We start from the raw sequence: 55,351 nt of genomic DNA, 5'->3' as shown, positions 1-55,351 counted from the left end.
TTTCTGCGCTCTGGCATAAGTGCTGGGAGCCACCATTGAGGAGTTGGTCGTAATAATATGTGGGTCGTTGCGGGGGTAATTCGTAGCTTGTGGGGCGCGTATTTAAAACCACCAAAAAGTATTTTATCTGCACGATAACTGTCATTGTTTGTGATTACTACATGACGGCTAAGAACAATTAGACAAGGCTACAAATGGACAATCTGGTCATCATGATTTTCCTTGCCCCTGGATAGTCACCCCGTAAGAAGCGCAAAAGCTGACCTGGTAGTATTTCTTCATAAACTGCTGTGATTTGGTGCGAGTTATTATGAATAGGTAAGAATCGATCGAATAGATAGGAAAGGTGAAGGTGACGGTTTCCGAAACTTGGTTAAATAAACTTTCATTAACATCGACAAGCCAAGAAATCTGTGACAGAATCTCCAGAATTTCCTGATTCCATTCATGAATTATCTAGTTTTTGGTATAATTGTGACAGTATCAGTTCCCTATCTGGAGACATTACTACGGGAAGCGTGCTGTTTAGCAAAATTTCATTGAGCTAAACTATACAGCAGCGATCGTCCAACAATCTTTAAATTTGTGCAGCAACTCGAACTTTTTCCGCAACCCAAACCCAGCTATGCTAAATCTCCTCAACTAACGATGAGTTGTGAGGCGCTAAAGAGCTGGAAACAACGCATTTTTGAACACCAAGAATCTGAAGGCGCTGACAAACCGCGACAGGGAAGTCTATTCGAGTTAGCGCCAAATCCCTGTGACCCCAACAATATAGACCCGTTTGCCCTGGAATTACACAATCTCTCATTCTGTGAGAAACCGGATTGGGGCGATCGTACTTGCCTCTATTTTGTCATCGATAATGAGCTTCCATTAATTCTTTACGTGGGAGAAACGCAGCAAACACCGAAACAGCGCTGGGCGAACCACTATTGCTACAACTACGTCGGCAATTACATCGAACTGCACCGCCGCTATTCCTTGGAGGTGGCTGTGGGTATCGCATTTTGGTACGGAGCGCCGAGCAATCGGAAACAGCGGTTACAGTTAGAATCTGAGCTTATTTACAAGTGGCGATCGCCCTTTAATAAACAATGCTGGCCGTGGTGGGGACAGCCTTTTGGCAAGTGATTCAGATGCCAAGAAAACTACTGATGCACCCTAAGTCTTCCGGGAATCCCATCCGGCCAAGAGGTAATGTATGTCAAATATTCGGGAAATTGAAGAGAGTCCAGGCGACACTTGGGATGATTTGAGTTAGACAGATATGAACGATGCCGAGCAAGCTTCTTGGGATGAGGATTGAATAGGTTCCCGATCGCCAGTTTAGGCAATAAAGCGTATCCCAATCACCGCTTCCCAATACTATTCCCTAGCCATTTTTCTGGGGACGAGCTACCAATTTGCCTGATGTTGCCAGGGAGGATCTTTTGGCATTCTGAGGAAAAGCATTGAGTAACTGCCATGACGACTCTATCAACTTTCTCGGATGAACTGGCCGATGCCATCTCCCGCTCTACCTCGGCGGTCGTCGCTTTGCCGTCAGGTCGCTTGACGCTTAGCGGGGTGTACTGGCGTCCGGGCATCGTTGTCACTACCGTTGATGTAAGGCGATGCCGGGGAGAGATAACGCTGATGACCTCGGATGGCGAGGTAAAACCGGCCAGCTTGGTGGGTGCAGATCCGGGAACGGATATTGCAGTGCTGCGCGTCGATGCCACCGACAACCCAATGCCTGAGCTAGCAGATTTAGATGCACTGCGCTTGGGGCATTTGGTACTGGCTCTCGGACGCTCGAATGACGGCAGCGCGATCGCCAACTGCGGCATTCTGGCATCGCTGGGCGGAGCGTGGCAAAGTTGGACTGGAGGGCATATCGATCGCCTCATTCGTCCAGATATCAGACCGTTTCCGGGATTTGCCGGGAGCCTGTTGCTCGATACTCGAGGTCGGGCGCTGGGCATCAATACCACCTATTCGCGGGGTCGTGAAGCCGTTACCATTCCCGCGACGACGGTCGAGCGCGTAGTAGACCAAATGCTGCAAGGAGGACGAGTTACGCGAGGATACCTGGGTGTCGGATTGCAGCCGGTGGAATTGAACCCCCAGTTGAAACAGTCGCTCAATCTGGGCCAGGACATCGGCGTGCTAATTGTGAGCGTGGAAACGGACAGTCCAGCCGAACGGGGCGGGGTACTCATCGGCGATATTGTATTAACGCTGGAGGGTTCAGAAATTTCCAGCGTACAAGCCCTGAGAGCGCATCTGAGCCCGGAGCGAGTGGGTCAACCCATTACGGCACGGACGATCCGGGGCGGACAGCTCATCGAACTGACCCTGACGGTCGGTGAACGCTAGTGTTTGGGAGGAAATTTCATTGATTCGCGTTCTCATCGCCGCTCGTTCGTCGATCGTGCAGGCAGGGTTGGAGGCGATGATAACCCGCGAACCAACGCTCCAAGTAGTCGGACGGATTGCCGCTCTGGCAGCGCTGGAGTCATCCTTGCGCTCTGGACGCCCCGACGCGATCGTACTGGAAGCGGCCCTGCTAACTGACACCAGTCTCGAAACGCTCGCGGTTCTTCAAGAGGAAGTTGCGATCGCCCTCTTGGTTGCGCCGACCGAATCTTATTCTGCGACAGCGCTGCTGCCGTTGGGGGTTAAAGCCATTCTCCCCAACGACGTTACGGCCGAGGAACTGATTCTGACTGTGGAGGCAATTGCGGTAGGTTTGGTAGTTTTGCATCCCGATGTATCCGGTTCTCTGCTTCATGAACTACCCTCATCGAGCGGGTCGGAGTTACCCGACGGTCTTGTTGATATTCCGCTCACTCCCCGCGAACTAGAACTGCTGCAACTGTTAGCAACGGGGCTGGGGAACAAAGCGATCGCCCGAGGGATGAACATCTCCGAGCACACCGTCAAGTTCCACATCAGCTCAATTTTTTGCAAGCTCAATGCTTCCAGCCGCACGGAAGCGGTCATGCTGGGAATGCGCCGGGGATTAATTTTTATTTGAGAGTGCTGGCAGCGGTGAGGACAACCGTTCGGGAAATGAAACTGCTGCAATTTGGTATTTTAAAGTTAGAAACCGCATAAGAACAATCAACCATCTCCGAATTAAACATGGATCGATTTGAATTTCAGCTAGCAATGCTGCAAAAAGGAGCCGAAGAACTAGAGAAAAAAATAGCTAACTTCAGTACAATTTTGCAGCAGTTAAAAACTGCTGCAATTACCATTTGGGTAGCGTTAATCGGTTGGGTGTTTGCCAGCAAAATAGATGCGTTGGTCCCGCTGGGATACGTTATAATTTTTGGTTTTTGGTTTTTAGAAGCTACATATTGGAGAGTACAATTTTATTATATGCAAAGAGCCGCTGAAGTTACCGAGTTCTTGAATGATGAAAGGGCTTTAGATGAAAGTTTTAATACTCGTTCGGTACCAAAAGGTTTAGTTCACCCGCTCGGTTCTTTGAAAATATTTAAAATGCCTTCTTTGTCAAGAGCTATGTGCGCTCCATCAATCTATATTTTTTATACCTTTTTGTTGGCTGTTAATTCAATTGTTTGGTTGATAAGTCTTAAAATAGCTCTCTAACTGGGCAGAATCCGAACGTGCGATCGACCGAACAATATCTTTCATCCCAACTAACTAGAAGTAGACGCATCGCCACCACCTATGAAAAAGTATCTCAATCTCGCCACCGCCCTCATCCGCATCATCCCTCAACCACCAACTCCCAAAATCGGTCCTGCTCCTCCGGGCTAAGCTCGGCCCAAAGTTGCTCCCCCGAAACTTTGCCGCTATCGCAGAGGAGTTTGATAGCTGCCGCCAAGTTTTTGGCGAAGATTGGATCATCTCTCTCCACAACTAAACGGATAAAATCCAGGCATTCAAGCTGGGTAAGTGGATCATGATTCATGGCTGGGGTATAGCCGCACTACGGGCAAAATAGGACACGACGTAAAGTTTTGTAACAAATATAAGACAAAATGACTTGAAGTAGCAAAGCCTGAAATGCTTAGCAGTAAAAGATTTCCGCTGTTTGGGTCTGTACGGAGGCAGAGTATAACCACTACTCTGTCTCCTACAGCCAATCAGCCCCAAAAAGCTAGTATGGATGTCGCTTAAATCTCCTTTAATTATTGAACGGATTATAGTAAAATATGACATTAGTCATTCCGAATTGGGGATTGTCGTCCCAAGATAGTAATACTCCATCTCCTAAATCATAGCTATAATGACGAAAACCTTCGTAATCTTTCCACGAAGCTTTACTAAGGTCTTTCTCCACAGGAAATGGGTAGCCAAAAACATACTCAAATACTTGTTTTATATCTATTTCACCTCGGTTTCCCTCCTCCCTAACAGGGTCTAAAAATACTTGGCAGGATAGCGAAGGGCCCGAAGGTTGGCCGACAAAACCGACCGAAAAATTTATATTTTTAGGATAAGTTGAACTGCACAAACGCTCAATAGCTGTTGAAGCATAAATTACACCAAAACCGACGTATATAGGAATTCCAAAGTAATTTTCTATGATTGTCGGGGTGAGATTGAAGATCGAGCGCGGTGTTGCAGTCCCTGCAATGCTAACAGCAATGTACTCTGGCGCAACGGTATAAATCCTTAAGGCGCGACACAATAAAGCTGCTACTTCACCTCTCGTAGCGTTTTGATTGGGTCTAAGCTTTCTGACATTAGGATAGTTGACAACAATCGCTCTTTGAGTTGCTGTTGCCATCACATTTTTAGCATAATTGGGAATTTCTGCCGCATCATCGAAGGCATCCTTTAAAGTTGCTTCTGGCGATTGAGGAATTTGTAAATTGATAACTGATGCAATCACTGTAATAGCTTCCACGCGCAAAATAGGCTGTTCTGGCCGAAAAGTTCCATCGGGATAACCGCTAAAAAATCTCTTTTTAGAAACTGTTTGAATGAATTGCCAAGCCCAGTGATTCTTAGGAACGTCTTTAAAGGTAACTGCTTTCTGCACTTCTGGAGACTTGCCAAAAGCGCCAACCATTAAAGAAGCAAACTCGGCACGGGTGAGGGGTGATTCCGGGCGAAATTTACCATCAGCATAACCTTTGACCAGTGACCGTTCCGCCAATTTAACTATACATTCTTTCGCCCAATAATTTTCAATATCTGAAAACATACTTTGTGCCTTTATGTCCTGTGTGGCTTCCCCAAAAATATTCTAAAAGGCATCACCGTGCCCAAACGGGAAAATTGTACGAATCGAGCGAAAGCTTTATCTAGTAAGCATCTTAGCCACTCATGTTCATATTTGGAATTTAAAGCAGGCAAGCGGTTTTGGCACGGTGATGCCTAGTTGAGCAATTACCAATTTTTTAATTTTTAATGGTTGAGCGCGGATCGATCGCAGGTTTGCGATCCACTAAACGGATTTGATTTTGCTTCACCACTACTGTCACCAGCGGTAGGGAACGCTTAGCAGGGCCTTTAATAATTCGACCTTGAGCGTCGAAGTGAGAACCATGACAGGGACATTCAAAGCGCGATCGCTCTGTTTTCCACTCCACAGTACACCCTAAATGCGTACACACAGGATTAATACCATATTCCGCAATCTTCGGCCCCTCATTAATCACCAAATAAGCAACTTTTGGCAATCCTTTCACCAGTACAGGAATCCCCGCTTTTGCGTTAGGAAGGAATGCAGAAACCTCAATAGGTTTTTCCTCACTATCTTCTGCCCTTACTCCCGGCAGATAATTTTCACACTGGGAATTGTAGGGAAATGCAGAACAAAGCTTTTCTAAGTCAACTTTTTCTTCGCTTTGTCCCGCTGTGGGAAAAAGTAACCCAATAGCAAGGCTTCCCGCTGTCCCAGTCACCATATATTGCAAGAATTGTCGCCGATTTCTGACCATAGTGTGAGCCGAATGCCTTGGCTGTGAATAAGTCAAACTTCTTAAGGATTTTTTACCTTAATTTGTGTAATCATAGCACTCTGCTAACCATCAGTGCTATACATTTTAGACATTGAGAGCCAGGTAATTTTTCTGGCTCTTCTAGAGTAGTTATGACAAATTAATAACAAAAAAGAGTTAGTAAGCAAAGTAATTTTAAAATTCAATTAACTAAAGTTCTTTCCTGAAGCTTGACTCAAGGGGTATTTTATGGTATAAATATTTTAATCTTGAACCATAAAAACAAATTTTTAAGAAAATGCCATCTAACTCACTGCTTCAGTTTATGGCGTTGCTTAATCAGGGTATGAAAAAAATAATTTTAAAATCCAGAAGCTTTGTAGACGCTGGTTTTTATGAATTGCATATTTAGCCTTTCATACTGTACTTTTTATATATTTGACTTGTGAAACAACTCGAACTATTTCCCCCACAAAAAACCGCTGGATTTATTTGTGGTTCATAAAAATCTGGCAAGAGTTTTCCTGTTTTTTTTACCCAATTAATAATTGTAGTGTGATGCACATTCTTGACTCTTTCAATTGCTCGAAAACCCATGCCATTAACATACATTTTTAGGCATTCACGTTTCACTTCTTCGGAGTAGCCTTTTTGAGCTTGATAATCATCTATAAATTGTCTCTTACATTTGACACAGATATAATTCTGTTTGCCTTTTTTATGACCATTTTTATTGATATTAGTTGACTGACATTCAGGGCATTGCATAATGTTGTATTTTAATGAGTGTTATTTTTTGGTACTCGCACGACCACTTCATCATATCCTAATTCAGCAACGCCACAGCGGTTGAAGTTGGAGTCAGAGCTGATTTACAAATGGCGGTCGCCCTTTAACAAAGAATGCTGGCAATGGTGGGGGCAACCCTTTGGGAAATGAAAAGCACGGAACTCCGCGCTTTTGGTGGGGGCTGCATGAAAGTAGCGATCGCTTTTTCTTGGTAAGCTTTAGCTATTGGAAGCGTTGGTTATTCTGGATGCGAGCGCTATTTTCCTGATGACTTGAATTTTGTCTGGATGGGCGCGATCGCCGTAGTAGACTTGATGGGTGTTGAGAAATATTCTACTCATAACCTAGATTGTAATAATTTATTAACTTTTGGCCTACTGCAATTTTTAGAATAATTGTTATATATAGAGAAAAAAATATCACTTTTTGGGAGGAAACAGCACTGTGAGTTTTCGAGAACGTCCTATTATTTCACTTCCCCAATCCCAGGAAGCATTAGTGCTGAATTTTGTTGCCCTTGCGGGATTAGCCGTTATCCTCACAATTGCGATTCGTAGTTGGTTGGCTTTACCAGAGATATTCCCTATTCACTTTAATCTTTCAGCACAACGGTTTTTTTTTTACGCCAAGCTTTCTTAGCTCGTTAGCTTATACGAATTCAGGATAAAGATACACAGAAGCGTGGGAAATGTGTAGTGAAATTTAATATAAGATGCAAAAAGGGAAATAAGAAACCTGCTATTGTATTGATTTTCTTGTCTGGTTTGTTATCCGTACCCTTAAGATTGCCGATGTCCCCAAACACATGGCGCTCGTCTCGCAAGGCAGCCCGCTTTTCCTCGGAACGATCGCAGAAAATATCGCTTACGGTCGCCCGGATGCGAGGCTCTCCGATATTCGGGAGGAGGCGGTTGAATCTGGGGCAGCCGAGTTCATCGAAACCTTGCCGGAGCAGTATACGCATCTCCACCACCCATGAAAAAGTACCTTAACCTCGTCACCGCCCTCATCGCATCACTCAAACCAAAATCTCAATCACCCGCAATCGACACCTACGGTCAATCCACACTCACCGACGAACAGCAGCAAGCTCTGATGGAATGGTTGTTCGCCAGTTTGATGAGTGTTGGGTATTTCGCCAAAGCTCATCTCATCTGGGATGACGGACAGGATAGGGAACGGGAGATATTCACGGCATTGATGAGAAACGAGCCAATCTTTCTGTACCGCCAAGGAGCGCGACCTTCACCAATTGTTGAAGGATATTGCTGGCGACTGATTGGCGAACATCCGAGTTTGAGGGTGTATCAGTTGGAGGTGGAAGTTGAAGGAGAGTAAAAGCGATCGATGATTTTGAAGTGATCGATTAAAAATTACTGAGATTCGGGAAGTCCTTAGTTTCAGCCAACACCAACTGTACAATCACAGTAAAGCTGAGAAACCACCGCCATGACCGACTCGATCGCCACCCAACTCCAACAAGCTTCCGAGGGCTTGCTCTTCCTCAGCGAATCCGACGCTCCCTTTGAGGTCATTGGCCGGCACAAGGAGAACTCACTCCGACGAAGCTGCTGCAACCGACGAATCATCGACCCGACTTTCTACATCGCGCCACTCCTTTTTTCCCAACAGAATCCTTATATCACTTTGACTCTACACAGAAGCCTTGAGAAGCAACCTGGTCTACGAATGCTTCTTCTAGGTCAGCAATTCTACGCTCATCTGGCTCATCAGGATTCGGTTGAGCCTGGGGTGGCTGATAAGTTCCTTCTTTAATTGCATTACAGACCTGATTGGCTTTGCCAATTAGAGCATCCGGGTCAGACTGCTCCAAAATCTCCTTTCCTGCGGGATGGCTTTGGAGTTTTTCGTAAAAATTCCGAAGAAATTGAGCCTTTCGCTCTGCGGGTGAAAGGACACGAGCCTTCAGAATGGTACGACCACACATTTTTCCCAAATCAATGATTCGCCGATCAGGCATTACTACATAACAAAGCAGATCGATATCTTCTGCCTGAACCCGATCGGCGAGCACTCCACTTACTAACAATCCCACACACAATATGACAGCTTTCACTTTGCCGATAAACTTCATTGTAGTTTCCATCACAGAGACTAAATATATAAAACTATCCCTGGCTCATGCACCAGTGAAGACCTGGTAGATCAAGACAAAGGTTAACCCCGAGTGTTTTTCAACCAGGTCAAGAAGATTTACTGGTTATCTACCTTGGCTTCAATCACGCTTTGAGTGCTTGAAGATACGGCTGATAAAAAGTTATACCCTGTTCTTTGCTCCAGAGTGTCTACACTTATTCGATAATTCTGCCAAGGAGTAGTGCGAACACCTTGAGTATTGGGGATGTCAACCGCGATAACTCTGGTTGATGTGTTTACTCCACTAGCACCTGACCCTGGATTATCTAACACAACAATGACTTTCCAGGTTCTCGCGGGAACTGTAATCGAATAACTACTATTGGTTGCTGCTGGAAAAGAACACTTGTTGCCATTGCTCCCAGTGCCACAACTTCCATAGCCACCAGAAATTATGTACAGTTCTTTTCCCTGCGACACTAGACTACGCAAGTAGTTCTCCAGATTTGCCCAAACTCCCTGATTGTTATCTGGGGCTTGAGGAATCATATTGGTCATCAAGAATGTCGATGAGTTGCTGGATACCGTGTTGGTACGATCCGCAGAAGGGGTCATATGACCACGATCAAAGCCACTGCCAGAGTAATCACTCCCAGACACTCGGTAGAAGGTGCTGGGTAGAGTTGTGTCCGCTCTGAAATCATCTTGGCGGGGAGTAGACCCCAACCAGGAATTATTCAACTGCCAGCTCACCCAATTGGGAATGCGCTTATTGTTATTGTATGAGAGAGCATACTGAGATTTGACCAGTAGATAGTTAGTTGGATAACTGGTGCTAGTGACGGCGTTGCTGGGATTGCCCATTGTCAGGTGTGCACTGACTGAAGATTGAGACTGGGCAACTTTAGAAGAAAAGATAAAAGGAAGTGCAGCAATACTGGCAGCACCAATTAAGCCCACCGACTTGAACCATCCTAGAGCTCGCATAGAATATTCCCTGATTGTGTAATTGGGTAATAAATTGAACAAAAAATGACCCAAGGCGGATTATCAGGTGTCCCGAATGGGAAGTAAAGACAACAGGATCACATTCATTGATTATTTTTGTAGATTTATAAAACCCATTTGGGATCTCTGATGGTGAACTAAGATTAGGAATAAATACCCTACTCTAGTAACTTAACTGACTGATAGCGGCACCTCATCGAGCTACTACGACTCCAAAGGAAGAAAACCACACCCCCTCGTTGGTAAAAAAGACCAATTTAGAATGGCATCTTTTATTAACTGAAGAATGGCTGTAACGGGTATGTTCTCCTCAAAGGCTTGTCGCCTGCTAGACCGTATTCTGGCATTACAAGCAGTAGCGTACTCATGGAGTTAGTGGCCAAATAATTACAATCCGACTGCGAATCGATATTATACCAAGCTGTCAACAGCGATCGGCTCAAGAAGAAAAGTACGCGAGTTTTTAACCAGTAAATAGTCAGTCTTTAATCTTAGCGTGAGACTATACTCGCAAAGCTGAAAATATTTGACTTCAGCAGTATAGAGGGGTGACTTAACGTGGCAGCAATTAACGGCACATCAGGGAATGACACATTAAGCGGGACGCTCGCAGCGGACTTGATTTCTGGGTTGGGGGGCGATGACGCCATCTCCGGTCAGGAAGGAAATAATCGCCTTTTTGGTAATCGAGGCAATGACTTTTTATTGGGCGGTGCGGGAAATGACGCACTCAACGGCGGTCGAAACCGCGATACCCTTCAAGGTGGCGAAGGAGACGATTTTCTCTCCGGCGACCTCGACCGCGATATTTTGACTGGCGGTGGTGGTAAAGATATTTTCGCGCTCGGGCGGATCGGAACGCGCACCACAGGCGGTTCCCAACTAGAAAATGCCGATCTCATCACCGATTTTGTTAAAGGTCAAGACTTAATCAGTCTAAGCGGCATCTCCCCGGCAAACATCGATATTTCTAGAGGTACGGGTAATTCCAGCAACAGCATTGTTCTGCGAGATACAGGAACTAACGAATTTCTCGCGATTTTGGAGGGAGTCAACTCCTTTGATGCAGGAGATTTCACTGTGGCCCAAAACCCAGTTCCGGGAGTTCGCTTTTCTAGCTTCAACGCTTCTTTGAACCGCAGTAGTGCAGGTCGATTAATTACAGATTTATCCACTCCCAACAACCAGCAAGCAAAGAATGTCGCTGAAACAATTCAGCGGGTAAATCCAGATGTTTTGTTAATTAACGAATTTGACTACGACAGCAGCAACACATCGCTAAATTTGTTTCAGCAAAACTATCTGTCACTCAGTCAAAATGGCGCAACTCCTGTTAATTATCCTTTTCGCTACACTGCCCCTTCTAACACTGGCATTGGTTCGGGTTTAGATTTAGACAATAACGGTTCCGCTGTCACACAAATTGGCTCAAACGGATACGGCAACGACGCTTTCGGATTTGGGGATTTTCCAGGACAATACGGAATGGCTGTGTACTCAAAATATCCCATTGATACTGCCAATATTCGCACTTTTCAAAACTTCCTTTGGAAAGATATGCCGGGAGCATTTTTGCCAGATGACTCATCTACCCCCGCCGCAAATGACTATTACTCGCCTGCTGAATTAAACGTGTTTCGCCTTTCATCCAAAAGTCACTGGGATGTGCCAATTAATATCAACGGCGAGATGGTTCACGCCTTAGTCAGTCATCCGACCCCGCCTGTATTTGACGGCTCTGAAGATAGAAACGGCAAGCGAAATCATGATGAAATTCGCTTGTGGGCAGATTACGTTACTCCAGGCAAAGGTAGTTATATTTACGATGATCGCCGCACAGTTGGCGGACTTGCCCCCAATGCTAGTTTCGTAATTATGGGCGACCACAATGCCGATCCTGTTGATGGGGATAGTTTTGACAATGCGATTTTGCAGTTGTTAAATAACTCGCGAGTAAATACAGGAGTCACTAGCGCAATTCCTGCAAGTTTAGGCGGGATTCAACAAGTATCAGACGGCGGTAATAATGTCAACCAAAAAGGCAATCCGGCTTTTGATACGGCGGATTTTGGAGATGCGGGAACGGCTTCGGGAAATCTGCGAGTTGATTATGTTTTGCCGTCGGCTGACTTGCCAATTAATGATGCGGCGGTATTTTGGCCTTTGACAACAGATCCGCTGTACAGATTGGTGGGCGATCGCCAAACTGCGGAAAATACTCCTACTTCTGACCACAGTTTAGTTTGGGCAGATATTGCTGTTGGCGATCGCTCTCCCCGCACCAGTGTCAGAAATATCAACTTCATCGGACAAGCTACTTATCCAACAGGTTCCGTCACTGTAGAAGGAACTCAAGTCGGCGGACTTTCTGGCATTGATTACGACCAAATTAACAACCGCTATTACAGTATTTCTGACGACCGTTCGGACAGAAATCCGGCGCGATTCTATACTCTCAACATCGATTTAAGTTCTGGTTCGCTATCTAGTTCCGGGATTAATTTCTCTGGGGTGACAACTCTGCTCAACCAAAACGGTCAACCTTTTGCTACTAATACTCTCGACCCGGAAGGCATTGGTTTAACGAGTAACGGCACTGTGTTTGTTTCCTCAGAAGGCGAAGTTAGTAACTTGGCTGGTAGACTTCAGAGTCCATTTGTCAACGAGTTTGCTTTAGGGACAGGTCGCCAGTTGCGACAATTACCCGTGCCCTCAAAGTTTGTACCAGTTATAGCTCCAGCAGATGCACCAACAGCGGGAATTCGCAACAATTTAGCTTTTGAAAACCTGACAATTACTTCTGATGGGAAATTCTTGTTTACAGCAACGGAGAATGCTTTAGTGCAAGATGGGCCAGTCGCGACAACTAATACTGGTTCGCGATCGCGCATCCTCAAATACAATTTAACCACAGGACAGCCGGAACAAGAATTTGTTTATCTAACCGATCCGGTAGCAGTTCCAGCAGTTCCAGAGACAGCTTTTAATACTAACGGTTTAGTAGAACTGTTAGCATTAGATAATCGCGGCACTTTCTTAGCACTAGAACGCTCTTTTTCAACAGGTGCACCCGGCACGGGAAATACCATCAAACTCTACGAAGTCCGGCTAAACGGAGCCACTGACATCAGCGGCATTAATTCGCTGAGTGCTATTAACATTAATACTGTCAGACCTGTTGAGAAACGCTTGCTGCTCAATTTTGACAGCTTGCGTTTGCCGACAGGCTTAGATAATGTTGAAGGTATGACTTTGGGGCCAGTGTTGCCGAACGGACAACAATCTTTAGTGCTAGTGAGCGACAATAATTTTAGCGCTACCCAGTTTACTCAAATATTAGCTTTTGGGCTGGCTTTGGAGAATGAAACTCCCAGGCAATCGCAGTCACTAGATATTTTGACTGCTGGTGGTACGATCGCGGGGGCAATTCCAGAAGACGATAACATCGACAGTGCTTTTATAACAGAACTCAAAACAGTTTCTGGCTTGATGGGGTTCGATACCGAGCAGAATTTTGCGATCGATCCCACAGCAATAAATTTCCCTGGAGTTGGCGCACTTAGGCAACCTGGCAGCCAAATAGCTGCTGAGCAAAATGTTTCTTTATCTCTGCCTTCTGCCTTCGGAATGGGCTCTTTTTAGTCTCGGTAGAACTCAGGTCTTGTTTAAAAGAGCAAATCCTGTTTCTGTACGGGCAATTAATTGGACATCGCCAAATTTATGGAGAGACGCCATCTCCTTGTCTCCACCAAGGGTTTTCAATGACGCATAATTCTTTTCTGGAGAGGTCTATGAATTGCCCTGGTCAAAAAGGTAATACTTCTTTGAAGCGTTGGATAGGAAACCAAATCATGCCTTACCCAACACTCGCTGCTTAAAGCTGCTTGTTGGGCAGCAGTGGGGTAGGCATAAATATTGCGCTCGGCATTGTTCATCAATCGTGCAAATCTGAGTTTTCTACCCAAAATCTGAGTAATTTCTGAACATAATTGCTAATTGACAAATGCTTCTCTAGGTTAAGTTGTCAGGGATGGCTTGCAAAAGGTTACAAGTTTGCTCCGGTGTCACGTCGGCGACGGTTATACAGCGTGTAGAAGCTATTGGTGAAGCTTTGCTTGCTCACAGGGCATAAGGAGCGCGTTGGCTCTTCTTTACTGGTGAGGTCGTGACAATGGAACGAAGGATGGTCACAGAAGGGACATTACATGGACTAGCTCCCTGATCTTTATCCCCTCTGTATGACCAAACCCACACTTCTTTTTTGTACCATCGGTTTTGTTATACAGTCTTCTGGCATTAGGAGTGTTCGTCATCAAAACCTAAAGCCTTTTTTATAATCAGAAATAAAGCTTTATAATTCATAATGTAAACGCAACTGCTGTTATCGTATGACTATTGCTGAAACCTTGACTCAAGCCAGCCAGGGGCTACTCATGCCAAGTGAATCTGAGTATCCTTTTGAGGTATTTATCTGGAAAGACGTGGAATTGACTCCAGAAAAAATCTTGGAGTTAACCCATTACCCTCCCGCAACCTCGATCGAGCAAGTTGAGCTGGACTATTTCTTTCGCAATGTCGCCACCGAAAAAGACTGGCACGATGATATCCAGAGAGAAAATGTTGCAAAATTTAAAAATCTGGTTCAGGTTATCAAAGACAATTTAGCCGAGATCCGGGTCTACCGAATCGGCACTATCGAGGTAAGTGTCTATATTGTCGGTAAGACCAATGATGGAGTAGCTGTACTGGCAACCAAAGTAATCGAAACTTAAGCAAATATCTTTTAAAATTCTTGGAGCTCAAACCTCAGTTATCCTGCTGCCCCTGCTTTTAGAACAAAATTTTCAGTCCTGGTGCAGGGTTAGATTCGAGAGGGGCATCACTATGCTAGGAGTGTTTAGGGTTGACGACTTCTTTGCGATCATCGCCACTCAAGAAGACAATTGGCACGATGAAGAGGAACGGGAAATAGTAAAGCGGTTTCAGAACTTAGTGAACACACTCAAGCAAAACCTATCGCAGTTGCAGGTTTACCGAGTTGGCGATCGCAGCATCGATGCCTACATCGTTGGGGTGGCTCAAAATGGCGATTGGGCGGGGCTGTCAACTCAGGTAGTGGAAACTTAACAGTTTTTCAGCCTCAAGGTAGAGAAAAAAGCTCGGGCAAACAGTGAAACTTAAGCAGTTTTAATCAACCCAGAGGAATCTATGGCTCAATCTTACACAGTTAAAGAAGGCGATACGCTTTACGACATTGCCGCCCAATTCTACGGCGACGGCGACGAATGGGAACAGATTTATCTAGCAAACCAAGAAGTTATTGGAGACAACCCCGATTTAATTGAACCCGGACAGCAATTAACTATTCCTGACAAATAGCTTTTACTGGCTGTCTACTTTCCCCTCAATCACTTGCTGAGTCTGGGGCGGCACGTTGGACAAAAAATTCAGCCCCGTCTCCCGCTCTACTTGCTTCACCGAAACCCGAAAGCTTTTCCATCCCCTGCCCTTGACGCTGGCATCGTTCGGCATCATCACAGCGATCGTCCTGGTGTTTGCGGTAACTCCCCGCATCCCCAAGCCCTGTCGGTCTAATACTGCGATGACTTTCCAAGTCTTTGTTGGCACCGCAATCTTTTCTGTTCGGCCGATCGCGCCTTGCTTCCCGACGGGGCCGGCAATGATGTAAAGCTCTTTGCCTTGACTAACCAATTCGCGACAATATTCCTCCAGATCGCCCCACACACCTCTATTGAGTTCTGGCACTTGGGGCATCATATTGCTCATCAAAAAGGTAGCGCTGTTGTCGGGTTCGTTGCGAGTTCTATCGGCGCTCGGCGCAACGTGTCCCCGGTCGTAGCCACTGCCGCTGTAATCGGTCGGGCGGACTTTATACCAATTTGCTGGCAGCGCATCGTCAGGGCTGAAATCGTTTTTGCGATCGGCTGCACCAATCCAAGATTTATTGAGCTGCCACGATACCCAGTTAGCGGTGTGCGTTTTGTTGTTGTAGCTCATCACGTACTGCGGCTTCACCATCAAATAGTTATCCGCGCTGGCAACACTCGAAGCTGCATTGCTAGGATTGCCCAGCAGCAAGTTGGGGTTGTTGGTGGCGGATACAATTGGTTCTCGCGTTCCTGGTTTTAGTGTTGGTTGCTGCACCCTTGGTTTCTCGCGCACTTGAGGAAGCCGAGACGGTGGCGATGGCGCTGTCAGGTTACAGCCGCTAACAATCCCTACCAATACCAGAGCGATCGCCCACCCTTGATAAACTTGCTTCATTGCTCTTACTCCCCAACTTGTTCGTCTCCCCTACCCTGCAAGCTTACAGCGGCATGAGGTACAGATTCCTACTAATTATCCGTTTACCCGTTACCTCAACAAACCTAATGCTTACTGTATTCATTAATTAAGTAATGCAGTAAGTGATGCAGTAAGTAATTAAGTTATTAATTTGGCTTGGCAGTAAATTAGAAAGACAAACAGCTCAAAAGCACAGCAGCCGTACAACCAGGCAACAACACAACACAGAGACAGATTAAGTCGCGCAGCAAGGCAATCGAGTTTTGGTAGTGGATGCCTCAACAAGCGCTATACTTGCTGCATTAAATATTTCAGTAATGCAGTAATCAGTGCAGTAAGTAATCATGGCAGCAATTATCGCGTTCGTTAACCAAAAAGGGGGCTGCGCCAAAAGCACCACAGCCGTACATTACGCCCGTTGGCTGGTGCATCAGGGCAAGCAAGTGTTGATAGTAGATGCTGATGCTCAGCGGTCTAGTTCCCAGTGGTGCAGCAGAATGGAACCGAGCATCCCCACTCAAGTAATCCAAAGTCCCGATGACCTCTTAGACCAGTTGACTGACTTAGCGGCTAACGTTGATTACTTGGTAGTGGACGGCCCTGCTGGATTGAGCGAAGCAACCAGGGCAATCTTGATGAGAGCAGACTTAGCGGTGGTGCCGGTGCAGCCGAGCGGTATTGACGTACAATCAGCCGCCGATGCGGTGAGACTTATCAAACAAGCGCAATCGGTGAGGCAAGGCCCGCCCCAAGCGGTGATGTTCCTCAGCCGCGCGGTGAAGGGGACAAAGCTCAAAACCGAAGCAATGGAGCTGTTGGGAAAACTTGCCCCCACCATCAAAGTGCTCAAATCGGTGATTCATCAAAAACAAGTGATTGCTGATTCTTCGGGTCAAGCAGCGACTGTGTGGGATTTGGGCGGTCAACCTGCCAAAGATTCTGGCACAGAGTACAGCCGACTGTTTAAGGAAATCATGGGAGCGCTGAAATGAGTACCAAGAAACGTAAACCACTGGGTAGCGCGATCGAAGAATTTGTTTTCGGTACAAACGAAGCTGCATCACCCCCAACACCACCAGAAATTGTATCGTCAGCAGCAACGCCCACAGCATCGCTAACACCGGAAAGTGCATTGCCAGTCGCCACACCACTGAAACCGGAAGCATTGGCATTACAACCAGTTTCTATTCAATCAAAGGAGCCTAGCTTAATGAGCAAACTCCAAGCACCTGATAAAGAAGCCACGGTCAGGTTTACGGTGGATATGTCCGAAACTCTGCACCGCAAGCTGTCGATGTTGGCAGCCAGGACTGGGCGCAAGAAAGTGGATATTGTGCGGATGTTGTTGGAGGATGGGCTTAAGGAGGTGGAGGGGTAAGGATTCTGTTGATATTGATGGCGATCGCTGTACGGGCGAGCGTGGCGATCGCTTTTTCAGGTGAGCTGGACTGAAATAAGTTTTAAGTTCAAACAAAGCCCTAATTGGCTTTATATGATGTAGTCTGAACCCCTCTATTATGTTGCAGCCCGCACACAAATTTATGTCTGGCCACATCACAAGTTTTTGAATAATATCCGTGAAGATTGGAGTACAAAAGACTGATTCTGTATCAAAAAACATTTCCTTAATTTAGATGGCTGGAGCTATTCACAACGGTTGTTCCCTTTGAGAAGGCAGCTCTTCTGGCAGCGGGATAAACTCTGTCTCTTGAGGAACTTGACCGAACCGCCCCTCTTTCCAATCGAGTTTGGCTTGCTCAATGCGCTCGCGCCGGCTCGAAACAAAATTCCACCACTTATGCCGCTCGCCGACAGGTTCGCCGCCAATCACAATACAGCGAGCCGTGCCTGAAGCAGAAATGTTTGCCGATGTGCCTGAAGTTAGAACCGCCAACCGATGCTGTTCTAAAGGCACTCCATCGATCGCAAGCCCCTCTGTTACGCTGTAAACCGCCTGTTCGCTGTAATTGCCCGGTAAGGTAAATTGCGAGCCTGGAGTCAGTTGCACGTCCAGATAAATCATGGGTGAAAATATTTGGACTGGGGAAGTGCGACCGTAAGCATCGCCCGCAATCAGGGCGAACGAAACTCCTGCATCCTCCCAAGCGGGCAGCTCGGTTGCTGGATGGTGCCGAAACCAAGGTTCTGTTTCTTCGTATTCGTCGGGAAGTGCTATCCAAGTTTGGATGCCGTGCAGGATGGCTTCAAAGCTGCGCTCGCTGTCTGGCGTGCGTTCGGAGTGGACGATGCCTCGCCCTGCCGTCATCCAGTTCACCGCGCCGGGATGGATTTCTTGAACGCTGCCGACACTGTCGCGGTGCAGCAAAACCCCTTCAAACAAGTAGGTGACGGTTGCTAAGTTGATGTGGGGATGCGGTCTGACATCGACACCCTTACCTGGTGGAAACACCGCAGGGCCGAGATGGTCAAAAAAGATAAACGGGCCAACCAGCGTGAGAACGTCTGAGGGAAGCAGGCGGCGGGCTTGGAATCCACCCAAATCTTGAATGTGCGGCTCGATGAGATGCTGGATGCTATCCGTCATGATGTTGGTGAAGTTGCGAATGCTAAGCCTGTGTCAAGAGTGCATTATACAAAAAGCTATCCCTAGAAAGTTGTATCGGTGAGTATTTCAATTGTTTAAACTTTCCCAACGGAAAGCCGCTGTAGAGTGTCGAGTTCTCAAGCAGCTTTCTGGTTACGAGACAATGGAGAGTTCGTCAGTGACTCGAATGCGACCTTTGACCAAGGAGCGGATCAGGCGGTCGAGCGAGCAGCGTTCTTCTTCGCTGGTGGACTCATCGAGGATGGCAGCCATCATGCCGTAGCGGTCAGCTTTAGTGAGGCGGTGAGTATCGGTGACAGTGGCTATTAATTCGTTGATGGCGCCGGGGAGAAGGTTGAGGGGAGACATGGGATTACTTTGAACTCGACACCTCAATCATCTCCTTGTTTCCCTTAAGAGCAAGTGATAGTGCTGCTATTTTTCCGTGATAATACTGAATGTGTTGGGTAAGCCAAGTCCGCGTTACAAGCGATCGAAGTCACAATAACCCAGTCGATCTGCGGAGCAACTAGAACTTTTGGCGCTGCTGAAATTAGGTATGGTTGATGCGCTGAGCAATTCATAAAAAACAATTCAACCCAAGTCGTATTCAGCAATATTCGCCTCGCGCGATCGCACTTATCATACCTCGATCCAGCGGAAGCTGCACCAACAGCATCGTCCGTAAAACCGCTCGCGCTGGAAACACAGCCAATGGAACGGAAGCTCTACCGCCATCCGCAAAACCAATAGCATCGCTAACATCGGAAACACTGCCAGCAGCGGAAGCTGCATTGCCAGCACCAGCACCGCCAATACCGTCCGCACCCGTGCCCGAACCCATCCCGTTCAATAAAAGGAAAGTAGCCTGACTCACCGCCTCCAAGCAACCGATAAATAAGCGACGGTCAGGTTTACTGTGGATATGTCCGAAACTCTGCACCGCAAACTGTCGGTGTTGGCAGCAAAGACAGGGCGCAAGAAAGTGGATACTGTTGGAAGATGGGTTAAAGAAGAGGCTTAGCGGTAAGGATTCTCTTGATTTTGTGCGATCGCTGTAATCCGAGAGTGGCGATCGCTTTTGCTCTCCTGAATTGGCAGGTCGTTAATGCTGGCAATACGCCACCGCATGAATCCGTGTTCGTCGAACTCCCAATTTTCATTACCGTAGGAACGGAACCAGTTGCCAGTATCATCATGTTATTCGCAAGCAAACCGGACAGTCATTCGGTTATCCCAAAAGTCCAAAGCTCCTTGATAAGACGGTAGTCCAATTCTTTAAGCCATTTACGTGTCAAGAACTGTACGATCGCATCGCGACCAGATAGAAATTCACAGCGGTTGCGCCAAACGCTATCTGGCGTGTAAGCGAGTGATACTCGTTCTGGGTTACGAGTGTTCCAAGCATATAAATGCGCTTCGGACTTTTTGGATGGCGGATTCATTATCAAAAGGCGGCAGCGGTAGTCGAGGATTTTCGGGGTTGTTCATAGTGTGGTAGCGTAAAATAAGTAGCATTTCAAGTGTTTCTATGAGCTAATTCCCACCTAAAAGGGGCGCTTTACTCTGGTTTATTTCTCCCTCATTGAGTGCTTTGAGTTGAGTCCAAAGTGGACTGTACATAGCCCACTTGGAAGATTACTGGCTACTTTTAGAGCGCTTCAAATCTGTGCCATACCGCCATCAACAAACAGCTCGATGCCGTTGACAAAGCTGCTGTCGTCACAAGCGAGAAAGACAACGGCTTTGGCAATTTCATCGGGCGTCCCTACTCTTCCCAGTGGGATGGTGGCGGCTTGGCTATCTACGAATTCCTGCAACTGCTCATCACTCAGTCCCAAGTGATCGTAACCAGGAGTAGGAACTACGCCTGGGCTAATGGCGTTAACTCGGATATGGCGCTCTTTGAGGTCGAGCGTCCAATTACGGGCAAACGATCGCACGGCGGCTTTGGTGGCACTGTAAACGCTAAACGCTGGAGTACCCTTGATGGAAGTGATCGAGGCATTCAGAATAATGGAAGCACCTTCTGGCAACAGTGGCAGAGCCTTCTGCACAGTGAACAGCAGGCCTTTAACGTTGGTGTTGAAGGTTTTGTCAAAGTGTTCCTCAGTGATCGATCCGAGCGGGGCGAGTTCTCCACCGCCAGCGTTGGCGAAGATTACATCCAGGCGACCTTGCTCTTGCTCGATTGTGGCAAAAAGGTGATCGAGGTCTGCCAGATTAGAGACATCGCTCTGAACACCAGTGACTTTTTCACCAATCTCTTTAACGGCGGCATCGAGTTCAGTTTGACGGCGACCCGTGATAAAGACATACGCTCCTTCGGCGACAAAGCGCTTAGCAGTCGCAAGACCGATGCCGCTGGTGCCGCCGGTGACAAGAGCGACTTTTCCTTCTAGTTTTTTCATTTTGAATAAGTCCTGTGGTATTGCACTTGCTGCTTACAACGCCTGAAAACAGCATATTTAATCCTTCGGTCATCGTGGGATGAGGCAAAACTCCATCGCGCAGAACGATGTGCGGCATCTGAGCTTGCATCACCATTTGCACCGTCAAAATCACTTCACCCGCTTCATGACACAAGAGCGAACATCCGAGAATCCGACTTGTTTGAGTATCCACGATCGCGTTCCTCATTCCATCGGTTTGACCCTCTGTTTCTGTTCGCGTAATGTCTGCGGCATCCAGCTTGCTACTCGGATGGCATAATAATACCTTTATTGCTGCGTTCTGGTTTCGGTCAGACCTACATGAGCCAGTTCTGGATCGTTGAAAAGACCGGATGGAACCATCCATCAAGTTCGCTTTGAAAATCCGATAATCATCGAGTACCACATGGGTGCATTGCGGCCCCCATTGATATCGCCTAACCCCCAGATATTCGGTACATTCGTCTTCAGGCAATCGTTGACAATGAATGCGTGCGCATCGGTTGCCACACCCTCCGCCATCGACGGCAACGCGCAAATGCGAACATTGAAGTTCCATTGGACGATCGGCATCTGGAATCTGATGTTTAGCTGCACTGCCAGAGCAATCGACCCTTAACACCTTCGCCTTCAGCAACTATTTGCTCCATTCGTCCCATGCTGCCTTCGCCACTTTTGCGATTACTTCCTCGCGTACCGCATCGTTTGCTCTAGAGTCTGAAACAAAAACGGAGATCGCCATATGCCGTCCGTTCGGGAGCGTCACGAGTCCAATATCGTTGGTTGCAGCCGTCACTCCATTTACAGTAGACGAAGTACCCGTTTTGTGCGCCACAACCGTCCCATCAGGCAACAGTCCTTTAAGGCGCTTTGGGCCTGTAGTTGTCTCTGTCATCAATTGCAGCAATAAAGTTTGACTGGATTTTGAAAGCCCTTTTCCCTCGTGAAAGGCGCGCAACAAAACGACGGCCGCATCAGGTGTCGCATAGTTGCGGTACTGTACTGCTGTGCCTTGCGCTAGCTCCTTCTCCGTGTTAGCAACGACGATATCATTTACGCCAAGACCGCGCAAATACTCCGTGACAATTATTGGCTCGCCGACTTGTCGTAACAGCATATCAGAAGCCGTATTATCACTTTCAGAAACCATGTACTTTAATAGTTCAGCCAGACTGAATTCCATTCCCTGCGATGAATCGTCGAGAATCCGACTACCCTGGAGGACATCGCTGGCTTCTACACGAATTTTTTGATCTAGCTTCAGTTTTCCTTGGTCTACTTGAGCCAGAACAGCCATTGCAATAGGAAACTTGTAAACGCTTTGCATCGGAAATTGCTGATTTCCATTCAGAGTGACTGACTCTCCGGTTTCTAGCACTGCGGCTGTAACTCCAACACGCCCTAGAGCTGCTTGAGAAATTTGTTCGATCCGATCGCGTAATTCGTTTGTGCGCTCAGCGTTGGATATTGTGATACCGCTCGGTGCACTTGTCTCGTTGTTGGGGGTGTCTTCTCTATTACTGGAGTTAACGCTGGTGCAACCAAGAGTCAGTAAGAACAAGCAAAATGTGTAAAGCCAAGCTTTTTTAATCGCTGGAATCATGTCAATAATTTTCGGTTGGGGTTAAGCCGTATTGAGGATAAAAAAGTTAGGGGTGAGGTTTTAATTCCTGTACCTCTGTGCGTTGGCTTTATAATTCCCTAAAAGCCAGCCGTAGATTTCTGGAACAACTTCACTCTTGTTTGAGAGAACGGGTAGGAGTTTTGCGTCTATTTAAATGAGTTTTTAGTTCATCCATAGTATTTTCTGCTTCCTAGCGCTGGTGATATTATGTCGCCAGTAAAATATGCGGTTTGAGCTAACACCTTTCAATTTATCAGTTCTAGGGTTAACCGAGAAGTATTGGCTTGACACTCCTTACGCTGCAACAGGCTCTGAAATGCCAATTGGGAAAACTTGCACCCACCGTCAAGCCGCGATCGAATCGGTCATTCACCAAAAACAAGTGATTGCTGATTCTTCGGGTCAAGCAGCGACTGTGTGGGATTTGGGCGGTCAACCTGCCAAAGATTCTGGCACAGAGTACAGCCGACTGTTTAAGGAAATCATGGGAGCGCTGAAATGAGTACCAAAAAACGCAAACCGCTCGGCAGCGCGATCGAAGAATTTGTTTTTGGTACAAACGAAGCTGCATCACCAACACCACCAGAGCTTGTATCGCCAGCAGTAACGCTCGCAGCATCGCTAACACCAGAAGCTGCATTGCCCGCAACACCACCGCAGCCGGAAGCATTGGCACCAGAACCTGTAGCTATTCAATCAAAGGAGCCTAGCCTTATGAGTAAACTGCAAGCACCCGATAAAGAAGCTACGGTCAGGTTTACTGTGGATATGTCTGAAACTCTGCACCGTAAACTGTCGATGCTGGCGGCAAAGACAGGGCGCAAGAAAGTGGATATCGTGCGGATGTTACTGGAGGATGGGCTTAAGGAGGTTGAGGGGTAGGGGCGATCGCTGATTGAGGGTAAGTGCGATCGCAATTCGGTGTTTGTGGCGAGGTTGTGCAAGGCGATTCTGTGTGTGGCTTAGGTTCGAGCTTTGATTGTTGCAAAGTACGATCGTTATATTTGACAGATGCGGCTCTTACTTGACAGGGAAAAACGCATCGCGGTGCGCTTTTAGTTTTGTGTATGATCGCTGGCGCAAAAGTTTCGGTCTAGCTTCTGTTAACTTGACTTAAACCATTCATAGCAGACAAGCTGTACATCCTCCTTTTTGATGATATCCAAAGTAGTTTGCTCATCATCTTCAATATCCTGCCCTATTTCCTTGTCAATGAAATATTCATCAAGATCTGCCACTAGATTCGTTGGGTTGCTATCCTTCACAAACGCATCCCAAAAAAATCTAATTTCTTTCTCAAAAGTTTTCAGATTATCAACAGAGGTAATAATTCTCAGCACACGCTCTTTAGCTTCTATTTCTGATTGATCGTTTTCTGGCAGTTCACTTTGGGTTAATGCTGTGTAAATACTCAGCATTAACTTTGATAGTGGTGGCTTTATCCGATTGCTAGACTGCTGCTTTTGGAAATCTTCAATCAGATTATTTACTGCCCCTTGCAGAATCGCAAAAATTGCATTATCAAACTGAACAGGCGGTAAATCATCAGGGTTGGGATAATTACTTTCTTGGCACTGAATCATTTTGAATATTCTGCGCTTTTCAGTAGTCATTAAGTCTTTATAAGTTGAGTTCCGGTCAGTCAGGATTGCTCCATTGATGCGTGGGTAAAAATGCCAAATACTGCGATCCTTTGCGCTGAATGCCAAAAATATGCCATTAATGCCATCCTTGCGGGTGCTGTGGATTCCCATCGGGATTTCTTCAATCAGTTCTCGGCCCTTTTGGGTAAGAAACTCTAGCAATGGGAAACGCATCTCATCTAAGGAAATAAGCTCGACGGCTTGCTCTAGCTCTTCCAGAATTGCGGCTTTTTCTGCGTCGGTGTCGGCTTGTTTGAGTTTGCGTAACTCTTCAATTGACTTTTCTGAGATGGTTTCTCCTAGAACACTACCATCTAAACCAACTTCGCGATCGATTGTAGCTATCCGTTGTTGTAATCGTTTAACCAAGCCTAACAGCTTTTCTAAACCTTCCTCTGGGAAACAATTGTAGATAAATAATCTCTCAAAATCACTACCCAAACGGTCAATCCGTCCCGCCCGTTGAATCATGCGTACTGGGTTCCAGTGCAGATCGTAATTTACTAACACTCCTGCATCTTGTAGGTTTTGCCCTTCTGATAGCACGTCAGTACAAATGAGGATGTCAATCTGGTTGTCTCGGTATTCCTGTAATTCTTCGGGCGTGGCATCTTTTTTAGAGTTAGCTTTGGGAGCAAAGCGCTTGACTTTATCTTCCCGCATTTTGCCAGACGTTGCACCAGTGATGATATCGATCGCCGGATTGCCCATAGCCACTAACCATGCCTCATCCTTGATAAGTTCTTGGTACAAATAGTTAGCGGTATCTTTAAAATAGCTAAATACTAAAGTTTTTTTACTCTGTAACTGCTGTTGTAGTAAATTTTTGAATGCTACTAACTTTAGATCGTTTTCTTTGCCCGCTGCCACACCTTCACGAATGTTTCGCAATTTTTCGATAATATCTTCTAGGCTCTGAAAATCTTGAGAAATTTGTTTCTTAAGTTGAGAAACATTGTATTCTTTTTGATTAACTTCTTCAAGAGAGTTTACTATTTCTGTAATGGAGGTATTTTCCTGTTCTTCTTCTTCAGCAGCGATAATTTTACGAAACTTATCGGTTGTTAACAGTTTACCACTTTGCAAGCAAGTATTAAACTCAGTTTGAAACCTTTGCTGCCTAATCATACTGGATTCAAAGGCAACTAGCGAACTTTCTAAACGCTTTAACCAAAGGGACTTCATTAGGGCAGCTAGTGCCTCATTTCTTTTAACTTCTTTCTCATCATCTTTGTCTATCTTACGTTTAAATGACTTGATATTATACGGTGCTAAGTTTAAAGAATCGATTTGATCAGCTATCCCGGCATAGAGTCCTTCATAAATGTCTTCAAAGTTATAGGTAAAGTTTTCTAATTGACGGGTAGGAAAATGAATCTCTTTGCCACTAATAAAGATTTGTTCCCCCGCTTGCTGTCGTTTGATCACGTCTAAACGCGATCGTCTCACCATTGTCTGCATAAGCAGTTCTGTAATTTCGATTTTGCCTTGATTTAAAGCTTTGAAATAACTGGTAAGGTTGCTGATCCCCCATTCCCGGTAATAAGTTGGGGTATTACGCGCCATAAGCAGCATTTGGTGATAAAGGTCAAAGACAGTATTATTAATTGGGGTTGCGGTCAATAGCACGATTTTCTTGCTACGTTTACCTGTACCAATTAGCTTCTGAAGATTAATATAACGGTTAGTCCCAGAATTACGGAAATTGTGGGACTCATCAATAACGATGATGTCGTGTTTAGTAAAGCGTCTAATATCAAAGGTTTTTCGCCCCAATTCTTCCTGAGAAACGATATCTGCTTTAATACCATACTCATCTAGTTTCTTAGTCCATACTAAATCTCGCAACTGAGCAGGACAAATCACAAGAGCACGGGGTACATAACCAGGGCTGCGTTCTTTCTGTAGGTAATGCTCAATTAGCCTTAACCCGATATAGGTTTTACCTAAACCCACTGCATCAGCCACCATACAAGCATCATGGCGATCGATTAACCTGACTGCTTGCTCAAAACCTTGCTGCTGAAAACTTGCTAGTTCTAAAGCTGTGCCGTTGTTTCCTTCGCTCTGAGTTTCATTCTTGAATAGTTCATACAGGGCTTTGACAAATACTTGGTAGGGTGTGTATGCCTTACTGCCAAACTTGGAAGCATTGAGCGCATCAATGAGCTTGGTTTTGTAGTCCACATCTACACTGGGGTCATTCCAGAACTTCTCAAACCAGTTGTGCCGTAAGTCACGCGCGATTGCCTCAATCTTGTTTACCACGTTTAGCTCGGTGTTGCCACTCAAGCCCGATGGGGTAAAGTTACTGGAACCAATGATGCTGTACTTGTCGAAGATATAAGCTTTGGCGTGCAGAAATTGAGTTTTATTGCCCAATGCCCCAAATAGTCTGACTTGGATATGCTCTTGCTGGAGGTAAGCAATTAAACGGTCTATCTGCTGTTTGTACTCTAGTTTGAAGGTTTGGCCCTCTAGCTGCTGTTGGAGGTCGCGCCGAAGGTGGCGGATTAAGTCAATGCGATCGCTCTCAGCGGGGCGGATGGTGGGGTCGCGCCCAATCAGGAGTCTAAGACTGGTTAGGGCATTCATAGCATCTTCTAGCCGCACCCAGGCCTCAATACGGAAAAAACCAGTGGCGATGTCGAGAATGAGTTGACGATCGTCTTTGATTAGGGTTTTGAGGACGGTTTCTAGTTTGTATTGGGAGTTATCGATATAGTCAGGTAGGGACATAATTAATTGATTGTGGCTAGAGGTTAATTAAATTTGTTAGTGGCTACCATTTCATTAACTGAAACAATTCCGTTTCAGCGATCGCATATAAATCAGGAGTAGCGTGTTTAGCAATTCCCCAGATTATATATACGATATATTCTGGCTTTGTATAAACGCCTCCTGAAATTAATAAAAAAATATGCTTTTTTAGCAACTTATTGTTATCTGGAAAAAGTTTGCGTTGTCCATTTTTTTCTTGAAAAAGCTGGGTGGTTGATTTCTCTGAAATAATGGGTTTAGTGATTTTTAATCTGTTTATTTGTTCGTTTGATAATTGACAATCAAAATTTGCCCGAAGTGTATTTAGTCTATTACTTGACGGCAAAGCCGTTTGAGAAATATTTGTACAGTCACCGTTCAATAATAAGTATTCTTTTTTGAACTTCTGTCGTGCTTTATATTCGATCTGTCGGATGCGTTCGCGAGTTAAACCAAAAAATTGACCAATCTCTTCAAGTGTTTTTGCCTGACCATCATCTAAACCATACCGTAGGCGCAAGATATCCTGCTCTTTTTCGCTGAGTACCATCAATACATTGTCCAAATTTTGCAGTGACCAAAGCCTTTCCAGATAGTCATTAGGTATTTCACCCTCAAACTTAATCAAATCACCGAGACGTGAATTGTCTTCGTTGCTGATCAGAGTTTCAAGAGAGATGGGCAACTGCACTATTTTAGTTATGTCCTGTAACTTTTCGATTGTTATGTTTGTGCGGTTAGCAATTTCTTCCACACTGGGATTACGTCCCAGTTCTTGCACTAAAATATGGGTATTTTTTTTAACTAACGATATTTTTTCATAAATATGAACAGGCAACCTAATAATACGGGAATGATTATAAAGGCCTCTAGTAATAGATTGCTTAATCCACCAAATTGCGTAAGTTGAAAATTTATAGCCTTTATTCGGGTCAAACTTTTTAGCAGCCATCATCAAGCCTTTATTTCCTTCCTGAATTAAATCTAAAAAATCAAGTCCCCGATTTACATACTTTTTTGCAATAGATACTACTAATCTGAGATTAGCATTTACTAAGCGATGGAAAGCAAATTTTCCAGCCGTAATAATGTCATATAATTCTGATATTTGCAAGGAACATGAATCAGCCCACTCCCAATCTGTTGGGTCACATTTTAGCTGACTTTTTAGCTTGCGTTTGGATTTATCTAGCTCTAACCAATGTTGAATCTTACGCGAAAAAACAATCTCCTCCTGGCGATCGATTAATGCTATCTTACCAATATGATTGAGATACCACCTTACAGAATCATTATCCTGAACTGCTTTTTTAAGAGGTAAAGCTTCGGCTAATGTTTTATGTTGTACGTGATAAAGGCTGTGTAGGTCTAAGCTTCTCGTGGCTATTTTTTCTAACAAATTTAATGTATAAAAATTAGGAGTTTTAAGGTCAATAAATACTTTGGATACCCGAACATTTAACTCCATTTTTATATTAAAATTTTTAATAGGACTAACTAATAGTAATTGCTTGTAGTTACAGGTAGCAACGAGTAGAAAGAAACTAGGGCGTTTACACAAACTTTTGGCTATGCTGTGCATTCGATTAGCTGCTGCTGTATCCGAACTCCATGAATTAGGCTGCAATTCAAATAAAAAGATTTGTAAATCTGAATTACCCTGATTGGCAATAAGGTATGCTTCCCGAATAGAATTAGCACTCGCTGAAGGTAAATCTAAATCTTTTACATCAATAGGTTCACAACAAGCATCATAGCCCAGTTTCTCAAATATTACTGCAACTGATAATGGATCATTAACATCGTGGATGTCTTCAAGTTGTAAATGTCTAGCTTGCATATAAATTAACTACTAGATTCAATTTTAGGAATACGAAATTGCTCAAATGCACTCCAAACAGTCCATGCCATAACTACTCGCTTCTAATAATCTTCATTTCTTGATCAGTTAGCCCATAAAGATGAGCTATCATATTATCAATATCTACTTCATCTTGTGCAATATCAGCATGGGGGTTTAATTTTTTGGTGTCCATAATTTTATTTACAACTTCAATAATTTCTTTTTGTTTTTCAAATTCTGGTACATAAATAGGAATTTCTGTTAAAGGGGTATAGTATAACTCTAAATTATCACCCTTTCTTTTTCCTCTAAAATAAAGCCAGTAGTAATACATTCTTGAATTAAGTACCGCCAATAAATATTTAAGTAAAAGAACTGATGAATGTTTTAATGTAATAAAATAAACATCTTTGCTTGAATACCATTCTTCGTTATTGTAAGCAAAACAATTTAAAGAGGATCTTTGTGGACAAATTACTTTTTCTCCCTCAAATACCAAACTACTTTTTTGTTGAAAAACAACCCACCACTTTCCTTGTTTTAAAGCCGCTTGTATTTCTCCTCTATTATAGCTTCTTGATTTAACTATTTTCTCATAAAAAATAAAATGCCTATAAATATTAGAGTATTTATTAATATCTAACTCTCTAGTAGCATAAATCAAAAATCTTTGAGGGATAATATTACAGTAATATCTTCTAATATCTGAATTTTTATAGAAAGGTTTAATTAATTGTTTTTCATGTTCTACTAAACATAGATTTAGTATTTCTTCTTTTGAAAGTACATATACACCTTTATCTTTATTTACATAGTCAATTAAACCTTGTTGAATGTGTTTTTCTGTTACTTTATCGCATCCAGTCTGAATACCAGTATTAATTTCACATATTTGTCCTAGTAGAAAATTACTCTTTTGCGATATTTTATCTAAGATTGAAGAAATATTTGGTTCTTGTATAGATAGTTTGTCTTTTTTTAATACATTGTTTGAATCTAATGTAAAGGAAATATCCACACCAGAAAGCCTAATATAATTTTGACTACCTTGATATATATCAGATTGTGTTTTTTCTAAAAAACTACTCTCACTGTCTATTCCATTTAATATTGAATTAAGTATATTGAAATCTGCATCTCCTTTTCTTTTAACTATTGTAATATTAGCTTTTATTGGTTTAGCACTAACATTTTTAGACTTTTGTAAACAAAGGATTAAATTATGTTGTCCTTTTGCTGATTCAAAAATTCTTAGTTCATTAAAATCAATTGCTCTAAGAATTACAGAACGTTCTTTTAAATCTTGCCGCAAAGTAAAAGCACCATCTGCTGTAAGAAAATAGTTCGTTGTAATAAATGAAACAAGTCCATCTTCCCTTATTATTTCCAATCCTAGATGATAAAAGAAATAAAATATATCCATATTTCTTTGATAAAATTTACCCAGAAAACTAGATCTAATATTTTGAAATATTTCTTTATTACTCTTTTGACCGACATAGGGAGGATTACCAATCACAATATCAAACCCACCCTTACCCTCAAACACATCTCTAAAATGCAAATGATACTGGAAGAAATTAAGCGATCGCTCCCCAGACTCCACCTCAACAGCAAACTTATCCAACTCAGCCAACTTACTAACAATCTCAGCCATTTCCTTTTCCTGGGGCTTAGTAACCTTACCCTTAAGCAACCTAATATTATCTTCCAACTCCTTTTGTTTCCCTAACCAGAACTGACGGCGATGGATCACTGCCACCCGAAAGATATTAGCTTCTGCTGCTAAAATCTTTTCCCTAAGCTGGTGACGTTCATCAGATTGAGCATCAAAATAACGTTTCTCCAGTTCTAGCAAGGGTGCGATCGCCATTTGAATCGGAGTTACAGCTAACATCCCCTGTTGCGTCTTAGTCGGATCGGGAATCAATTGTTCACCGTAAATCGTAGAGATGAGACTATTCCCACACATTAGCTTGTAATCAAGATTAGGCAAGGGTTCTACATTGTCAATGTTGGGAATATCCACCACCAACGATAGCCACATCCGCAGTTTAGCAATTTCAATCGATTCCGGTTTGATATCCACACCATAGAGATTATTGCCAATAATCTCGCGTTTCCACTCGCTCATGGTAAGGCTACCACGCTGTACAGTTATCCCTTCCCGACGAGCGATTGCTTGCCGCACCTGTAAGATAGTTTGCATCATGCCCAATGGGAAAGCACCGGAACCTACAGCCGGGTCAAGCACCTTAATATTTTCAACGGCTTTTTTGAGCGATCGCGCCTGTTGAGGACTCATTAACTGATTAAAGTCAGCGTCGGATAAATCAGGGTCATATTCTACGAATTGCCTTACCGCGTCTAAATCCATCCCCGATTCATCAACCAGATAACGAGTCAGCACCTCAGCACACATAAACTGAACAATTCCTCTAGGAGTGTAGAACGTACCGGATTGTCCTCGTTCTTCAGCGGCTAACATATTCTCAAAAACCTTACCCAACATTTCCGGGTCAACGGCGACATCTTCATCACCCGCGACGTTCTCAGATACGGTGAAATTGTAGTTATTGAAAAATCCCAGAATGCCGTCACTGCTGCCGGGGTCAAATAGAGAATTAGGTAAAGTAATAGTTTCTGGTGTTTCTCGTCCGGCTGCGTCTCGAATGCCTGCACCATAATCTCGGTCAAACAAACCGCCATTGAGATAGGGAATTTTGCCCCAACGTGACTCAAAGTTAGGGCGTTGTGCGTTGAGGGTTTCAAAGAACAGCGGTTCTAGGACTTCGCCGTAATAGTTTGTATCGTCGGGTTTGGTTCTGAAGGGCTCGTATTGTTTGGTAAGGAAACGGCGATCGCCTGCTAAAAATTCCTTCTTTTGCAAAAAGTAGAGGAACATAACCCGTCCCAGTAAGCGCTGGGAAAACTGGTGCAAGCAGTCTGAGTCGTTAAAGTACGAGTGCGGGTTGTGTTTCTTGACAGCAGCCTGCACCCGATCGAATAATTCTTTGTAACCCCGATAAAACTGTTTGGTGAGTTTTTCAACGTCAAACGCTTCGCACTGAGTTTTATAAAGTTCTAAAGGAGTTTGATTTTTAGCAGCAATGGCTTCTAATCGGTCGCGGTCATAGGCTGTGGGGTTAGTGCGATCGATTAATAGTTTGCGGATGCTGGCTTTAACGTTCATCTTTTCGTCAAGCGTTTTGCGGGGATTAACCAGCATCAGTTGGTTGTAATCTTTGGTTGCCAACAGTAAAAATTCGGTAGCACGTTTTCCCAATTGAGACGCGATCGCTTTCATCCGAGTGCTGGCTGTACTGGGAGAAACCCACTCATTAGGCTCTAGCTGAAACAGTAAAACTTGTAATGCGGCATTTCCTTGGTTAGCTATGAGGTATGTTTCAGTAATTGCTTCGGTATTCCGAGCCGATAGCTGAAGATCTTCTATGTTAAGCGGTTGAGTTTCGGCAACATAGCCCAATTTCCGAAACATAGATGCTATCTTTTCAGGGCTATCTATAGTTCGTAAATCGTCAAGTTGCAATAACCGCTCTGACATAATTCCTTATTCCTTTAGTCCCATTGCCTGTTTGAATGCTAACTTAAAAAATAAAACGCACTGCATTACTGCATGGATATGCAACAAATTGTAACACCTCAGCAGTGACACGATCGCTATGCAGTGAAGGTAGTGTTTACTGCGTCCAGCTTTTCTTCGAGCATTTTTCTTACCACTGTGCCTCTAGCTTGTTGGATGAGGTTATGTGGTCTGGGTCAATTTGGACGTACACTTTTTTAGACTGCACTACGGTGGATCGGTGGATAACAGGCTAAAGTTGTGGGATTTGACAACTGGTACAGAACTTAAAACATTGACGGGTCATACTACCTACATCAATGCGATCGCAATTACCGGCGACGGGCAAAGAGCTATTTCTGCGGCATTACGACAACACCCTAAAAGTCTGGGATTTAGAAGTGGGGAGACGATCGCTACTTTCAGCCTTATTTTGCTACACCGTTGCGTCCAATGGAGTAGCAATTGTAGCAGGTGATGAATCCGGTCGCGTATATTTCCTACGGCTAGAAGGGATACAGCCACTCACATAAATTTCTTACGCGATCGTCGGCAAGGTGGAATTTGCAGAGTTTCAGCCGCTAAAAGTTGATGGACGATCGCATAAAAAGACATAATTAGAAATATCCGAAGCTTATGAAAATTCATGAAAACTCATGAAAACTCATGAAAACTCATGAACTCATGAAAACTCATGGAAACTCATGAAAACTCATGAAAACTCATAGCCGATCGCCCCTGATTAATCAGTAGTCGGTAGGGAATTGCGCTTATTTTTACTTTTCAGTCCGATTGCCCGCCACTCCCCAGCAAATCTGGGACTGGGTTCGATCGAGATTATTCGCAATCCAAAATCTAAAATCTAAAATCTAAAATCCGTGACTTTGCCTGCAAAGCGGACGATCGAAGTCCGAAGCACCGCAGCAATTACAGCAATTAATCACCTAGCAAACACTAACGGACTCTAACATTAATGTTTATCGTTCCGATCGTCCCAGCAATTACGGCTCAAGTTTCTCAGCCAAACAATCAAGCTATTAATGCCCAGGTAGTTAGCGTCGGCGATGGCGACACGCTCACGATCCGCAACACCAGCGGACAAAACATAACCGTGAGGTTGGCTTGCATTGACACGCCTGAAAGAAATCAACCGGGAGGAAAAGAGGCAGGCGATCGTCTTAGTGCGCTTCTTCCCAGAGGTACATCAGTTAAAGTTCTTCCTGTGGACAAAGACCAATACGGGCGCACGGTTGGAGTCGTGTTCAGTGACAGAAATATTAATCTGCAATTGCTACAAGAAGGGCAAGCGTGGGTCTACGAGGAGTACATCAGCAACTGTCGCACCAGCGCTCAACAATTGCGGCAAGCTCAGAGTTCGGCTCAGCAGCAACGGCTTGGGCTATGGAGTCAAACTAATCCTTGCCCACCGTGGGATTATAGAAAAAATCAGTGTGTAGTAAAGCCCGCTGCTGCTCCACAAAAACCTGCACCAACTCCACAAAGACCTGCGCCGAGTCCACGAAATAATTGCGACCCCAGTTACCCCGACGTGTGTATCCCGCCTGCACCACCTGATTTAAATTGTGGCGACATTCCTCATAAACGCTTTCGTGTATTACAACCAGACCCTCACAGATTCGATCGCGACAAAGATGGTATAGGTTGCGAAAGGTAAAGGAAACCTGCCATTTTGAGCACAGTGGGGATAGGCGGAAAACTGTTAGATATTGATGAATCTGTAGCAGTTTTAAGCCCTGGGTCAGCTTATACCGATATCCTAATGAAGCTGTAGCAGTTGCAAGCCTTGAACCAGCTTATGCAAATATGCTGATGAATTGGAGGTAATTATGCCCCTCGTAAGCCAAAAAATTCTGGAATTTAAAGCGAGAAAGGCTATAGGTTGCGATTAATTCTTTAAATCGGTCGGACGTAATTTGTATTAGCTCTGACCCAGCAGCGAAATCGACTGAATGAAGTACCAACCCATAGCCAAGGTTTTCCCCGCCGGTCAAGAGAAATTCCAACAGTATCAAATCTTTCTCCAGGTGGCATAATCCTATCAACTGGCAACTCAAGCATATCCAGTCGGTTACTCGGACCAGTCCTATCTTGACAGCGAACATTCAAACCTTCTGGATCTACGGCTTCCCACACCCAAGGCATGACTACACTATTTCCGTTGACAATGCGGTAGTCTCCATTTTTGTCAGCCTCTGGATATGCGTTGGGATTTTGAACTTGGAGCAACGGACTAGCGACACTCGCACCAGAAAAAGAAGGAAAGAAAACTCCGGCAGTGAAGATTAGACGAATCCCAAGATTTTTGAACATAAGAATGATATACCTCACCTAACCAAGAACCCCTATCTGAAGGTTTAACGTAAAAAAGCTAGACCCGCAACCGCTCTAACCTTGCCAACACTCCAACCAACACTCCGACCGTGGCAACAGCGCTAGACCTGCGAACCGTGGCAGCCGTGGCAGCGCTCCGACCGTGCCAACGATCCAATCATCACCCCAACAGCCACCAACCACAACGCGCTAGATTGTGCATTTTGAGAGCCGTGCCAGATACGCAAGGCATCGAGGCGATCGACACGAGGCGATCGGCGCTTTAATTTGGTTTAGGTTGATTTTGCTTGACTTATTCTGATTTTCTTGGTTTAGGTTGATGGTGATGGAGTATTTGCTGTCGGTGGGGTTGAGTTTTGAGACGGCGCAGGAATCGTTGAAAATGTTGAAAGAAAATCACCCTGAGATTTTCAAGGTTGATGCGTCATCCAAAGATTTGAGGCGGTTGATGATTTTACTAAGTCCGAATAAGTTAGAATTGAAAGATTTTGACACTGAAGAGGCTTTTATCCGAATTAATAGTCAGGCTATGCCCTTGATTCCATTTTCGGGGGAGATGATACATCGGCGTTTAAGGGAGAATTTGGAAGCTTTTTATGGAGAAGAGTCTTGAGGATTATCCGAATTTTGATGGTGATTTCGCAAATCTACCCAAAGATGTCTCAAATCAAATGGACTAGGTAATATAGTAGTACGCTCTAATTGATTATCAAGACGACTAACATCATTCCTCCATCCTTCAGATGATAAAGTTAACACCATAATTGTTACTTGTGAACAATGATTATTAATTTCCTTTAAAATATCATCTAATTCCATATTTTGAATATAACCGATCATTGCTCCTGAAGAAGCAGACTTACCATAACCCCATTCAGCTAAAATAAATCTCTTCATACCATTTAAAATATAATTTTCGTTTAATATCCATTGAGGACTTGATGGAGAACCCAATCTTTTAGCTTCTAAAATATAAAACTTATCCATTTTATCGGGATTAGTTTCATTCGTATCACAGATTCCCCATTGAAAATCAGGTCGTTTATGTTCTCGTTTAGATCTAATTATATCATCAGCATCAGGCTGAATATTGGCTTCATACATACAAGGTGATGAAAGTCCTTGATTTGAGTCACTTAATTGTTTGTTAGCACGACGGATATAAAAGGACAGCTTACGATTAATTTGATCTTCCTGTAGAGGTAATTCTTGTTCCTGTTGAAGCATTTTTAAAGCAAGCATAAAAATAGCCAAAACTCTTTTTTCGTGATTCCCCCATATATCAACATCTGTTGTTTTTCTTCTTAGTAAACTTGGTTTGGCCATAAATTAAATACTCTCCTGATATTCTTGTAAATTAATAACTTGAAGCATTGTTGCTTCTGCATCCTCACGCGCCATACTACGAGTCCATAATCTTCGTTCATTACGCTTGATAATGATTATTTCAGTATCAGAAACTGAACGAACCATACCATCAAGGTAAATTTGATGACTATCATAGGGAATTAATGAGCCATTTTCTTCATTGCCTAGTTGTTTAAGAAGTTCTTGCCATACTGTTTGCTCTGATTTAGAGGAAGGTTGAGGTTGAATTCCATATTCCTGAGTATAGAAAATAACTGCTAACATAGGATTCATTGAACCATTAAAGTTAGGTCGAATAATTTGCCAACTAAATTCACCATCTGGTTCTAATTCACGATTCCAAATTTCTAGAAATGCTTGCAAATAACCTTCCAGTCCTTTTTGATTTTGACGATTTTTATTAATATCTCCTAAAATTCTTTGACTTTGCTGAGGATATGGTTTAACGGGTTTTACTGCTTCACTATTAACGTGATTATAGTAAAATTCTATCCCTACATTGCACATATCACGAATGAGATCCCGTTCGGCAGTTGTAAGTTCATAGACATCAAATATTGCTTCATCTAGTTGATATTCTAATTCAGCTAGTTCTGTTTCTATTTGCTGTTTTGTTTTGCCTTCAGGATGTTTTAGACTATACTCAATAGGATTCCATTTTTGCAATTTTTTAACAATATTGATTACTTTTTCTTTTATATTTTGTTCTGTTGCAATACTTCGGACAGTTTTTTAACGGCCCTGTAAGCCGAGGGCGAGGAAGCCCTGCCATTTTTTACGCATTTTCTGAAACTTAGCGCGCTTACTTAAACCTTGAAAAAATAGTCCAGCATATAGCCAGTAAGGGTTTCGGAGACTCGACTATATCTAAAACTGTCCGAAGTATTGCTGTTGGAAAAATGATAGGTAAACTTAGATATTGAGTGGTGTAAATTTCATCATGCCAAATCCCCCAGTTACTTGAAGTTAAAAAGAAATAGTATCGAGGAAGAGAAGACCAAATAATACCTAAAATCACTTGATATTTCCATGTTTCAGGATTGAGTAATTTAATGGAGTTAATAGAGTTTCTAACAGAAAATGTCTCTGATTCAAATCGCGCAACAATTTCTCCTTGTTTCTTTACCCTTTGACTAATGCCACGCTTGATTAATAGACGCTCTCCACGATATAAAGTTGCTTTTCTTGGTCGAGTTACCTGTTTAGGCGGTTTTTCAAACCAAGAAGAAGAAATCAACCCATATCGTTCAAATTTATCCGTTGGAAATAGTGTTGGTAACAACGGACTATCTTTTTTATCTGTTTTTCCTTCTGAAAACCCTTGACCACTATTACTAGGATCATGTAATTCTTTTAATGTTGGAGCCAACTTTATAGATTGAATTAATCCAGCATCTTGATGGTTTCCCCAATAGTAAATTTTCCAGAAAGAATCATTACGAAGCAGATCACTTTGTCTAATACCACGACGATCCACAATACTTAAAATAACAGCTTTAATATTTTTAATAATAGCCTTTTTTTTAGCAGACCAATAACTTACAACTTGATCCTTTAAGTTTAATTCTGTTTGATTTACTTTCTGAAAAATAATTGAAGCAAAAGGAGAGATTGCAGAACTGGATTTATTACTATTACTAGATTGAAAGAAAACATCACGAACATGAGCAAAGTTTACTACTTCTTTTAACAAAACACTGCTTAACCATTGTTGCCTAAAAGCGTTATTATTATCCTGTATTTTAAAGAAAATACTTGTTGAAACGAGCAATGCTGACCATCCATTATCTTTTAAAAAATCTAATACCCTCCAAATAAAAGCTTGAGAACGTTCTTTATCTCCTACTGGATAGTCATATTCTTGACACCATTTTAGGGCTATATTTAATTCTTGTGTACCTTGTCTATCCGTTGTTTTAGGAGATCCCCAAGGAGGATTACCGACAATGACATCGGCACATTGACTACTAAAGTTATTAGATAAGATAGGATATTCTGATCTAGAAAAATCCGTAAAAGCATTAGCACATACGAGATTATTAAAATTATCATTATCAATCGCTGAATTACTTTTATAGATAAGACTTGGCAATATTTGACCTTGTTTAATTTGAGATAAAATATCGGGAGGTTCTTGGTAGTTTAGTAAGGCTAAATATAAACTAAATGCAGCAACTCTGATTGCTTCTGAATTAATTTCTATGCCAGCGATTTGACTTTTTAATATGTCTCTTAATTCTTGCCAATTTAATCGCTGTTTATGATTCTGATAAACTCGGTATCTAACAATTCTCCGAAATGCTTCTACTAAAAAGATTCCTGAACCACAACAAGGATCAAGAATACGAGGATTAGTTGTTAAGCAATCTGATGTTAAGACTTTAGATAAAAGAAATTCGACTAATGAACTAGGGGTATAATGAGTGCCATGATCACTTTTTTCTGTATTAGATTCATGATAAAACTCCTCATAGATGCTACTAATTAAGGAAATGGGAATTATATCAAATTTATAAGCCCAGAAAAATAATTTTTTTTGCTCATCAACATCACCTTTAAGGAAATTCTGTAACAGGGATAGATGTTCTTGTTCAATGGATTCCTCTTCTTGTCGATCTGAAGGAAACATATCACCATTAAAATGTTGACTGAGTTTGTGAAATAAGGCATAAGTAAAACCTTTGTTACTTAATACTTTTATATAATATTGTTTAGCTTCTTTTTCTATGTTTAACTCATCATCAGGAGCATTAAGTAAGGCTTGCCATATTGGATCGTTTTGTGCTATTTCTTGGAAATATTCTTTAGTTAAAATTGCTCTATCTTCTAAATAGCGAATAAATATTGATCTTCCAATTAAAGCATGAGCATATTTAATCTTACTACCACTTAAACCTTGGGACATCAAAGCTGAACGAACTGTTTTTAAATCCTGAATAAGTGACTGATCAGCACGTTGATTGGAGCTTCCAAAACGCTCATCTTCAAAGAGCTTTCCTGATTCAATTTGTTCCCGTCTATAGTGATATAGTTTTGAGACAACCTCAGTCGTATTTTTAGCAACTTCTAAAGGTTTATTTTTTTTCCATTCTTCTACATTTCTAGCGGGTGGTTTTGTTAAATCATAAATAGCTAGTTCACCTTCCTTCGCCAAAAATAAGTAATTAGGTCTAGCCATACACCATATTTTATTAAACATTTGGCGCACTTTTTCGTCTTCTTGATCATCACATTTAGCAAAAACAATAACTGGATTATTTTTAACAAAAAAAACTTTTTCTATTCTAACTTGTTTCGCTAAATTCAACCAGTCTCCTTTTTCTATCCACTGCTCCGAAGTTATTTCGGCAAAGGAAACTTCTGAACTCAATAAGTCGCCTTCATCAAAATTGAGTCCAGTATATGCGGATTCTAATAACTCATAAGCAGAATTAGCTATCATAACGTTCAGTGATCCACCCGTAAGAGTTGGTCATAGTAGCACAAGAAAGTTTTAAGTTCTTTTGAACTATATTTTATATATTGATGTAAAGCAAGCATTAATGTCAAGAAAAAAATACAATCCTTTATTATACAGTTTAATAAATTATTTTTCCATTTCAGCAAAAGATAACCGACAGCGATCGCATCTCCCATTCTCCCACAGTGCAGGTATCTTGAATCGTGCTTCACACTGCGGACACTTAGCTAAAAGCTTAAGCTGATGGCGGTCGCACTTCCAAACAGACTCAAACTGCCACTCAATCCGATGACAAGGCGACTCGACATAACAAGCACCACATCATACCCGAATCGGTTCGCACTTCATCCCCTTTCCTGTTGGCGGCAGCATTTCCCACAACCTTTCACCCTCAACCCCTACCACCTCCGCCAAAGCCTCAAACTCCTGCTGAGTAGGATAAGGATTGAAATGAAAGCGTTCCCAACGTAACACTACAGCCCCAATTTTCGCTATCTGGCCTAAACTACTAGGCGTTAAGTGGTTGCATTTCCTAAACCGCCCTAAAAAATGACTTAAACTTTCTCCAGGTAAAGGCGCGATTGCAAATAACCAAGGCTGAATTTCAGTATGAGTCATGCGTACTCCCTAGCCACTTCCTACAAAACAGTCTTTTCAACCTTCTTAAACCCTCTGGATAGAGACTTAATTGCCATCTCCCTTAAAATCTCATCCAAGCGACCAATCTGGGGGTAACAACCAGGCCCAAACCCAGAGTGCGCGGGACGTGATGGGACAAGACCAACTGCGAGAATTGGCGATCGTCCTGGTAGCACGGGTACGCAAAAACGCTTCTATCGACTGGAATCTCAAAGAAAGCGTCCGATCAAAAATGAGGGTGATGGTTAAACGCTTATTGCGACAATATGGCTATCCGCCCGATATGCAAGCTCTTGCGATCGAGTTGGTGTTAGAGCAGGCAAAGGTTTTCACCGAGTTTCAAGTAGAGACAAATCGTTCCTAATTAACGAATTACTGATACAAGCCTGTAAAAACATTCAAAACATAGAGTCAAGCATTTCAGTAACGTCTCCTTGGTTACGACTGCGATTGTCGTCATAAATCATGAGAGTGTCAAGCTTTCTGTGCCTGCTGAGTTTCTGAACCTTCCGCGTATCCCCGTCTGTTGCGTCCAGCGTTGCGACCGGGGTCAGACTCAAGAGGAATAGGAAGTGGCGCAAGAATCGATCGCCTGCAACTACCTGACACAGATTGGACAAGGTTGAGAAGAGTTGACGGGTGATCACCCGCTAAAATCCATAACTCGAATTTTTGTCTGATAGCTGGTGGCTACTGAGTATGAGGGAGTACAACCCAAGGGTTACAGGGAATGTTACCGCCTCCTGGAGTAGGGATGAAGTTGGAACCGATTCTGTGGTGTGGGGCGTGTTATGCCCACTCGCCTTGTCATAAGATTGAGGGGCAGTTTAAGCAAACGCAGGGGTGCGAAAAGTAGGGGTTAAGGTTGCGATCGGAGTCTCCTCATTGTGGGGCGCGGTTTAAGGTGTCGGCGTTGTGGGAGGATGGGTGTTGCGATCACTGTCGGTTGCCCTTTGGGGACATGAGTGGCTATCAAAAAACTTTTTGAGCGAAGTATTTTTCTTGATTAAGGTTGCCTATCACTCGCCCCAGATAACGTCTTGTACCGAACAGACAACCTCCCAACGGTCGGTGTGCATGGGCGTTGTTAGACCACTAAATACGACAAGTACACAATTTAAATTAAGAGGTTATAAACAGCAGTTACTGCATCAGCAATCTGCTGCCAGCATATCCGAGCTTTATTAGACTGCTCCAACTGTAATCCTCTTCCCTTCGCTAAACGGTTAACAATGTTGCTGGGAGCAGTACCACTGTATCTTTCACCTTTAGAAACTACTTTCACTTTCAGATTTGGAACTTTATCTTGAATCGAATTCATTATTTTGTCTTTAACGTCCTGGTCAATGCTTCCTCCAATTAAAACGTCTTCTTCTATCCGCTGTCTCGTTTTGCTAAAACCGTGAAAAGATATAGCATTGTCAAAACCTCGCCCAATAATTGTTTTGAGTTTTGGAAATGATTCTATATGAATGTCAGTAGATGTGATATGCCACTGTTCAAAGGCTCGCTTTCTTGTCCCATCTAATGACCAACCTTTACACACCCAGCATACAGTCCCTTTTCCAGCTAATTGGGATGACACATACTCAGCCTGTAGGTCAGTAGAGTGTTCAATCAGCCCGCCGTGTGGAGCAATGACAACTAAGTGTTTGCTTGTCCCGTCATCAGTTAAACGTTCAATGAACTCACCTTTTTTTTGAGCTTCGGCTTCATTCAGAGAGGCAGTTACCTCACCGCTCACTAATAGTTTATTATTAACGTTTGGATTAGCTTGTATGCGTAAAAGCGCATCTTCAGACATTTTAATCAGCTTTTTACTCTCTAAGCTTTTCACGCTGTATAGTACAGGTTCTTTATTTGATCCAAGGATACGAATTTGTTGAAATAGTTCACTGCCAATATTAGCTAATATCTCAGGATGAACCGAGCAATGTTCTGCGTCAGTATCTTGACCATTGTGCTTCACTGTTACTTCTACACTGTTACTCATACTAATTCCAAGGTTTAAAGTTCTAATAAGTGGTGAAAATGGGGAAATAAACCGAATCTGTATGTCAGAAATCCAGCCTAGCCGAGTTTTACAGCATCTGTCACTCATTTACTGGAATAGGGTTACGACATCGGGATAGTGCAGAAGTTGCTAGAACACAAATTTGCGATCGCACCCTTGAGCGCTCTCTAAAATTAGCTCTACTCCCCCTCATCCGATGAATCCTGCCGTTCCAGCGTTGGGTCAAATGTGATCGCACCCACGTCTCACTCATGCCTACAGGTCATAACTTGCTCCATTCTCCGCTAACCAGCGCTTACGATCACACCACTCACAATTCGCTCCACCCTATCCCTTCATCTTCTTAGGCAACCGTCCATAAATCACATCTAACCAAACTGGTACTACAAACTTACCCTCAGCCCAAGCTGCTACTACTTTTTCCACATCGAACTCTATCAGCTTAGAATCTCCTGCCTGCGACTCCTTGACAAATATTAACCGCTTTGGCTCCCGATCGCTCAAAAGCCCCAGATACTTCTCCTGAAGTTTTTTTAGAACTTCTCTCGCGACCTCAAACGTAAAACCTACTGACAGCCAATACTCTATCGTCGCCAATGTCGCAAAATCTAGGGCTTGAGCACAGGCAAAAACAAGCCCTCATCAATGGATTATTGACACCAGCCTGTAAAAATACTCAAAACATAGAGTCAAGCATTTCGGTAACGGCTTGTTGGTCGCGGCCCCGGTTATTTCGTCTCAAAGCATTACCCCAAAGCAGGCGCAGCAAAGCATAATCACGCTTACCCGACAAATTTGTGCGATCGCGCTGTATAACAGTCAGCGAAGGAACGGGCTAATTTTGTCTAGTCCCGTCTCCAACCCAGCGACGGATACTGTGTATTCTAACCATCGTGAGCTGAATTACCACGTTAAGAAATCCCCGTCTACCGATGCAGCAATGCAGTATTTGCGGCAAACTCTGTGGTATCGGGTCGAGTTTACACGAAGCATGAAGATAGAACGGCACGGCCAGGCCAAGATACTCACGCAACAGGAAATCGAGCTTTTGTTCAACAAAGGTTTGCAAACCTCACGCGATCGCACGCTGTTCGGAGTTTGCCTCTACACCGCCTGCCGCATTGCCGAAGCTTGTTCCCTGGAAGTCATCGATATTTACACTGCCAGAGGTACAGTCCGACCTACAATCAACTTCCGCAAAGCCAACACCAAAGGAAAACTCCAAACCAGGACGATTCCCGTCATTGAAGATTTGCGATCGCTCCTAACATCTTGGAAACCCAACGCGGGTCAGACTTATTTATTTCCCGGCCGCTACCCGAACCACCACTGGAAGCATTTGCACCCCAACTCAGCGGATCAGATTTTGAGAGAAGCGTTCGATCGCGCCGGCATCGAGGGAGCATCCACCCACAGTTTTAGGAGAACGGCCCTGACGAGCGATGAGCAACGCTGGAATTCCGCTGCGGATTATTCAAGAAATCAGCGGTCACAGCAACCTCGAACAGTTACAGCGCTACTTATAAGTGAAGCCGGATCAAGTCAAAGGAGCGATCGCCAGTCTTTCCATGCTTTCCTACACCGGAAAAGACACATCCCGGTGTAGAGCATGAATTGCCCGCTGTGCCGTTAGCGAGAGAGCAACTGTCACAAGGCCTATCAGACTCGGAGCCTGAAGAAATTCCTGATTGGTGACGAGCAATTTTAGATTTTAGATTTTAGATTTTAGATTTTAGATTTGGGATGCAAGGATGAAAGTCACGCATCAAGAGCATCGAGTGCCGATCGCTTTCTTTCCCAAGGCAGAAGTTCTCACCCCCTAGATTTGTTACGATTCTCGATCGTGTGGAGCAGGTGCATCTACAAAACCTGCTGAAAGGAGAATTGTTGACAATGTGGCTAAAATACGGTGTTGCTCTCAGCGGCGAACTGACGGGCATTGATGAGGTTGCGCGCGGAAAAACTAACCTCGCTTGCCTCTACTGTGGCGGCGGATTGACAGCAAAAAAGGGTTCGGTGAAAGAACATCACTTCGCGCACACTCTTGAGACTTGCAAGCCCGTGTCGCAGCGGATTAAAACCAAAGCTTTCCCATCGCTGCCCCTTTACGACAGCTTCAATATCGAACTCAAGGGTGAGGAACTAGAGCAATTGAAAGTGCTGTGGAAAGAGTACGGGGCCCAAAAGCGATCGATTCCCAAAGACTTGGTAAACTTTCGGTGGCAGTTGAAAGGATTACTGGATTCGGAGGACGATCGCACTTATCACTTTACCGACTTGGGTAAAATCCCCGTCGGCGCGCTTCCCCTGGCGCTGTTCAACAAAGTCCAGGAACCGCTGCTGCTGTCAGAGTTAGTTAAGTTAGAAGGCTCTGTAGAAATTGCTGAAGCTGCGGGTTTATCTTGCTTGGACGAACGGCGGGCTGATTTGCTGATTTATCGAGCACAGCTTCGTCGGATTCTGGTGAACTCGCTTTATTTTCTTGAAGTAAAAGCGGATGGCAACATTTTCTACAAGATTGGCGTTACTACCCGATCGATCGAGGAACGAATCGCCGAGGTGCAGCGGGATGTGAAAGCGCATTACTCGGATGTGACCGTCAATTTGCTGGGATTGTGGGAACACCGGGGGAATGTGGAGCTGTACTTCAAGCATCGGTACAAAGCTTTTAATTATCGCATTGGCAAGCTGACAGAGTATTTTGCGTTTCCCAATGTCAAGGTTGTGCTGCAAGATTTGTACGGGATGGAACCCAAAGTTTTGTCGGCTGTTGAGTTGGATGCGATTGGCGATCGGGATAGAAGATGATGTGAGTCAAAATCGAGATGTCAACGAATTAGATAAGTGCGCTCGCACTTACAAACATAATTGATTGCAGTACAGTTACAAGTATTAATTCAGCAACTATCCCTAAAAAACTTTAGGTAATTATGAAACAGCTTTTCACTCCGAAACCAAAAGTATATTCGTGTACAGACTAAATAAGTTACTACCATAAAGCACCCCATCTGATTATACAACAGGCATACAATGTTCGCTGGAAAAAAGTCTAGTTAATCGCTCGCTGAAAACGTGTTAATACTTTGTTGAAACGAGGGCAAGCGCTGTTCAAATTCCTCAGCACTGGTAGTAAATGCAACAGTCCACATATTGCTTCCCTGCTTAATCGTGTAGACTATCTGTTTGACAGATGTTCCATTCGGAATTATTGTTTCTGTCCCAATCTGACCTGCCTGATAGCCGCCAAGCGATACCTTCTTCTGCTCCACGACACGAATTTCGCTAGGTAATTGTTTGGTAATCATATCCAAGTATGTATCTGTCGTCACTGTAGATCCAACTGACTCTACAGCAATAGCGACATTAGTCAGAAAACCGGCTTTACCCACCTTCGAGTCATGAGCCCAAATGGCGTATGCGGATGGATTCTGTTTGAGAAACTGAGCTACCTGCTGATAGTAGGGTCCCCAAGATTCCAGCTCTTGAACCACCACGTCCAGATTTTTGCTGATATCTCCGCCCCTATAACTCTCCGGTAACTGCAATTGGGCACCGCGTCCCTCAAACTTTTTCCAACCTGGGAGCGTGGTGGTTTGTGTGGCCGCAAACGGACTTGATGCTTGTTGTTGAGAAGTCTCTGGCTGCTTGCAGCCTATAACTAGGCTTGGTAGCAACAGACAGAGTATCAGCAAAAAGTTTTTTTTATTCATGGAATTATGGTTTATACCCCGACTTGGTATCACTCATGATTGTACGTCTGAACGCAACTTGCTATGAGATTTGATATATTTTGGGTACTTCGGCGAATGTAACTTTAACACTCACACCTCTCTCTTTGTAATTAATTTCCTTTAAATAGCCAGCAGATTGATTTATCTTGTACTTGGACACAGGTCACGGCCAGTTGGCGGTTTATGGCACGCTTGTAGCTCTCTTCTTCAGAAATCCGCTTTCACGGTGGTGGGATGGCGGAAATATACCGCACCGCAGACACCATCTATGCTCGTGCTATCCTCGGCACAAGGTCTTTCTCCACGCCCTTGTAATCCCCACGTCATTTTTGTTTGCCGGCCATCTTTCCAACGCAAAGTCCTTCCTCCGCCTCCTGCCCAAGAAACCGACTCATAGATGCAGGTTTGTTTAAGTTCTACCTTGTCTCGGCGAAGCAACCAACAGGAAACAGATGCTCCCTCAATTCGGCCTGCGCGTGCAGGTGTGGCAACAATGCCCAGTGCTAGAATCGGTAGGAAAACAGACAAAGTTTTCAAGTTTTTATCCACGGTTAACATATTCGGAAATAAGCGGAGTGTCAGGCTTGGCAAGTTCTCTTGTCACCATAACCAATCTATTACCAAACTTGTTGCCGATCGCCACCAATACGCCAATTTGGGGAGAAACCAAACCAAACACCAACTCATGCCCCCAATCTCGAAGAGTGCGGTCGCTACACTTTATATGCACGCAAGCCCAGCCCCCATTGCATCGGCAAACTAAGTAATTATTTCGCGTTTCCTTTCGGTCAAGGTCGTGCTGCGGGGTTTGTACGAGATGAAACCCAAAGTGCGAGCATGATTTTGAGTTGGATGCGATCGCTCCATGTTCGAGGTGAGTGCGCTCATCCTCCCTAAAAAACTCTGGTTTAAAGAGAGCGACTTGGAAGTAATAAATTTTACATATATTCTGTTTGAATAGAGGGACTTTCAATAAACTTAATAAACTGCTTTCCTAAGTCTGTGGTTTTGCTTGCTTGACTAGATGAACGATTATTTTTAAGGAGAATATCAATATCTTCTCGATGCCTAAAAGTTTTCATTTTGATCTCTTTTCCGCTCTTTCTTTTGCCTAGATTATAGCTGCTACCATAAGAAGCTAAAGGTATAGGACCCCCTAACCTTTGCAGATATAAATTATCCTCATCTTCTTCCGTAATATATTTTTCTTTTAAACTTATCAAACCTCGGTCTGCCAAGTCTTTCAAAACCTGATTGTATACAGCCCTATTTTGTTCCAACATAGGAAAATATGTGTGTAATTGCTCTGGGGCATACCTATCCAGGTAGTGAAGGTGCTTTAGAGTTGAGATATGAAGTTCGGCAAAACCATCAATCCAGTTAAGAAACATTGCTAAAACATCATCCTCTAAGGCTCTGGGAATAGATGAATTGAGAACTATATTTCTCAAAGCTTCAAGTTTTTGCTCCTGATGAGTGCGGCGAGCTATCTGAGACGCATGGAGAAAAGTTGTCAGAAAAACGGGACTTTCAAAATCAACTAATTCGATTTTAGATTTTAGGTTCTCTAATTCTCGGACTAAAGTTTCTAAAAATTTATAAGTCCTTTGCGTTGCTGGAGGAACGATATAGCTGTCGAAAAAGCTTGCGAATAACGACCCGACTGTCGGTACAGAACTAACGATTCCTTTGACAGCATTATAATTCTTGTCAGAATTATCGCTATCAAAAGCTGCTTTGAGTTTTTCTCCGAGCGAGTCTTGATTTTGAGGGCTGTTGCTCATAGTTGCTTTTCGCAAAAGGATTTATAAAGCGTAGCCTTCGCTTTTAAGAGGCTGATTAGAATTTTCCGTATTGCTGAGAGTCGGTTTTCACTACCTAACCCCAGAACTTGTTGGCGAACGTAGCCAACCCAATTCTGGGAGAACTGGAACCACACCCAACATTCCTGTCACGCGCAAAATCCATCAGAGTGCGTAGGCTCCATCCGGGGCGGAGCCATCGCGGCCTTGCGGTAACGCACACAACCGCACCTCCTAAGTGGCGTTCACCAAGTTAGTCTGAAGTTAACAGCCGTTTTATCATGATGTCGGCTCAATAACCCACTGAAAATGATGAAAGCAGACACCATCGAAATTGTTGGTTTTCACGCACATATTTACTTTGACAGTGATAGCCGCGATGCAGCAGCGCGCGTGCGCGAAGGATTGGCTCAGTTTGAGGTGCAGCTAGGCCGTTGGCACGACAAACCCATAGGCCCCCACCCGCAAGCAGCGATGTATCAAGTTGCGTTTTTACCCCCGCAGTTTGGCAAAGTCGTTCCTTGGTTGATGCTCCACCGCGAGGGGTTAGATATTCTTGTCCATCCCGAAACAGGGGACGGGCTACGGTTGAGACCAGCTCCAGCCGCCATACATTCTGCCTCTGTAAAGCATCGCGTTTCAAAACGATTTCCGAACCTATCTATTATTTCTTTAATTCGTTTGATTTCAACAATATCAATACCATGACCGATAATATTCATACTGCAACTTAGTCTAAGATTGAACTTAATAAAACCTTGACAAGTTAGCACTTGTCTGATATTTATCTAAAACCTAACAAACCTCAGTTAATTTAAAATCGATAAAATACAGGCTTTGTGTTACTCTTAACATACAGTGGATGGCGTGGACAACCTCTCTGGGTAATTCCCAAACAGTAGAGTGTATCTAAGCTAGTTAGCCAATCGAGAACCTCTTTACATCGGTTTTTAAAAATGCCATTATTACCCCAAGCTACAATAATTTTATCCGCTGATTTAACAGCTTTTTCGAGATAGCGGTCATTTTCTGACCCTACGGGGTCAGTTACCTTTTTTAGTTCTGTGGGTTTTGAAGAGCGGTAAGCAAATAGGTTAACCACTTCAAGCGAACCATAACCCCAAGACTGAGCAAAACTGATGCAGCGACGCAAGGTGGGATCATCAGTAGTTGCATCCGCACGACTGGGATTAAGCATAACAAAAACGACCCTTGGAGCATTAATATCCCACTCCCTCCATAACGAGTAGCGGTAGCTCCCGATTAAGTCTATCACTGCACCTTTTCTCATAGTTGTTTCACCTAAGCACCCCAGAAACTCTTCTATTGATTATTAGTAAAATATCCAAATATTAAAAGGCTGCTTCTATCGCCCATCGAATTCAATAAAATGTCCAAGGGAGGGACTCTATATCCTCATCATTTAGGCAATAAACACTACTATTTATCCATTCTCTGATAAGCAGATTACCACGACCCGCTGCTTTGCGATCGCTCCCAACACCTCAATTTTTGGGAAACTAAACCCAAAGCAAAACCCAACCCGCCCCGCCATGCCCAAACTCCCCGAATGCACGCTTAAATTCCTTTATAGATAATTAGCCGATGAATATCCATACCCTCTTGAGTCAAACCGAACGCCAACGGGTGAGTGACGGAGCCGTTTTACCCATCTTAAACGGTTGCGAATCCTCTAAGCAATTGGTGATGCTTTTGCCACAATTGGGAGATTTCGACAGCCTTGAATATGCTTGGTGGTTGCAGCGGGACGCTCAACGGCTGGAAACACGAGGAATAGCAATTCGAGCTGTGGGAATTGGCGATCGCTCATCGGGTCAGCGATTCTGTAGTTATACAGGATTTCCTAGCGACTGTTTGTTTGTAGATCCCAGCGCCCAACTGCACCAAAAACTTGACCTGTATCCAGGTTTATCGTTAAAACTACCCGGTTTATCGACTGCTATGAATGCTTACGTCAATCTATTGTTGATGTGTTCCGGGATTGGTAGCCCTGGCACTCTGGCAGAAGTATGGAGAGGGTATCGAGGCGACGCAAAAGCACCTCAATTAATTGGTGATGGTGAAATTATTCAGGCTTTCCCTCTTCCAGCCCTACTAGGCTCCACTTTCCGGTGGGCAGGTGGCAAGGGTTTCCAGCGTCCGTTTGAATTGGCAACTTTGCGGCTGCGGAATATGACAGAAGTGCTGAGTAATTGGAAAACCTACGTTCCAAATGCTGCTTATCTCACTCAGCGAGGCGCAACTTTCTTGTTTGACGCTCGGAGAGATTTAGTCTACGAGCATCGAGATCGCGCCATCCTCGGTTTCGCTGCTGATATGAGCAATCCCCTGACATTTCTCTCAGAAATGGTGGCTGATGGAGACTCGTTAGGGCAAGACGGTATGCACTAACTACCGCGCTTAGGGTGTGGGGCTGGCAGGGGGTAAGAGCGGTCGATAGCGAATGGGCATGGGCTTGCGGATAGGGGGATTCATGCGATCGTACTCAATCCCATCATTGCTGCTGGCAATTTCTTGCTTACCATATTCATCCTGTTCCTCCAGAGTCCAACTCTGCATCTCTCCTTTCCAATTGAACTCTACCCAACCGTGTCGCCCCGGTTCTTCCCGCCCTTGTCCGTCAACTAGCAAATGCACGATGTAAAGTTGATTGGTTGGCTCAAGACCACCAAGAAACCAATTACCGTCAATCTCCGCCTTGACGTTAGCTTCATCCAATTGAATGCCAACTTGTGAAAGCGCAGCCATCGCCATTTGCCTTAAAGTTGCCCGATCCATCCCCTTTTCCTCCTGATTGAGAGATGCCGAGCGCAGCACTCGGGCTGTGAACTTCCTCATCCCCTCTATGAAAACTTACAACTTCATTCTTGCACTGCTACCCCTCATAGCCCGCGCCAGCACGAGTCCCCAGCATGGGTGAGCGGTAGATAGCTCACAGCCTCAAGGATAGGCATCTAGAAAAGCTGTTGTTTATCTAGGACTTTCAGCAACAAGTTACGCCCAATTACGCAAGCTATCGCTACACAACGCCATTTGCGATCGCCACCAACACCTCAATTTTTGGCAAACTAAACTCAAACTCCAACCCCAACACCCCCGCCATGCCCAAGATCCATGAGTGCGATCGCTGTCTCCTCTACGGCCGCAACCCACACCTCATCTGTGCCGTGCATCCCACAGGCCCTAACACCGATACTTGCATTGACTTTCGAGAAAACCCTAACGCCGAACCAGAGGAACTGTGGGAACCCGAAGGAGCAAGCTACTACAACGGCGAATTGATTCTGCAACCGAGGCAGCGGTGGACTTTGGAACAGCAGCTAGAACTTTTGGACACGCACCCACTGTTTACCGGCCGGTGTCCCCGGTGTGAACGCCCGTTCCCCAAGTACGAAACACCGCCGGTGCATTGGGATTGTTTGGAGTGCGGGTGGATGGATGATTCGGTTTGAGGCGATCGTTCATAGTGATTGGGCGATCGTTAGTTTTATTGGCTACGGTGCAATGAAAAGTTAGTCGGGGAAATTGCTTTTGCTGACAGTTCTCTGGTTCGTCAGACAGAATTGACGAGGGTAGTGACTTCTGCGCGTTCTTTGGTGGTGGCGGCGGGTATACTGTTGACGACTGTGGGTATAGGTGTTTTGATGGGATAGATGGGTTAACTTTGGTCGCAAGAAAGGTTTGCGCTGGGGGAAGCGGTTCATCTAACTCAGGAGCAGGCGGAAGTTTGCTCGGAATTTGATGAAGTGGAATTCGGATAGTTTGACTAATTTAGAATGTAAAAAGGATGTTCGGCGTTTGGGGGTGACTCTGGAAGTCGCAGGACGTGCATCTACGTCGGGATTCTGCACGATTTGGGTGGAACCTATAAAAAAGCGTAAGTTTAGGGCTTAAATGCTTGCGGTTTCATGCGCTGTAGTGGCGTGTTAGACCGCAACTGCGATACAATTAACAGTTAGTTTTCACATCAAGGTTATTAAGTTACTGAGATTTTCTAAACCGGTAGGTTAAGGTTAAGCACAGAGAGATTCCTAGGCAAAATGAAGAGGAAATGGATTCTATATGACAAAGATGATAGGCAAGTCACCTGGCCAACTTGCATTAACAATTTGTCACCTATTAAAAATGCTATAGGGTCAGAGTTGCCAACATGGATAAAGCAGGCTTTCAATAGAAAGGGCATTTTCAATGAAAATGAAATGGTTGTTCCGATTCACCCAATTTCAGTTTTAGGACAATGTAGTACGGCTAAATACATTGACTGTCCAAATATTCCAGGACACCACATAGAAAACGCTAGAGTTTGTGGAGGGGCACGCTATCTGGATGGCATTGGAAAATATTACTGGTTTGACTTCGATCTTGTTAGTTCGGACGGGACGCTAATAAAATTGCGTATGGCGGTTAATACAGGGGATGCTGACTGCAATGATGGCTTGTGGGGAGCAGTTTGGAGACGCAATACAGGGGAGCTTGTTGCGAACATCTTGAGTAGTGGCGATATGGAAACAACAATACAAGCCGTTTCAAAGAAATGTATCGATCTGTATAAGTCTTATGATATTTGGATTCCCCTCTTTTTCACTCACAAGTATGCCAACAACCTAGAATTGGAAAAACTTGTTGACCTAGCAATTCAAATTTGTTTTTATCCGAAGGCTGAGATTACTAATACTGGAGATCGAATAGTTTGGGAGTAAGCTGTCTAAAGCACTTTGGCAAAAGCGGGTTGACGAAAGGATTTAGTAGCTATCTCAACTACAAGCTTGTAACATAGATCGGGTCGAATAAATTGAAGTAATTAAAAATGAAATTAACAGCAACAATAAAAAATAAAAATCACTCCACCCCTCAACAGATATTACAAAACAGAATCGCTCCTTTCTTCACCCTAACCCTAACTTCTTTCGCACATCCTCACTACTGACAACTTTACCTGCTTTTTGCTGTTGTTTGGAGCGATCGATAATCTCCAAAAACCGAGGATTGCTACTTAAAGAAACCCTTTCAATATCAGCTATAGCTACTAAAACAGCAACAGGTTTACTTTCAAATGCTGCGATCGTAGGTTCTCTTCCCAAACTACGGACATAATCGGCTAATGGTGCTGCACAATCTGACGGTTGTCGCTGCAAAGATTTTTTGATTAATATTAGCGAATCTGGACTTGTTGCTAAGGGTAAATTTTCTAAGTCGGCGATTGGTGTTAGGACAGCTACAGGAGTTCCCTTGATGGTAACAAGCAATGGCTCTTTCCCCAAAACTTGAATATGTTTACCCAAAGATTCAGTTGCTTGTGCGAGTTCTACTGATTTCATAGTTCAATTTCCTCCTGACCGATCCGAACTCGGTTGCGGTTTTTGACTCCAACTGCTTGAATGTAGACTACAGAAACTGTGTTTTCTTCTACATCGTAGTACACCCGTAAATTTCCGATCCGCAATTCCCAGGTTGCTAAACTGTTAGGTTCCATCGGTTTGCGATTTCTTGTCTCAATTAGGGGTTCATATTTGAGTTGTTCGTCTACAGTATCTAATACAGTTCGTTGCTGCCGAGTTGTTAAAAATTTTAGATGCTCAATAGCAGCGTCAGCATATTCAATTTGATAACTCAACGATCCTCATCTCAATGTTAATAACATACCCAAACATTCGTCTTTCTCCACGCCACCCGACATGAAACATCAGATAGCGATCGTGTTCAGTTCCTACTTATAACTCAGGTACGCTTCTTTTGATAAAATCTTAAGAATCCTTTCAGCTAGAGCATTACCCAATTCCCTCGGCTCCAGCTTATGCAATCCACCCCCATACACGCGCCCCTCACCAATTAACGCCTCATCAGAAATGCGATCGAACCCCTCCCACCTCTTTAAGCAATTCTGGCCTATCTAAAAGCACGTTGGCAAGAACAGGTTTAGGATACAACATCAAATAGACATTGATAGCCGTAGCCATTGAGTGATTCCGAATAAATCGAAAAGGCCTACCTCTACCAGTAGGACAACTTGAGGATAGCAAGTAAAAAAACCTAGGGGTCGCCGGGACTGTGTGCGATCGCCCTACAGTTTCTGCTGCTGTGTACTTTGTGTGCTCTGACTTGGCGATCGCTCAAGAGTCAGACAAGCGTGAAATGATGGTGAGATAGGCACTAATAAATATGGAATGCAGAGAATGACTGACTGGCCGCTCGAACCGCTGGATTTGCTAGATACCGACTATGCTGACATCCTCGCCAGCAGCAGCTATCCCGCGTTAGAACTGCAACTGCTCGGGCTGGGGATAGACCCGGCATCCGCCCGCAGGACAAGCAATTTCCTCGCCCTGGTGCGGCAAAAACCCGATACTCCAGAACAGCGGGCGGCTCTAACTAAGGCTTGGGAAGCAGGTTATGGGTTCGATCCCGAACTCGAAGATTTTCAACAAATTGTAGAATTGCTGTGGAACCATCAAAGAAGAGTTGAAAATGATTGATAATCAACAGTTGTCACTAATTAATTAAATGACTGATTCGCCGCTAGAACAAATCGATTTGCTGGACACGGACTACGCCGACATCCTAGCCCACAGCAGCGATCCATCGTTTGAAATGCAACTGGTGAAGTCTGGGATTGATACCGCAGAAGCCCGCATCAAAACCAATTTCCTGACACTGGTGCGACAAAAACCCGAAACACCCGAACAGTGGGCTGCTTTGACCGAGGCTTGGGAAGAAGCTTGCGGGTATAGTTCCCTTTCAGATGGACAATCATAGACAGAGCGATTGACCGCCTACAGGGGCTTTAAGCAACGCCCGAGCAGAACCCAAATATGAGGGGAACGCAGGCGTTATTCGCCTCGGATGCACTACCAGACACCCTCTATCTCTCAGCACAATTGATTGGAGGCAATCAAACGACGTTGAGATTACTTTTCTACCAATATTGAACGCTCCGTTCACATCGGCATGAATTTTTGAACCATCAGCAGCAACGTACCAACTGCGCGCCACCCGCTTGCCACTTTCAGTGGGTTTTTCTTTGTTGTTGGATGTATAGGTTGGGATGGTGTCCCAATCCAAAAATGAAGATTTACTCGTATAAGATTCTTCACCCACCACAACTTTAATTCCGACTGACTCTAATTTGTAAGTCAGAATTTCAATGAATCTGGCGTGCGGTACTTGTACAAAATTCTGGTTATTTCTACGTCCCAGATTGATTCTGGTTTTCCACTGCGCGTTCTTGCCAATAGCAACTCTGGTTACACCCAAAGCTAGGAACTCACTGACAACCATCCGAGTACATTGATGCAGGTACGAATCTACAAAGTTATTGCGATTGGTGACAATGTTCTGGAGGCGGCGCGAGGGGGAGCATCCCGGTTTTGTAAATATCCGAATAAGTGTAAAATAGTTAAAATCAATAAAAGCGTCAAAAAAAGTCGA

At 44.0% G+C, this 55,351-nt stretch carries 65 protein-coding genes and 2 pseudogenes (1 of these 67 cut by a window edge); 30 read left to right on the top strand and 37 right to left on the bottom strand.

The annotated features are described in order from the left end of the window. Positions 1-145, bottom strand: the beginning of a protein-coding gene (locus QUA02_RS16465) for a hypothetical protein (protein ID WP_333029255.1). Its footprint begins 146 nt before the window's first position; only the first 145 of its 291 coding nucleotides appear in the window; the start codon lies at positions 143-145; the stop codon falls past the left edge of the window. Between the two features lie 440 nt (positions 146-585). Here QUA02_RS16465 and QUA02_RS16460 point away from each other — a divergent pair, with 440 nt between their 5' ends. Next, the gene (locus tag QUA02_RS16460) at positions 586-1,134 is read left to right on the top strand and encodes a GIY-YIG nuclease family protein (RefSeq protein ID WP_333029254.1); all 549 of its coding nucleotides are present in this window, start codon (positions 586-588) and stop codon (positions 1,132-1,134) included. 218 nt (positions 1,135-1,352) lie between these two features. On the opposite strand, the gene QUA02_RS16455 is transcribed toward QUA02_RS16460, so the two are convergent. After that, the gene (locus tag QUA02_RS16455) at positions 1,353-1,589 is read right to left on the bottom strand and encodes a hypothetical protein (RefSeq protein WP_333029272.1); all 237 of its coding nucleotides are present in this window, start codon (positions 1,587-1,589) and stop codon (positions 1,353-1,355) included. Between QUA02_RS16455 and QUA02_RS16450 the strand changes: the two genes are divergently transcribed. From QUA02_RS16450 to QUA02_RS16440, 3 genes are all read left to right on the top strand, one after another. Next, positions 1,570-2,361 (top strand): S1C family serine protease, encoded by a 792-nt coding sequence (locus QUA02_RS16450; RefSeq protein ID WP_333029271.1) that lies wholly within the window; start codon positions 1,570-1,572, stop codon positions 2,359-2,361. The two genes, QUA02_RS16455 and QUA02_RS16450, sit on opposite strands and share 20 nt — an antisense overlap. A 19-nt stretch (positions 2,362-2,380) precedes the next feature. Further along, positions 2,381-3,022 carry a response regulator transcription factor gene (locus QUA02_RS16445; RefSeq protein WP_333029253.1) on the top strand — a complete coding sequence of 214 codons (642 nt, stop codon included), beginning with the start codon at positions 2,381-2,383 and terminating at the stop codon, positions 3,020-3,022. Between the two features lie 134 nt (positions 3,023-3,156). Then, complete coding sequence (locus tag QUA02_RS16440) at positions 3,157-3,603, top strand: hypothetical protein (RefSeq protein ID WP_333029252.1); 447 nt, start codon at positions 3,157-3,159, stop codon at positions 3,601-3,603. Between the two features lie 121 nt (positions 3,604-3,724). Here the strand turns inward: QUA02_RS16440 and QUA02_RS16435 are convergent, their stop codons facing one another. The 5 genes and pseudogenes from QUA02_RS16435 to QUA02_RS16415 form a co-directional block, all read right to left on the bottom strand. Further along, a complete protein-coding gene (locus tag QUA02_RS16435; protein ID WP_333029251.1) occupies positions 3,725-3,928 on the bottom strand; it encodes a hypothetical protein in 204 nt (67 codons plus the stop codon). A gap of 216 nt (positions 3,929-4,144) precedes the next feature. Next, complete coding sequence (locus QUA02_RS16430; protein ID WP_333029250.1) at positions 4,145-5,170, bottom strand: S-layer homology domain-containing protein; 1,026 nt, start codon at positions 5,168-5,170, stop codon at positions 4,145-4,147. Between the two features lie 196 nt (positions 5,171-5,366). Beyond that, positions 5,367-5,909 (bottom strand): Rieske 2Fe-2S domain-containing protein, encoded by a 543-nt coding sequence (locus tag QUA02_RS16425; RefSeq protein ID WP_333029249.1) that lies wholly within the window; start codon positions 5,907-5,909, stop codon positions 5,367-5,369. A 477-nt stretch (positions 5,910-6,386) separates the two neighbouring features. Then, a pseudogene (locus QUA02_RS16420) lies at positions 6,387-6,677 on the bottom strand (IS1 family transposase); the annotation flags it as partial. 239 nt (positions 6,678-6,916) lie between these two features. Further along, positions 6,917-7,039, bottom strand: a complete 123-nt coding sequence (locus tag QUA02_RS16415; protein ID WP_333029248.1) for a hypothetical protein — start codon at positions 7,037-7,039, stop codon at positions 6,917-6,919. Between the two features lie 103 nt (positions 7,040-7,142). Between QUA02_RS16415 and QUA02_RS16410 the strand changes: the two genes are divergently transcribed. Together QUA02_RS16410 and QUA02_RS16405 are read left to right on the top strand one after the other, a co-directional pair. Continuing rightward, positions 7,143-7,337: a hypothetical protein gene (locus QUA02_RS16410; RefSeq protein ID WP_333029247.1), complete on the top strand. Its 195-nt coding sequence runs from the start codon at positions 7,143-7,145 to the stop codon at positions 7,335-7,337. 336 nt (positions 7,338-7,673) lie between these two features. Beyond that, positions 7,674-8,036, top strand: a complete 363-nt coding sequence (locus QUA02_RS16405; protein ID WP_333029246.1) for a hypothetical protein — start codon at positions 7,674-7,676, stop codon at positions 8,034-8,036. 84 nt (positions 8,037-8,120) lie between these two features. On the opposite strand, the gene QUA02_RS16400 is transcribed toward QUA02_RS16405, so the two are convergent. Further along, positions 8,121-8,243 (bottom strand): hypothetical protein, encoded by a 123-nt coding sequence (locus QUA02_RS16400; protein ID WP_333029245.1) that lies wholly within the window; start codon positions 8,241-8,243, stop codon positions 8,121-8,123. On the opposite strand from QUA02_RS16400, the gene QUA02_RS33650 reads away from it, so the two are divergent. After that, positions 8,193-8,474: a hypothetical protein gene (locus QUA02_RS33650; protein WP_333207492.1), complete on the top strand. Its 282-nt coding sequence runs from the start codon at positions 8,193-8,195 to the stop codon at positions 8,472-8,474. The genes QUA02_RS16400 and QUA02_RS33650 overlap by 51 nt on opposite strands. A gap of 438 nt (positions 8,475-8,912) precedes the next feature. Here QUA02_RS33650 and QUA02_RS16390 read toward each other — a convergent pair whose 3' ends face one another. Continuing rightward, positions 8,913-9,782: a DNA/RNA non-specific endonuclease gene (locus tag QUA02_RS16390; RefSeq protein WP_333029243.1), complete on the bottom strand. Its 870-nt coding sequence runs from the start codon at positions 9,780-9,782 to the stop codon at positions 8,913-8,915. Between the two features lie 579 nt (positions 9,783-10,361). Here QUA02_RS16390 and QUA02_RS16385 point away from each other — a divergent pair. The 4 genes from QUA02_RS16385 (at position 10,362) to QUA02_RS16370 (ending at position 15,182) form a co-directional block, all read left to right on the top strand. Beyond that, positions 10,362-13,445: an esterase-like activity of phytase family protein gene (locus QUA02_RS16385; protein WP_333029242.1), complete on the top strand. Its 3,084-nt coding sequence runs from the start codon at positions 10,362-10,364 to the stop codon at positions 13,443-13,445. Between the two features lie 746 nt (positions 13,446-14,191). Continuing rightward, complete coding sequence (locus tag QUA02_RS16380) at positions 14,192-14,575, top strand: nuclease A inhibitor family protein (protein WP_333029241.1); 384 nt, start codon at positions 14,192-14,194, stop codon at positions 14,573-14,575. Positions 14,576-14,687: 112 nt separating this feature from the next. After that, positions 14,688-14,930: a nuclease A inhibitor family protein gene (locus QUA02_RS16375; RefSeq protein ID WP_333029240.1), complete on the top strand. Its 243-nt coding sequence runs from the start codon at positions 14,688-14,690 to the stop codon at positions 14,928-14,930. Between the two features lie 81 nt (positions 14,931-15,011). Continuing rightward, positions 15,012-15,182 carry a LysM peptidoglycan-binding domain-containing protein gene (locus tag QUA02_RS16370; RefSeq protein WP_333029239.1) on the top strand — a complete coding sequence of 57 codons (171 nt, stop codon included), beginning with the start codon at positions 15,012-15,014 and terminating at the stop codon, positions 15,180-15,182. 3 nt (positions 15,183-15,185) lie between these two features. Here QUA02_RS16370 and QUA02_RS16365 read toward each other — a convergent pair whose 3' ends face one another. Beyond that, entirely contained in the window at positions 15,186-16,088 is a 903-nt protein-coding gene (locus QUA02_RS16365; protein WP_333029238.1) for a DNA/RNA non-specific endonuclease, read from the bottom strand. A 365-nt stretch (positions 16,089-16,453) separates the two neighbouring features. Here QUA02_RS16365 and QUA02_RS16360 point away from each other — a divergent pair, with 365 nt between their 5' ends. Then, on the top strand, positions 16,454-17,101 hold the full coding sequence (locus QUA02_RS16360; RefSeq protein WP_333029237.1) for an AAA family ATPase: 648 nt from the start codon (positions 16,454-16,456) through the stop codon (positions 17,099-17,101). Beyond that, the gene (locus tag QUA02_RS16355) at positions 17,098-17,487 is read left to right on the top strand and encodes a YlcI/YnfO family protein (RefSeq protein ID WP_333029236.1); all 390 of its coding nucleotides are present in this window, start codon (positions 17,098-17,100) and stop codon (positions 17,485-17,487) included. The genes QUA02_RS16360 and QUA02_RS16355 overlap by 4 nt, the downstream gene beginning before the upstream one ends. Before the next feature lie 270 nt (positions 17,488-17,757). On the opposite strand, the gene QUA02_RS16350 is transcribed toward QUA02_RS16355, so the two are convergent. The 7 genes and pseudogenes from QUA02_RS16350 to QUA02_RS16320 form a co-directional block, all read right to left on the bottom strand. Beyond that, entirely contained in the window at positions 17,758-18,654 is an 897-nt protein-coding gene (locus QUA02_RS16350) for a pirin family protein (RefSeq protein ID WP_333029235.1), read from the bottom strand. A gap of 153 nt (positions 18,655-18,807) precedes the next feature. After that, positions 18,808-19,023: a hypothetical protein gene (locus QUA02_RS16345; protein ID WP_333029270.1), complete on the bottom strand. Its 216-nt coding sequence runs from the start codon at positions 19,021-19,023 to the stop codon at positions 18,808-18,810. 241 nt (positions 19,024-19,264) lie between these two features. After that, positions 19,265-19,531, bottom strand: a complete 267-nt coding sequence (locus QUA02_RS16340; protein WP_333029234.1) for a hypothetical protein — start codon at positions 19,529-19,531, stop codon at positions 19,265-19,267. Positions 19,532-19,674: 143 nt separating this feature from the next. Continuing rightward, a pseudogene (locus QUA02_RS16335) lies at positions 19,675-19,842 on the bottom strand (DUF1348 family protein); the annotation flags it as partial. A 35-nt stretch (positions 19,843-19,877) separates the two neighbouring features. After that, positions 19,878-20,099, bottom strand: a complete 222-nt coding sequence (locus tag QUA02_RS16330) for a DUF1348 family protein (RefSeq protein WP_333029233.1) — start codon at positions 20,097-20,099, stop codon at positions 19,878-19,880. Between the two features lie 216 nt (positions 20,100-20,315). Then, positions 20,316-21,065, bottom strand: a complete 750-nt coding sequence (locus tag QUA02_RS16325; protein WP_333029232.1) for a glucose 1-dehydrogenase — start codon at positions 21,063-21,065, stop codon at positions 20,316-20,318. Further along, positions 20,995-21,453, bottom strand: coding sequence for an oxidoreductase dimerization domain-containing protein (locus tag QUA02_RS16320; protein ID WP_333029269.1), 459 nt, complete (start codon positions 21,451-21,453; stop codon positions 20,995-20,997). The genes QUA02_RS16325 and QUA02_RS16320 overlap by 71 nt, the downstream gene beginning before the upstream one ends. Before the next feature lie 117 nt (positions 21,454-21,570). Here QUA02_RS16320 and QUA02_RS16315 point away from each other — a divergent pair, with 117 nt between their 5' ends. Next, positions 21,571-21,705: a hypothetical protein gene (locus tag QUA02_RS16315; RefSeq protein ID WP_333029231.1), complete on the top strand. Its 135-nt coding sequence runs from the start codon at positions 21,571-21,573 to the stop codon at positions 21,703-21,705. A gap of 18 nt (positions 21,706-21,723) precedes the next feature. Here QUA02_RS16315 and bla read toward each other — a convergent pair whose 3' ends face one another. Continuing rightward, a complete protein-coding gene (gene bla / locus QUA02_RS16310) occupies positions 21,724-22,689 on the bottom strand; it encodes a class A beta-lactamase, subclass A2 (protein WP_333029230.1) in 966 nt (321 codons plus the stop codon). A 244-nt stretch (positions 22,690-22,933) separates the two neighbouring features. Between bla and QUA02_RS16305 the strand changes: the two genes are divergently transcribed. Next, a complete protein-coding gene (locus tag QUA02_RS16305; RefSeq protein ID WP_333029229.1) occupies positions 22,934-23,212 on the top strand; it encodes a hypothetical protein in 279 nt (92 codons plus the stop codon). Next, on the top strand, positions 23,209-23,592 hold the full coding sequence (locus tag QUA02_RS16300; protein WP_333029228.1) for a YlcI/YnfO family protein: 384 nt from the start codon (positions 23,209-23,211) through the stop codon (positions 23,590-23,592). Before QUA02_RS16305 ends, QUA02_RS16300 begins: the two co-directional genes overlap by 4 nt. A gap of 221 nt (positions 23,593-23,813) precedes the next feature. Here QUA02_RS16300 and QUA02_RS16295 read toward each other — a convergent pair whose 3' ends face one another. The 3 genes from QUA02_RS16295 to QUA02_RS16285 all read right to left on the bottom strand — a co-directional run bounded on the left by QUA02_RS16295 (position 23,814) and on the right by QUA02_RS16285 (position 32,521). Then, positions 23,814-26,948 carry a helicase-related protein gene (locus QUA02_RS16295; protein ID WP_333029227.1) on the bottom strand — a complete coding sequence of 1,045 codons (3,135 nt, stop codon included), beginning with the start codon at positions 26,946-26,948 and terminating at the stop codon, positions 23,814-23,816. A 187-nt stretch (positions 26,949-27,135) separates the two neighbouring features. Beyond that, positions 27,136-28,953 carry a sigma-70 family RNA polymerase sigma factor gene (locus QUA02_RS16290; protein WP_333029226.1) on the bottom strand — a complete coding sequence of 606 codons (1,818 nt, stop codon included), beginning with the start codon at positions 28,951-28,953 and terminating at the stop codon, positions 27,136-27,138. A 73-nt stretch (positions 28,954-29,026) separates the two neighbouring features. Beyond that, positions 29,027-32,521, bottom strand: a complete 3,495-nt coding sequence (locus QUA02_RS16285) for an Eco57I restriction-modification methylase domain-containing protein (RefSeq protein WP_333029225.1) — start codon at positions 32,519-32,521, stop codon at positions 29,027-29,029. Positions 32,522-32,726: 205 nt separating this feature from the next. On the opposite strand from QUA02_RS16285, the gene QUA02_RS33645 reads away from it, so the two are divergent. Continuing rightward, on the top strand, positions 32,727-33,017 hold the full coding sequence (locus tag QUA02_RS33645) for a WD40 repeat domain-containing protein (RefSeq protein WP_445305179.1): 291 nt from the start codon (positions 32,727-32,729) through the stop codon (positions 33,015-33,017). A gap of 495 nt (positions 33,018-33,512) precedes the next feature. Next, complete coding sequence (locus QUA02_RS16275; protein WP_333029223.1) at positions 33,513-34,214, top strand: thermonuclease family protein; 702 nt, start codon at positions 33,513-33,515, stop codon at positions 34,212-34,214. Positions 34,215-34,453: 239 nt separating this feature from the next. Here QUA02_RS16275 and QUA02_RS16270 read toward each other — a convergent pair whose 3' ends face one another. Continuing rightward, a complete protein-coding gene (locus QUA02_RS16270) occupies positions 34,454-34,870 on the bottom strand; it encodes a hypothetical protein (protein WP_333029222.1) in 417 nt (138 codons plus the stop codon). Between the two features lie 110 nt (positions 34,871-34,980). Here QUA02_RS16270 and QUA02_RS16265 point away from each other — a divergent pair, with 110 nt between their 5' ends. Both QUA02_RS16265 and QUA02_RS16260 read left to right on the top strand, forming a co-directional pair. Continuing rightward, entirely contained in the window at positions 34,981-35,157 is a 177-nt protein-coding gene (locus tag QUA02_RS16265; protein WP_333029221.1) for a hypothetical protein, read from the top strand. Positions 35,158-35,273: 116 nt separating this feature from the next. Continuing rightward, positions 35,274-35,504, top strand: a complete 231-nt coding sequence (locus QUA02_RS16260; protein ID WP_333029220.1) for a hypothetical protein — start codon at positions 35,274-35,276, stop codon at positions 35,502-35,504. Here the strand turns inward: QUA02_RS16260 and QUA02_RS16255 are convergent. From QUA02_RS16255 to QUA02_RS16240, 4 genes are all read right to left on the bottom strand, one after another. After that, complete coding sequence (locus QUA02_RS16255) at positions 35,486-36,217, bottom strand: hypothetical protein (protein ID WP_333029219.1); 732 nt, start codon at positions 36,215-36,217, stop codon at positions 35,486-35,488. The genes QUA02_RS16260 and QUA02_RS16255 overlap by 19 nt on opposite strands. A 3-nt stretch (positions 36,218-36,220) precedes the next feature. Beyond that, positions 36,221-36,925, bottom strand: coding sequence for a hypothetical protein (locus QUA02_RS16250; protein WP_333029218.1), 705 nt, complete (start codon positions 36,923-36,925; stop codon positions 36,221-36,223). 136 nt (positions 36,926-37,061) lie between these two features. Beyond that, positions 37,062-39,701 carry an HsdM family class I SAM-dependent methyltransferase gene (locus tag QUA02_RS16245; protein ID WP_333029217.1) on the bottom strand — a complete coding sequence of 880 codons (2,640 nt, stop codon included), beginning with the start codon at positions 39,699-39,701 and terminating at the stop codon, positions 37,062-37,064. Between the two features lie 339 nt (positions 39,702-40,040). Next, positions 40,041-40,337, bottom strand: a complete 297-nt coding sequence (locus QUA02_RS16240; protein WP_333029216.1) for a TniQ family protein — start codon at positions 40,335-40,337, stop codon at positions 40,041-40,043. A 70-nt stretch (positions 40,338-40,407) separates the two neighbouring features. Between QUA02_RS16240 and QUA02_RS16235 the strand changes: the two genes are divergently transcribed. Beyond that, on the top strand, positions 40,408-40,722 hold the full coding sequence (locus QUA02_RS16235) for a type I restriction enzyme endonuclease domain-containing protein (RefSeq protein WP_333029215.1): 315 nt from the start codon (positions 40,408-40,410) through the stop codon (positions 40,720-40,722). 753 nt (positions 40,723-41,475) lie between these two features. Here QUA02_RS16235 and QUA02_RS16230 read toward each other — a convergent pair. Beyond that, entirely contained in the window at positions 41,476-42,351 is an 876-nt protein-coding gene (locus QUA02_RS16230) for a poly-gamma-glutamate hydrolase family protein (protein WP_333029214.1), read from the bottom strand. Positions 42,352-42,699: 348 nt separating this feature from the next. Continuing rightward, positions 42,700-42,969, bottom strand: a complete 270-nt coding sequence (locus QUA02_RS16225) for a hypothetical protein (RefSeq protein ID WP_333029213.1) — start codon at positions 42,967-42,969, stop codon at positions 42,700-42,702. Positions 42,970-43,213: 244 nt separating this feature from the next. Here QUA02_RS16225 and QUA02_RS16220 point away from each other — a divergent pair, with 244 nt between their 5' ends. Both QUA02_RS16220 and QUA02_RS16215 read left to right on the top strand, forming a co-directional pair. After that, complete coding sequence (locus tag QUA02_RS16220; protein WP_333029212.1) at positions 43,214-43,978, top strand: tyrosine-type recombinase/integrase; 765 nt, start codon at positions 43,214-43,216, stop codon at positions 43,976-43,978. Between the two features lie 287 nt (positions 43,979-44,265). Then, entirely contained in the window at positions 44,266-45,180 is a 915-nt protein-coding gene (locus tag QUA02_RS16215; protein ID WP_333029211.1) for a GIY-YIG nuclease family protein, read from the top strand. A gap of 245 nt (positions 45,181-45,425) precedes the next feature. On the opposite strand, the gene QUA02_RS16210 is transcribed toward QUA02_RS16215, so the two are convergent. The 4 genes from QUA02_RS16210 to QUA02_RS16195 all read right to left on the bottom strand — a co-directional run bounded on the left by QUA02_RS16210 (position 45,426) and on the right by QUA02_RS16195 (position 47,887). Next, positions 45,426-46,082: a PDDEXK family nuclease gene (locus tag QUA02_RS16210; protein ID WP_333029210.1), complete on the bottom strand. Its 657-nt coding sequence runs from the start codon at positions 46,080-46,082 to the stop codon at positions 45,426-45,428. A 228-nt stretch (positions 46,083-46,310) separates the two neighbouring features. Continuing rightward, complete coding sequence (locus tag QUA02_RS16205) at positions 46,311-46,631, bottom strand: hypothetical protein (protein WP_333029209.1); 321 nt, start codon at positions 46,629-46,631, stop codon at positions 46,311-46,313. Between the two features lie 231 nt (positions 46,632-46,862). Further along, positions 46,863-46,991 (bottom strand): hypothetical protein, encoded by a 129-nt coding sequence (locus QUA02_RS16200; protein ID WP_333029208.1) that lies wholly within the window; start codon positions 46,989-46,991, stop codon positions 46,863-46,865. A gap of 50 nt (positions 46,992-47,041) precedes the next feature. Continuing rightward, complete coding sequence (locus tag QUA02_RS16195) at positions 47,042-47,887, bottom strand: hypothetical protein (RefSeq protein ID WP_333029207.1); 846 nt, start codon at positions 47,885-47,887, stop codon at positions 47,042-47,044. A gap of 327 nt (positions 47,888-48,214) precedes the next feature. On the opposite strand from QUA02_RS16195, the gene QUA02_RS16190 reads away from it, so the two are divergent. Next, complete coding sequence (locus QUA02_RS16190; RefSeq protein ID WP_333029206.1) at positions 48,215-48,613, top strand: DOPA 4,5-dioxygenase family protein; 399 nt, start codon at positions 48,215-48,217, stop codon at positions 48,611-48,613. A gap of 106 nt (positions 48,614-48,719) precedes the next feature. Here QUA02_RS16190 and QUA02_RS16185 read toward each other — a convergent pair whose 3' ends face one another. Continuing rightward, positions 48,720-49,196: a DUF1643 domain-containing protein gene (locus QUA02_RS16185; protein WP_333029205.1), complete on the bottom strand. Its 477-nt coding sequence runs from the start codon at positions 49,194-49,196 to the stop codon at positions 48,720-48,722. Between the two features lie 314 nt (positions 49,197-49,510). Between QUA02_RS16185 and QUA02_RS16180 the strand changes: the two genes are divergently transcribed. Then, on the top strand, positions 49,511-50,317 hold the full coding sequence (locus QUA02_RS16180) for a peroxiredoxin-like family protein (RefSeq protein WP_333029204.1): 807 nt from the start codon (positions 49,511-49,513) through the stop codon (positions 50,315-50,317). Between the two features lie 9 nt (positions 50,318-50,326). Here the strand turns inward: QUA02_RS16180 and QUA02_RS16175 are convergent, their stop codons facing one another. Further along, entirely contained in the window at positions 50,327-50,764 is a 438-nt protein-coding gene (locus QUA02_RS16175) for a hypothetical protein (protein WP_333029203.1), read from the bottom strand. 263 nt (positions 50,765-51,027) lie between these two features. Here QUA02_RS16175 and QUA02_RS16170 point away from each other — a divergent pair, with 263 nt between their 5' ends. From QUA02_RS16170 to QUA02_RS16165, 3 genes are all read left to right on the top strand, one after another. Beyond that, positions 51,028-51,378, top strand: coding sequence for a hypothetical protein (locus tag QUA02_RS16170; RefSeq protein ID WP_333029202.1), 351 nt, complete (start codon positions 51,028-51,030; stop codon positions 51,376-51,378). Between the two features lie 289 nt (positions 51,379-51,667). Beyond that, positions 51,668-51,820: a DUF6753 family protein gene (locus QUA02_RS33640; RefSeq protein ID WP_445305178.1), complete on the top strand. Its 153-nt coding sequence runs from the start codon at positions 51,668-51,670 to the stop codon at positions 51,818-51,820. A gap of 215 nt (positions 51,821-52,035) precedes the next feature. Continuing rightward, positions 52,036-52,626 (top strand): hypothetical protein, encoded by a 591-nt coding sequence (locus QUA02_RS16165; RefSeq protein ID WP_333029201.1) that lies wholly within the window; start codon positions 52,036-52,038, stop codon positions 52,624-52,626. Positions 52,627-52,812: 186 nt separating this feature from the next. Here QUA02_RS16165 and QUA02_RS16160 read toward each other — a convergent pair whose 3' ends face one another. Together QUA02_RS16160 and QUA02_RS16155 are read right to left on the bottom strand one after the other, a co-directional pair. Continuing rightward, positions 52,813-53,244: a hypothetical protein gene (locus QUA02_RS16160; protein ID WP_333029200.1), complete on the bottom strand. Its 432-nt coding sequence runs from the start codon at positions 53,242-53,244 to the stop codon at positions 52,813-52,815. Beyond that, positions 53,241-53,540, bottom strand: coding sequence for a type II toxin-antitoxin system RelE family toxin (locus QUA02_RS16155; RefSeq protein WP_333029199.1), 300 nt, complete (start codon positions 53,538-53,540; stop codon positions 53,241-53,243). Before QUA02_RS16155 ends, QUA02_RS16160 begins: the two co-directional genes overlap by 4 nt. Before the next feature lie 559 nt (positions 53,541-54,099). Between QUA02_RS16155 and QUA02_RS16150 the strand changes: the two genes are divergently transcribed. Both QUA02_RS16150 and QUA02_RS16145 read left to right on the top strand, forming a co-directional pair. Next, positions 54,100-54,399 (top strand): hypothetical protein, encoded by a 300-nt coding sequence (locus QUA02_RS16150; protein ID WP_333029198.1) that lies wholly within the window; start codon positions 54,100-54,102, stop codon positions 54,397-54,399. A gap of 28 nt (positions 54,400-54,427) precedes the next feature. Then, on the top strand, positions 54,428-54,679 hold the full coding sequence (locus QUA02_RS16145) for a hypothetical protein (protein WP_333029197.1): 252 nt from the start codon (positions 54,428-54,430) through the stop codon (positions 54,677-54,679). On the opposite strand, the gene QUA02_RS16140 is transcribed toward QUA02_RS16145, so the two are convergent. Further along, positions 54,674-55,351 (bottom strand): IS200/IS605 family accessory protein TnpB-related protein (locus QUA02_RS16140; RefSeq protein WP_333029196.1); only part of this gene is annotated, 678 nt, incomplete at its 5' end. The genes QUA02_RS16145 and QUA02_RS16140 overlap by 6 nt on opposite strands.

The sequence above is a fragment of the Microcoleus pseudofavosus SVA1_A4 genome (genome assembly GCF_036700565.1).
Taxonomy (GTDB): Bacteria; Cyanobacteriota; Cyanobacteriia; order Cyanobacteriales; family Microcoleaceae; genus Microcoleus.
This window is presented reverse-complemented; position numbering and strand designations above follow the sequence as displayed.

What these genes read in the sequence shown, in the direction of transcription:
- QUA02_RS16455 (WP_333029272.1), bottom strand. Translation starts at nt 1,589, where the DNA reads ATGCCCGGACGCCAGTACACCCCGCTAAGCGTCAAGCGACCTGACGGC.
- QUA02_RS16440 (WP_333029252.1), top strand. Translation starts at nt 3,157, where the DNA reads ATGCTGCAAAAAGGAGCCGAAGAACTAGAGAAAAAAATAGCTAACTTC.
- QUA02_RS16435 (WP_333029251.1), bottom strand. Translation starts at nt 3,928, where the DNA reads ATGAATCATGATCCACTTACCCAGCTTGAATGCCTGGATTTTATCCGT.
- QUA02_RS16430 (WP_333029250.1), bottom strand. Translation starts at nt 5,170, where the DNA reads ATGTTTTCAGATATTGAAAATTATTGGGCGAAAGAATGTATAGTTAAA.
- QUA02_RS16425 (WP_333029249.1), bottom strand. Translation starts at nt 5,909, where the DNA reads ATGGTCAGAAATCGGCGACAATTCTTGCAATATATGGTGACTGGGACA.
- QUA02_RS16415 (WP_333029248.1), bottom strand. Translation starts at nt 7,039, where the DNA reads ATGAGTAGAATATTTCTCAACACCCATCAAGTCTACTACGGCGATCGC.
- QUA02_RS16405 (WP_333029246.1), top strand. Translation starts at nt 7,674, where the DNA reads ATGAAAAAGTACCTTAACCTCGTCACCGCCCTCATCGCATCACTCAAA.
- QUA02_RS16390 (WP_333029243.1), bottom strand. Translation starts at nt 9,782, where the DNA reads ATGCGAGCTCTAGGATGGTTCAAGTCGGTGGGCTTAATTGGTGCTGCC.
- QUA02_RS16380 (WP_333029241.1), top strand. Translation starts at nt 14,192, where the DNA reads ATGACTATTGCTGAAACCTTGACTCAAGCCAGCCAGGGGCTACTCATG.
- QUA02_RS16375 (WP_333029240.1), top strand. Translation starts at nt 14,688, where the DNA reads ATGCTAGGAGTGTTTAGGGTTGACGACTTCTTTGCGATCATCGCCACT.
- QUA02_RS16370 (WP_333029239.1), top strand. Translation starts at nt 15,012, where the DNA reads ATGGCTCAATCTTACACAGTTAAAGAAGGCGATACGCTTTACGACATT.
- QUA02_RS16365 (WP_333029238.1), bottom strand. Translation starts at nt 16,088, where the DNA reads ATGAAGCAAGTTTATCAAGGGTGGGCGATCGCTCTGGTATTGGTAGGG.
- QUA02_RS16360 (WP_333029237.1), top strand. Translation starts at nt 16,454, where the DNA reads ATGGCAGCAATTATCGCGTTCGTTAACCAAAAAGGGGGCTGCGCCAAA.
- QUA02_RS16355 (WP_333029236.1), top strand. Translation starts at nt 17,098, where the DNA reads ATGAGTACCAAGAAACGTAAACCACTGGGTAGCGCGATCGAAGAATTT.
- QUA02_RS16350 (WP_333029235.1), bottom strand. Translation starts at nt 18,654, where the DNA reads ATGACGGATAGCATCCAGCATCTCATCGAGCCGCACATTCAAGATTTG.
- QUA02_RS16345 (WP_333029270.1), bottom strand. Translation starts at nt 19,023, where the DNA reads ATGTCTCCCCTCAACCTTCTCCCCGGCGCCATCAACGAATTAATAGCC.
- QUA02_RS16330 (WP_333029233.1), bottom strand. Translation starts at nt 20,099, where the DNA reads ATGAATCCGCCATCCAAAAAGTCCGAAGCGCATTTATATGCTTGGAAC.
- QUA02_RS16325 (WP_333029232.1), bottom strand. Translation starts at nt 21,065, where the DNA reads ATGAAAAAACTAGAAGGAAAAGTCGCTCTTGTCACCGGCGGCACCAGC.
- QUA02_RS16320 (WP_333029269.1), bottom strand. Translation starts at nt 21,453, where the DNA reads ATGGATGGTTCCATCCGGTCTTTTCAACGATCCAGAACTGGCTCATGT.
- QUA02_RS16315 (WP_333029231.1), top strand. Translation starts at nt 21,571, where the DNA reads ATGAATGCGTGCGCATCGGTTGCCACACCCTCCGCCATCGACGGCAAC.
- bla (WP_333029230.1), bottom strand. Translation starts at nt 22,689, where the DNA reads ATGATTCCAGCGATTAAAAAAGCTTGGCTTTACACATTTTGCTTGTTC.
- QUA02_RS16305 (WP_333029229.1), top strand. Translation starts at nt 22,934, where the DNA reads ATGCGGTTTGAGCTAACACCTTTCAATTTATCAGTTCTAGGGTTAACC.
- QUA02_RS16300 (WP_333029228.1), top strand. Translation starts at nt 23,209, where the DNA reads ATGAGTACCAAAAAACGCAAACCGCTCGGCAGCGCGATCGAAGAATTT.
- QUA02_RS16295 (WP_333029227.1), bottom strand. Translation starts at nt 26,948, where the DNA reads ATGAATGCCCTAACCAGTCTTAGACTCCTGATTGGGCGCGACCCCACC.
- QUA02_RS16290 (WP_333029226.1), bottom strand. Translation starts at nt 28,953, where the DNA reads ATGCAAGCTAGACATTTACAACTTGAAGACATCCACGATGTTAATGAT.
- QUA02_RS16285 (WP_333029225.1), bottom strand. Translation starts at nt 32,521, where the DNA reads ATGTCAGAGCGGTTATTGCAACTTGACGATTTACGAACTATAGATAGC.
- QUA02_RS16275 (WP_333029223.1), top strand. Translation starts at nt 33,513, where the DNA reads ATGTTTATCGTTCCGATCGTCCCAGCAATTACGGCTCAAGTTTCTCAG.
- QUA02_RS16270 (WP_333029222.1), bottom strand. Translation starts at nt 34,870, where the DNA reads ATGTTCAAAAATCTTGGGATTCGTCTAATCTTCACTGCCGGAGTTTTC.
- QUA02_RS16260 (WP_333029220.1), top strand. Translation starts at nt 35,274, where the DNA reads ATGTTGAAAGAAAATCACCCTGAGATTTTCAAGGTTGATGCGTCATCC.
- QUA02_RS16255 (WP_333029219.1), bottom strand. Translation starts at nt 36,217, where the DNA reads ATGGCCAAACCAAGTTTACTAAGAAGAAAAACAACAGATGTTGATATA.
- QUA02_RS16245 (WP_333029217.1), bottom strand. Translation starts at nt 39,701, where the DNA reads ATGATAGCTAATTCTGCTTATGAGTTATTAGAATCCGCATATACTGGA.
- QUA02_RS16240 (WP_333029216.1), bottom strand. Translation starts at nt 40,337, where the DNA reads ATGACTCATACTGAAATTCAGCCTTGGTTATTTGCAATCGCGCCTTTA.
- QUA02_RS16230 (WP_333029214.1), bottom strand. Translation starts at nt 42,351, where the DNA reads ATGAGTAACAGTGTAGAAGTAACAGTGAAGCACAATGGTCAAGATACT.
- QUA02_RS16215 (WP_333029211.1), top strand. Translation starts at nt 44,266, where the DNA reads ATGTGGCTAAAATACGGTGTTGCTCTCAGCGGCGAACTGACGGGCATT.
- QUA02_RS16210 (WP_333029210.1), bottom strand. Translation starts at nt 46,082, where the DNA reads ATGAATAAAAAAAACTTTTTGCTGATACTCTGTCTGTTGCTACCAAGC.
- QUA02_RS16200 (WP_333029208.1), bottom strand. Translation starts at nt 46,991, where the DNA reads ATGAGCGCACTCACCTCGAACATGGAGCGATCGCATCCAACTCAAAAT.
- QUA02_RS16195 (WP_333029207.1), bottom strand. Translation starts at nt 47,887, where the DNA reads ATGAGCAACAGCCCTCAAAATCAAGACTCGCTCGGAGAAAAACTCAAA.
- QUA02_RS16190 (WP_333029206.1), top strand. Translation starts at nt 48,215, where the DNA reads ATGATGAAAGCAGACACCATCGAAATTGTTGGTTTTCACGCACATATT.
- QUA02_RS16185 (WP_333029205.1), bottom strand. Translation starts at nt 49,196, where the DNA reads ATGAGAAAAGGTGCAGTGATAGACTTAATCGGGAGCTACCGCTACTCG.
- QUA02_RS16180 (WP_333029204.1), top strand. Translation starts at nt 49,511, where the DNA reads ATGAATATCCATACCCTCTTGAGTCAAACCGAACGCCAACGGGTGAGT.
- QUA02_RS16175 (WP_333029203.1), bottom strand. Translation starts at nt 50,764, where the DNA reads ATGAGGAAGTTCACAGCCCGAGTGCTGCGCTCGGCATCTCTCAATCAG.
- QUA02_RS16170 (WP_333029202.1), top strand. Translation starts at nt 51,028, where the DNA reads ATGCCCAAGATCCATGAGTGCGATCGCTGTCTCCTCTACGGCCGCAAC.
- QUA02_RS33640 (WP_445305178.1), top strand. Translation starts at nt 51,668, where the DNA reads ATGAAGTGGAATTCGGATAGTTTGACTAATTTAGAATGTAAAAAGGAT.
- QUA02_RS16160 (WP_333029200.1), bottom strand. Translation starts at nt 53,244, where the DNA reads ATGAAATCAGTAGAACTCGCACAAGCAACTGAATCTTTGGGTAAACAT.
- QUA02_RS16150 (WP_333029198.1), top strand. Translation starts at nt 54,100, where the DNA reads ATGACTGACTGGCCGCTCGAACCGCTGGATTTGCTAGATACCGACTAT.
- QUA02_RS16145 (WP_333029197.1), top strand. Translation starts at nt 54,428, where the DNA reads ATGACTGATTCGCCGCTAGAACAAATCGATTTGCTGGACACGGACTAC.